This window comes from Nocardiopsis sp. NPDC058631 (assembly GCF_042716955.1).
GTDB lineage: Bacteria > Actinomycetota > Actinomycetes > Streptosporangiales > Streptosporangiaceae > Nocardiopsis.
The window spans coordinates 1-54,470 of record NZ_JBHXQY010000032.1 but is presented as its reverse complement, the minus strand read 5'-3'; the positions used below and the strand labels follow the sequence as shown (position 1 = coordinate 54,470).

The window sequence follows — 54,470 nt, the reverse complement described above, 5'->3', positions numbered from 1 at the left end:
CGACACCGAGGTGCTGTCGATGACCCGGAGGCTGGCCGCCGACCTGTCCGGCGCGGGACCACTGGAAGAACTCATGACCCCTGGTGTCACCGACATCCTCGTCAACGGTCCCGACGAGGTGTGGGTGGACGACGGCGGCGGGCTGCGCCGGGCGGGGGTCCGGTTCGAGTCGGCGGACGCGGTGCGGCGACTCGCCCAGCGGCTGGCCGCGCAGGCGGGGCGGCGGCTGGACGCCGCCGTCCCCTACGTCGACGCCAGACTTCCCGGCGGCGCCAGGCTGCACGCGGTGCTGCCCCCGGTGTCACCCGCCGGGGCGTGCGTGTCCCTGCGCCTCCCGCCACGGCGGGTGTTCACCCTGGAGCGGCTGGCCGAGCACGGCACGGTCACCGATCGAGGCGCGGCCCTGCTGCGGGCACTCGTGGCGGCCCGCGTCGCCTTCCTGGTGAGCGGCGGGACGGGCACGGGCAAGACCACGCTCCTGTCGAGCCTGCTGTCCCTCGTGGACCCGGCCGAACGCCTGGTGCTCGCCGAGGACTCCCCCGAACTCCGGCCCGACCACCCGCACGTGGTGCGGCTCCAGACCCGCCCGGCCAACATCGAGGGCAGCGGTGAGGTGTCGCTGGAGGTCCTGGTGCGGCAGGCCCTGCGTATGCGCCCCGACCGGCTCGTGGTGGGTGAGGCCCGCGGGCCGGAGATCGTGTCCCTGCTCGGCGCGCTCAACACCGGGCACGAAGGTGGCGCGGGCACCCTGCACGCCAACGGTGCCGGGGACGTCCCCGCCAGGGTGGAGGCGCTCGGGTGCGGGGCCGGCCTGGACCGGGCCGCGGTGCACAGCCAGCTTGCCGCCACCAGGGTCATGATCGTGCACCTGGTGCGGGACGCCGGGAGCCGCCGCCTCGCCGAACTCCGTGTGCTGCGCCGCGACCCGGCCGGGTTCGTACGTGCGGTACCCGCGGTGTCCTTCGGCCGGGACGGGACCTCCCGGGAGCACTCGGGGGCCGAGGAGGTGGCGGCCAGGCTGGGCGACGGGTGGCGCGGGCGGTGACCGCGCTGGTGGTGTGCGCGGCGTGCGCGGGGCTCCTGGTTCTGCTGTTCGTGGCCCCGGAGACGCAGCGCACCCGGTTGGGAGCCGCACTGTCCCCCTCCCGGCGACCGGCGCGCCGTGCTGGTCCGCGGCCCCTGGTGCCGCGCCCCGGGGACGGCTCCGGGCACCGACGCGCGGTGATCGTGCTGTGCCGGGTCCTGGCCGCCGAACTGCGCGCAGGCCAGCCACCGGAGGAGGCGCTGCGGATATCGGCGGCCGAGGCCGGACCGCTGGTGGGGGCGGTGGCCGACGCGGAGTCGTTGCGCCGCGGGGCCGAGCGCGACCCGGACCTGTGGGCACTGGCCTACCTGGCCGTGTGCTGGGAGGTGGCCGCGGACACCGGGGCCGGCCTGGCGGAGGTGGTCGACGCGCTGGCCGTCAACCTCACCGAACAGGAGGAGCAGCGAGCCGAGGCGGAGGCGCGGACGAGTGGCCCGCGCACGACGGCGATCGTCCTCACGTGCCTGCCGGTGGCCGGGGTGCTCATGTCCTCCGGTCTCGGCGGGTCTCCGCTGGTGTTCCTGTTCACCACCCCGCTGGGAGCTGCTTGCCTGGTGTGCGGCGTGCTTCTGGACCTGGTGGGTTTCTGGTGGGCGCTGCGGATGCTGCGCTCCGCGACCGCTCCACCGTGACCGCACGCGGTGAAGGGGTGGGCCGCCCGGCGCCGGGCGGCAACGGGAGCGGAGGCGTCGGACGGCGGGGGTTCCGGCGCGGGAACGGCGCGGGGCGGGGCGGGGCGGGACTGGAGCGGGGACACGAGGCCCTACGGAGGGGGACGGAATGCTGACGGTGATCGCGGTGCTGTTCGGCGCCGCCGCGGTGTGGGTGTCGACGGGCGGGGGCTGCGGCCTCCGGACACGGTTGCCCGACACGGGCGGGGCCGACGGCCCGACCCGTCGGCCAGGGCTCCCGTTCCGGGCTCTGGCACTCACCCTGGCGGGTGTGTCCGCGGTGGCCGCGGCGGCCACCCTGTTCGGGCCGGTCGGCGGCGTCGTCGCGGTCGGGGGGTGCGCCGCCCTGGGGGTGCGTGCCCGACGTGCCGGCCACCGGGCGGAGCAGCTTCCGGTGACCTCCGAACTGCCCGTGGTGATCGGTCTGCTCTCCTCGGGGATCCGCGCGGGCGCGACCCTGCCGGTCTGCCTCACGGCGGTCTCCAGGGCCGCGCGCGGAAGGCTGGGCGAAGAACTGGGCGCGGTCGCCGACCAGTTGCGGTTGGGGGCCGACACGGCGTCGGCGTGGCGCCGTCCCGCGCTTCCCGCGCCACTGGCCGCGGTGGGGCGGGATCTGGCGCGGGCCGCCGACACCGGGGCACCGGTCGCGGACCTGGTGGACCGCCACGTCGCCGACCTGCGGCGGGCCCTGTCCACCCGGGCGACAGCGCGGGTGGAGCGGTTGGGGGTGCTGGTGGTCGCTCCCCTGGGCCTGTGCTTCCTTCCCGCGTTCGTGTTGATCGGTATCGTCCCGATGGCCGCCGAACTGCTGTCCCGAGCGTTGGGGGGCTGAACTCCGGGCGGTCTCCCGTGCGGACGCGGCGGGACCCTCCGGGAGGGGCGGCCGCAGCGGGGCCCTGCGGACCGGCCCGGCTCGGCCCGGGGCCGAGGGTGGGCATGGGGCGGACGAAGCCCGTGGGTGCGCGTGGGGGCCGTGTGGGGCGTCCCCTGGGAGCGGGTCGCGCCCACCGAAGGTGTCTTGGCGTCCGAAGCGCCACCGGCGCCCGGCCCGCGCACCCGCGGCCGTGTCCACGGCGTTCGGGCCCACGGCCGCGCCGTACGCGGGACACGGCCGGCGCAGCCTGGACAGACGGGTCAGCGACCCTCCCGGTCCTCGCCGCGGCGCCGCCGGCCGAGGTACGGGGTGGGGAAGCGCGGCCAGCCGACGGACAGGCGCATGGCCGGTACCGCGACGCACAGCAGCACCAGGATCGCGGTGGACGTGTGGCCGACGGCCCGAGCGGCGGTCGCGGCGGGGTGCGCGGCCTCCGCCGTGTAGTAGACGACGGGTTCGTCGACGGGCGACGGGGCCGCCACCGTGCGCGGACCGGAGGCGCCCGACGACTCCGCCCGACGCACGTCGGCGGGACGCGGAGCGGAGGGGCTCGCGGACGGGGACGCGCAGGGGGCGGGAACTTCGTCGTTTTCTTCGTGCGACGCGGGTTCGGTGGCGGCCGGGCAGGGCTGCGGGGCGTTGTCGTCCGCTTGGGGAGGGCCGCCCAGCAGGAGGGCGCACAGCAGCACGGAGACGGGGACGGGGCTCATGGCACTTCCTCGTTGGAGACGGCTTCGTGGACCGGTCCGGCGCGGGCGCGCGCCAGGACGTCACGGTCCACCAGTGAGGAGGGGACCGAGACCACCACCTCTGCGGTGGAGCCGGTGATGACGCAGGATTCGAGGGAGGCCTCGTTGGCCTCGGCGGTGCCCCGGGCCTGCGCGCAGGCGCGTTCCGTTCCTTGGACGAGCCCGGCGGCGGCCGCGAGCGCGGCGAGATCGGCGGCGGTGGTGGCGCGGTCACGGTCGAGCCGTGCCGTCGCCGTCACGAGGACGGCGAGGGTGACGAACCAGAGCAGGGCGCCCAGGCTCGCCCACCAGACGGTGGCGGAGCCGGAGTCGGAGTGCACGTGGTCAGCTCCCGGGTTCGAGGAGGACGGCGGCGCTGCCGTCCACCACGAGGGGTGACGCGATCGGACCGAGCCGGAGCTCGGCCCGTACGGTGACGCGGGCGGTGCCCCCGTCCTCGGACAGGTGGACGTCGGCGCCCCGGGGCGCGGCGGTCAGGGCCAGGTCCCGGGCCCGGTCGTCGTGCTCGCCCCGGGCGAGGGCCCGAGCCCCCACACGCGCGGCGTCGGCGCAGGCGAGCTGGGCCGACGCTGCCTGGACGGCACCGAAGGACACGGCGAGGACGAGCAGCAGGGAGGGCAGCGTGAGCGCCGCCTCCACGGTGACCGACCCGCGGTCAAAAACCCGAGCTGAGCGCATCGACCACGAGTGAGGTGAGGGCGTCCCTGACCTCGCCGCTGGTGATGATGACGTAGAGGACCCCGGCGAACGCGGCTCCGATGACCGCGCAGAGCGCGTACTCGGCGGTGGCCATCCCGTCGTCACCTCCGGGCCGTGCGGCGCAGCGGGGTGGCGTGCCTACGCGAGCGAACATGGGACCTCCCTGGTGAGGGGCGGACGGAGTGTCCGCTCCCATCTCCAGGTTCCGGCGGCCGGGGCCGTTGCGAAAGCCCCTTCCCCAGCCTGTGGAAAACCCTCGGGCCCGCCTCGCGCGGAGTTCGTGGGCTGTCGGCCCGACACGTCCGCCACCCCTGCCGGAGGCGGACCGCGGTTGCGCCCGGCCCCTGGGCGGCGCCGCGTCCGGGTCCGACGCGGAGCGGGGAGGCCGACCGGCCGTCCACAGCCTGTGGACAACCCTCGCCCGGCGTCAACCCCGGCGTCATCCCCGGGGCCGCTCTCAGGCTCCCGCCGCCCCCGGGCCGCCGTCCCCGCCGAGCACCTCGTCCAGGAGGCGCAGGGCGCCGGACTTGCTCAGGGGTTCGTTGCCGGTGCCGCACTTGGGCGACTGGATGCACGACGGGCACCCCTGGTCGCACTCGCAGTCGGCGATCGCGGCCCGGGTCGCGGTGAGCCACGCGCGCGCCGCGGAGTAGCCCCGCTCGGCGAAGCCCGCCCCTCCCTCGTACCCGTCGTACACGAACACCGTCAGCTTGCCCGTGTCGCCGTGGAGGGAGGTGGACACCCCGCCGATGTCCCAGCGGTCGCAGGTCGCCAGCAGCGGAAGTATGCCGATCGCGGCGTGCTCCGCCGCGTGCGCCGCGCCCAGCAGCCCCACGTCCTCCTTGCGCAGGCGCGTCTCCCCCTCCGCCGGCAGGGTCCACCACACCGCGCGGGTGTGGAGCGTCCGCTCGGGGAGTTCCAGCGACTGCTCCCCCAGGACCGAGCCCGTGCGCACGTCCCGCTTGAGGAACCCCACCACCTGGCGGACCACCTCCACCTCACCGAAGTACACGTTCGCGCCGCTCGGCCACGCCTCCTCGCGCAGGACCGAGCGCACGGTGATGTCGGTGGTGTCCCGCGCCCAGGTGCTGTACGGCGGTTCGGCGCCGTGGACCAGCGCGACGCCCTCGTCCAGGTCCAGGTCGTCCACCAGGTACGTGGAACCCTGGTGGAGGTACACAGCTCCCGGATGGACGGTGCCGTGCGAGGCGGCCTCGTCGATCTCACCGAGGAGCTGGCCGCTGGCGGTGTCCACGATCTGCACCGGAGGACCACCGGCCCCGCGAATATCGGCCAGGTCGCTTGCCCGTTCGTTGCTCGTCCAGAACCAGCCCCGTGGCCGCCTTCGCAGGAGTTTCCTCTCCACCAGATCGGCCAGGCGGTCCTCGGTGGTCTCCCCGAAGAGAGCGAAGTCGTCCTTCGTGATCGGCAGTTCCTGGGCCGCCGCACACAGGTGCGGACCCAGGATGTGAGGGTTTTCCGGGTCCAGGACGGTGGCCTCGACGGACCGGCCGAAAATGGCCTCCGGGTGGTGCGCGAGGTAGGTGTCCAACGGGTCGTCCCTGGCGATGAAGACCGCCAGGGCGTCCTCCCCGCGCCGCCCAGCGCGCCCGGCCTGCTGCCACAGGGACGCCAGGGTCCCCGGCCATCCCGCGATGAGCACCGCGTCCAACCCGCTGATGTCGACACCCAGCTCCAAGGCGTTGGTGCTCGCCAGCCCCAGGAGCTCCCCCGACCTCAGCGACTCCTCCAGCTGCCTCCGCTCGGAGGGCAGGTAGCCGCCGCGGTAGGCGGCCACCCTGGCGGCCAGATCGTGGTCGCCCCGCTCCGACAGAAGCCGCTGAGCGGTCAACGCGACCACCTCCGCCCCCTGCCGCGAACGCACGAACACCAGGGTGCGCACCCGGTCCCGGACCAGGTCGACGAGCATCTCCGCGGCCTGTGACGGAGCCGTCCGGCGGACCGGGGCGCCCTGCTCGCCGGTCAGGTCGGTGAGCTCCGGCTCCACCAGGGCGACGGACATCCCCGGACGCGGGGAGCCGTCCTCGCTGACCGCGGTGACGGGCACGCCGGTCAGCCGGGTGGCGCTCTCGGCGGGGCTGCCGGAGGTGGCCGAGGCCAGCACGAACACCGGTTCGGACCGATAGCGGGCGCAGATCCTGCGCAGCCTCCGCAGGATCTGGGCGACGTGCGACCCGAAGACCCCCCGGTACCGGTGCGCCTCGTCGACCACCACGTAGCGGAGCCTGCGCAGGAAGCGCGACCACGCCCCGTGGCGGGGCAGGATCCCGTGGTGGAGCATGTCCGGATTGGTCAGCACGTAGTTGCCGTGCTCGCGGACCCAGGAGCGCTCCTCGACGCTCGTGTCGCCGTCGTAGACGGCCGCTCGCATGTCCGAAAGGCCCAGGTCCGATATCCACCTCAACTGGTCCTGGGCGAGCGCCTTGGTGGGGGAGAGGTAGAGCACGGTTCCGCCTGTGTCGACCGCGTCCACAGCGGGCATGAGGAAGGCAAGCGACTTTCCCGAGGCGGTACCCGTGGCTATGATCACATCACGGCCCGAGCGTGCGAGGTCGGCGGCTTCAACCTGGTGGGACCACGGACGTGTGATTCCCCTTCCGGCGAGCCGTTCGACCAGGTGGGGGGCTGTCCACCCGGGCCACTCCCCGCTCACTCCCTCGTTACGGGCCACCTGCTCGATGTGGGTCACCTGCGGGTACCGGGTATCGTCACGCCACACACCGGGGAGCACGGGCTCCGATCGCCTCATCCGAGACCCCTCCTCACAGGCGCGTGTTCGGTAGTCACGGCGGCCTCCGACGAAGGGTGCCGCACTGGGACATCGGTTTCAGTGTGACATCCGGGGGAAGAGTGGCGCGGTGTCACGGTTTTTCTGTGCATCACAGGAAGACGCACTCAACACCCGTGGTTGAATGCGTGCTGGTGGGGTAACGCCCGGCAGAGATCATTCGCGATTTTTTCGCGGTTCGGCGCTGGAGGACTAGTGGACTTGAAGCTTGATCATTACACCGAGGGCGACACCGAGATCGTCGTCGTTGAGGGTGAGATCGATGTCTATACCGCGCCCCGGCTCCGCGAGCTGCTGATCGACCTGGTCAACAAGGGCAACTTCCACCTCGTGGTCAACATGGAGAAGGTGGAGTTCCTGGACTCGACGGGCCTCGGTGTGCTCGTGGGCGGGCTCAAGCGCGTCCGGGCGCACGACGGGACGCTCGACCTCGTCTGTACCCAGGAGCGCATCCTGAAGATCTTCCGGATCACCGGTCTGACCAAGGTCTTCGGTATCCACGGCTCGGTACAGGAAGCCATCGACAAGCGTTCAGCGAAGTAGCCCAGAGCGAGCGATGGCAACCATCACGCTCACGATCAGTGCGCTTCCCGCCCACGTGCGCACGGCACGGCTCATGGCCGCGACCGTGGCACGGCGGGCGGGTATCGCCGCCTCAGCGATCGACGAGATCAGGTTGGCGGTCGGTGAGGCGTGTTCCCGGGCGGTGGCCGCACACAAGCTGCACTGCCCCACACAGCCGATCCTGCTCCAACTGATCGATGGCAACGGGCCCGATCCGGGGTCGGACTCCCGCACCGACCCCACGAGCCTCACCCTGCGCGCCAACGGGAGCGCGACACAACGTTTCGAGGTCGTCGTCTCCGACCGTGCTCCCGCGAAGGACACGGTGGAGACCATCAACACGGCCATGCTGGACGGGCTCTTCCTCGACGGTGAGGACACTCCGCCCGGCGGAATCTCCGGGTTCTCCCCCGGCCTCGGCCTGGCGGTCATCACCGGTCTCGCCGACGAGGTGAAGATCGACCCCAGTGACAGGGGCACCGTCGTGCGTATGAGCTGGCCGTTGACGAACGAGCACGCGCCGGACCCCAGTTCCAACTAGGTCCGGGCACGGTCGACAGGCGTCGGTACGGGCGTCCTCCCACCGGGGAGGGCGCCCGTACGCGTGCGTGGGCCGGGCCGTGAGGCGTACGGAGGCCAGACGGCGCACCAGGCCCCGTACGCGTGCGGGGCCGGTGCGGCCGCAGGACCCGGACCGCGGCGAGGCCCTCCCCGGCAGCGCCCGGGGCGCCGGGTCCCGGCCCCACCCAGGCGAGGGTCAGTCGCAGGTCTGGGAGGAGACCTCCTCCGTGGTCTCCAGACCCTCCGCGGTGTTCTCCGCGATCTCGTCCGCGGTGAGCACGTAGCCCGTCTCCGGCTCGTTGGTGGCCGCGGCGAACACGACCCCGTAGACGGTTCCGTCCGGGGCGAGGAGCGGCCCGCCGGAGTTGCCGGGACGCACCACCGCGCGCACCTGGTAGATCTCCCGGCTCACCTGCTGCGAGTGGTAGAAGTCGGGCCCCTGCGCCGTCTGACGGGCCCGTACGCGCGCGGGGACGGCCGTGAAGCCGCTGTTGCGCGGGAACCCGGCCACCACCGCGTCGCCGCCCTGCGGGGCCTCGTGGGTGAACTCCAGCGGCTCCAGGTCCAGGCCCGGGACGTGCAGGACCGCCAGGTCCTGCTGCGCGTCGAAGAGCACCAGGGTGGCGTCCAGCTGGTAGCCGTCCCGGGTGACGACCCGCAGTTCGTCGGTGACCCCGGCGACCACGTGCGCGTTGGTCATGATCCGGTCCTCGGCGAAGGCGAAGCCGGTCCCCTCCACCCGCCGCTGGCAGGACGGGGCGGTCCCCAACACCTTGACCACGCTGCGGCTCGACTCGATCAGCTCCGGGGTGGTGAGCACGTCCGGGTCCGGCGGCTCCACCTCGGCCAGCTCACCGGTGCCGAGACCGCTGAACACCTGCGGGAACGCGCTCTGGTCCACGATCTTGCGGAACGTGGAGAAGCCGTTGTGGGCGGACTCGGGCATGAGCGTGTCCACCGCTTGGAGGATGCGCGACTCCTTGACCTGGCCCGCCACGAACGGCAGCGCCGAGTTCGCGACCGTGCTGCCGATGAACCAGGCGACGAGCAGCACCGAGAGCCCGCTGACCACGGCGCCGCCCACCGCGTCCACGACCCGGGCGGAGTCCCACGTGACCCTGTTGCGGACGAGGGTGCCCAGGTAGGAGCAGAGGAACTGGCCGAGCGCGGCGGACAGGAACACCACGGCGATGGCCAGGAGCGCCTGCCGCCCGGGGTCCTCCACCCACGTCTGGATGAGGTCCGGGGCGGCCAGGGCAGCGAGCACGCCCCCGCCGATGAAACCCGCGAAACTGAAGACACCGACGATGAATCCCTGCCGGTAGCCGGTCACCGCGAACAGCAGCAACAGGACGATCAGGACCGCGTCGAGCACAATGCCCTCCAAGAGTCAGCGCTACCCGACCGGCCGCAGGCCCTGGGGGGTGGCTTCGAACACGTCGGTGAGACCCTCGTCGTGCCAGGGAAGTTCCCAGCCGCCCAAGGCGAGGAGGCTGTCGATGACGGCACCGGTGAAACCCCACACGAGCATGCCGTCGACCCGGAAACCGGGCCCCCATCGGACCCCGCCCCCGTAGCGCACCATGACCCGGTTGGCAGGGTCGGCGAGGTCGGCGACCGGCACCCGGGAGACGGCTGCGACCTCGCCGAGGTCGGTGGGACGCACCTCGGAGGGCTCTCGCCACCAGCCGAGGACGGGGGCCACTCTGAAGTCGCTGAAGCTCAGGTACAGCTCCGGGAGCCGTCCGACGACGTCGACGCCACCGGGGACGACCCCCGTCTCCTCCTCCGCCTCCCGCAGGGCCGCGGCCTCGACGGAGGCATCCGTCGGCTCGATCCGGCCGCCGGGGAAGGCCGGCTGGCCGGCGTGGCGGCGCAGACCGGCGTTGCGCTGGATGAGGAGCAGGTCGGGCCCCTTGTTTCCGACGCCGAAGAGGATGAGGACGGCCGACTCGCGTCCGCCGTTCGCCGGCGGCCGCATGGGTCCGGGCACGGGCATCGTCTTGGCGGCGTCCGCGAGCGAGGCCAGCCAGAGCGGGGTCGAGTTCATACGTGGAGCCTGTTCCGGGGGTTGTCGCGCCGGTGGTGGACCGGTGCTGCCGCTGGCGCGGGGCGCACCGGGATGTTCCGGGGTGTTCCTGGAGTGGCCGGGTTCGTGCTGTCCACCCCGCACTCGTGGGTCGTCATGTGGTGGGACCATATCCAGCGGTCCCGCCCGGGAGTCCCCGCGCCGGGTTCCCGGCCGTTCCCGTCCCGGCCCTCCGGAGGCGGTGGGGTCCGTACGAGCACCCTCCGACCGTCGGACGGCCCCCGGCTGCGCGGCGGGGGCCGGGAGACGGGTCCGCGGAGGCGTCCGCGCGGGCGGGGCGGCCGTCTCGGGACACCGGTGTCAACGATCACACCATCAGAGTACAAAGCGCGGCCGGCGCTCCCCGCCGGTCGCCGCCCCCGGACCGCCCACCGCGGCGGGCAGGATCAGGCGAAGGAGCGCATCCGCAGCAGCCCTGCGGCCGTGGCCGGGTCCGTCGGCCCCTCGCCAAAGGAGGGGCACCAGCGGGCCAGTCCGCACGCGCCGCAGGCGGGCTTGCGGGCGTGGCAGACCCGGCGACCGTGCCAGACCACCCGGTGGGACAGCATCGTCCAGTCCTTCGACGGGAACAGTTCACCCACCGCGTGCTCCACCTTCACCGGGTCCTCCTCGTCGGTCCACCCGAAACGGCGGACCAGCCGCCCGAAATGGGTGTCCACGGTGATCCCCGGCACATCGAAGGCATTACCAAGCAGTACATTTGCGGTTTTTCGCCCCACACCGGGTAGTTTGACCAGGTCGGAGAGGTTCCCTGGAACCTCTCCGCCATGCTGTTCGCACAGCGCCTGACCGAGTCCGATGAGACTGTTCGTCTTCGCACGGAAGAAGCCGAGCGGACGGATGACCTCCTCCATCTCCTCGCGCCGGGCCGCGGCATAGGCCTCGGCGTCGGGGTAGCGGTCGAAGAGCACCGGAGTGACCTGGTTGACCCGCTTGTCCGTGCACTGCGCGGACAGGATGGTCGCGACCAGCAGTTCCAACGGGGTCGTGAAGTTCAGTTCGCAGTGGGCGTCCGGGTGAAGCTCGACGAGCTCCCGGTACATCCTGCGCGCGCGGCGGACCAGCGCGAGCCGGCTCTCACCGGTGGGGGTGTGGGTCTGCTCGGACGCGGATGGCGCGTGTGGCTTGTCACGGGGCATCGTCACAGGGTAGGCGTCCCGACAGGGCGCACCTCCGTGTTCACCGTAGGTTCGACATGCTCCCGGGAGCCGGCCGTCGTTTCGGCCGATGACCGGAATTATGTAACCAATGTCCGGTGGCGCGGCGCGGACAGCCCTTGATACAGGCTGATTACGACTAAGATCGCATGGACTGACGTCGGCGGTTGCGGGCGCGTTGCCTCCCGGCGGGCAAGCCGAGGCAAGGATCGGGTGTTACACCCGGATGCGATATACGTCACACTGTTGACGGTCAGGTTCTGAGGAGGACGTGTGGTGGACGAGATCAACGAGGTGCTGCGGAAGGCCCCTCTGTTCGAGGCGCTCGACGAGGAGGACACGGCCGCGCTCCGCTCTTCGGTGGGCGAGGTACGCCTGGGCCGTGGACAGACCCTGTTCAGCGAGGGTGACGAGGGCGACCGCCTTTACGTGATACTCAGCGGGAAGGTCAAGCTGACCCGCACGGCAGTGGACGGCCGCGAGAACCTGCTCGGGGTGCTCGGCCCCAGCGAGATGTTCGGCGAGCTGTCGCTGTTCGACCCGCGCCCGCGGACCGCGAGCGCCGTCGCCGTGACCGACTCGGTTCTCGCCGGGCTGGGCCACGACGACCTGCGCCCGTTCCTTTCGAGCCGCCCGCACGTCTCGCTCCAGCTGCTCAAGGCGCTGGCGGCCAGGCTGCGGCGGACCAACGACGTGATGGCGGACCTCGTCTTCACTGACGTGCCCGGCCGTGTGGCCAAGGCTCTGCTGGAGCTCGCCGACAAGTTCGGCAAGGAGGGCGAGGACGGCCTGCACGTCCACCACGACCTCACCCAGGAGGAGCTCGCCCAGCTGGTCGGAGCTTCGCGCGAGACGGTCAACAAGGCCCTCGCCGAGTTCGCGCTGCGCGGTTGGCTGCGTATCGAGGCCAAGGCCGTCGTGCTGCTGGACGTCGAGCGGATGCGCCGCCGCGCCCGCTAGCCCTCCCGTACGCTTCGGCAGACACCGCTGTGTGGCCGCTCTCCCCCTCGGGGTGGGCGGCCACAGCCCTGTCCGGGGTCGGCGCCCCTCCCGCCGCCGACGGAGCCCTGGGAGCCGATCGCGCCGTCGACCGCACGCGGGCCGGCTCCACGGAGGACGGCGAGCACCACGGCGTCGTCCTCCACGCGGCGGCGACCTCGCCGGGGCGGGGGCCGGGTTCGCGGCCACGGTCCGATGCGGAGCTCCGGAAACCCGGCGTGCCCCGGCCTACTCCTCGATCCCGGCGGGGAGCTCCCCGCGCGAGGCCAGGTAGCGCAGCTGGGCGCGCACCGACGACGCCGCGGCGAACCGGATCTGCTCGTCGACCTCGGGGTAGACGCGGTCCACGACCTCGTCGACCTGGGTCGCGCCGGTGTTCACGGCGTCCAGGACCTGCGCCAGGCGGGACTCGCGGTGGGTGATGTAGGTGTCCAGCGTCTCAGCGGGCGAGGTGAGGATCGGGCCGTGTCCGGGCAGGAGGGTGCGCACGCCGCGCTCCCGCACGATGTCCCGCAACCTGTACAGCGAATCCATGTAGGCGCCGAGGCCGTCGTCGCCGTCGATCACGGTCGTGCCGTGGCCGAGGATCGTGTCCCCGGTCAGGATCGCGTTGTCGGAGCCCACCAGCAGGCACACGGAGTCGTCGGTGTGGCCGGGGGTGGCGACGACCGTCACCACCAGGCCGTCGGCCTCCAGTGTGTCGCCGTCGGACAGCCCGCGGCCGCCGACCCGCACCTGCGGGTCGACCGCGTGCACGGGGGCACCGGTCAGCTCCGCGAAGTAGCGGGCTCCCTCCGAGTGGTCGGGGTGCCGGTGGGTGACCACCGTCATCTGGACCTGCGCCCCCTGCTCCTGCACGGTCCGCGCCACCCGCTCCAGGTGGCGCTCGTCGTGGGGGCCGGGGTCCACGACCACGACCCCGCGGGCACCGGGCTCACGCAGAATCCAGGTGTTGGTCCCCTCCAACGTCATCGGGCCAGGGTTGGGGCACAGCACACAACTGGCGCGCAGCGTCCCGGAACCGTCGATCCTCATCGCACCTCGCTTCGATCGCCGAAACCGGACCGGCCTGGAGCCCGGTCGGAAGGGCACGCCCCGAGACCTCTCCGCGGCCACGCGATCCACACCGTGACGTGAGGACCCTCACGGGGCCGCACCGGGCTTCGGGAGGGGGTAGTCCACCCCGTCGGGGGCGACGACGCGGACCTGACCGTTGACTTCGCGAACATCCGGTTCAAAGGGGACGATATCCCGCCGCGCCTTCCGCACACCGTCCAGGGTCCGGCAGGCGGCGAGTTCGGCGCACGTGACCACCGTGGGCGGCAGCATGGGCATACGGCCCGCCTCCCACTCCGCGGCCACCAGGGACGGGTCGGTCCAGGCCGTGAGGTCGGCCTCCCCGCCCACGTCGCGCGAGGTCTGCCCCGGCGGAAGCTCCGCGGCGAAGAACCAGGTGTCGTAGCGGCGCGGCTGGGCCCGGGGGGTGATCCAGCGCGACCACGCCCGCAGCCACTCCGACCGGAGCACCAGCCCGCGCCCGGAGAGCACCTCGGTGAAGGAGCGTGAGCGGTCGATCAGCCCCAACCGGTCCCGCTCCCAGTCCTCTGACGTCGTGTCGAGGGTGATGGCCCGCTCACCGGCGCGCTCCGGCTCACTGGCCAGCAGCACACCGGTCTCCTCGAAGGTCTCACGGACCGCGGCGCACACCAGCGCACGCGCCTCGCGCACGTCGGTACCGAGCGTTCGCGCCCACTCCTCCGGGGCCGGGCCGGTCCAGGGGATGCCTCCGTCCGCGTCCCGCTCGTCCACTCCGCCACCGGGGAAGACGTACGCGCCCGGGGCGAAGCCCATGGAACGGACCCGGCGCATCAGCAGGACCTCCACGGGTCCGCCCCCGCGGTCGGCCGCCACCCGGCCGCCGGCGGCCGTGCCGCCCGGCGCCGGGCGCAGCAGCATCACCGTGGCGGCCGGCCTGGGCCGGGCGGTACCGTCCTGCTCTGGCATCGACGCACTCTCCTGGGTCTGGGGGCCGGAGACCGCGCCACGACCCGGCGCGACCGCCCCGGCCTCACGGACAACCGCTCAGCGGACCTCGACGATCATGTCGACCTCGACCGGGGAGTCGAGCGGCAGCGCCGCCACGCCGACCGCCGCACGCGCGTGCACGCCCGCCTCGCCGAACACCTGGGCGAGCAGGTCGCTGGCACCGTTGACCACACCGGGCTGGCCGGTGAACTCGGGGGTGCAGGCCACGAAGCCGCCCACCTTGACCACCCTGACCACCTCAGAGAGCTCGCCGACCTCGGCGCGCACCGCCGCGATGGCGTTCAGCGCGCACAGCGCGGCCAGCTCCTGGGCGGTCTCCGCGGTGACCTCCGCACCGACCTTGCCCGTGGCGGGCAGCTTGCCGTCCACGAACGGCAGCTGGCCGGACACGTACACGTGGTCGCCGCTGCGCACCGTCGGGGTGTACGACGCCACCGGCGCCGCCACCTCGGGCAGGGTCAGCCCCAGCTCGGCGATCCGCTCCTCGGGGGTGGCCATCAGAGCTGGCGCTTCATGTACGCGACGTACTGCTGGTTGCGCGGGTCGGTGCCCTCCGGCAGCGGAGCGGGCACGACGGAGACGAGCTCCCACCCGTCGGAACCCCAGTTGTCGAGGATCTGCTTGGTGGCGTGCGACAGCAGCGCCACCGTCTGGTACTCCCACTTGCTCATGCGTCCTACCCCTATCGGTCACCGGCGGCCCGCCACCGAGGCGGGGCGCCGCACGTCAACGCCGCCACACTACTCACCCGCGCTCCCCTGCGCCCACAGGGACGCCGCCCTCCCGCGGCCGGACACCCGCATAGACTCCCTGGGGTGAGTGATCGTGAGGACGGACCACAGCATCCGGGGGATGCGTGCGCGGGAGCGCGACTGCACATCGTCACCGGGAAGGGCGGAACGGGCAAGACCACGATCGCCGCGGCGCTGGCCCGGGCTCTGGCCGCCGACGGGGGGCGCGTACTCCTGGTGGAGGTCGAGGGGCGCCAGGGCGTCGCGACCCTCCTCGACAGCCCGCCGCTCCCCTACGAGGAGCGCGAGATGCTCTCCGCGCCCGGCGGCGGACGGGTGTTCGTCCTGGCGGCCGACGCGGAGGCCGCGCTCCTGGAGTACCTGGAGATGTTCTACGGGATGCGGCGGGCCGGGCAGGCGCTGACCCGGCTCGGCGCCGTGGACTTCGCCACCACCATCGCCCCCGGGCTGCGCGACGTCCTGCTCACCGGCAAGGCGACCGAAGCGGTGCGGCGGCGCCACGGGGGGCGCCGCAGGCCTTCCGACGCCCCTCCGACCGCGCCCTTCCACTACGACGCCGTGGTGATGGACGCACCGCCGACCGGTCGGATCTCCCAGTTCCTCAACGTGAACTCCGAGGTGGCCGGGCTCGCCCGGGTGGGGCCGATCCGCAACCACGCCGACAAGGTCATGGAGGTCATCCGTTCCGACCGGACACGGGTGCACTTCGTGACGCTCCTGGAGGAGATGCCCGCCCAGGAGACGCGGGACGGGATCGCGGAGATCTCCGCGCTGGAGCTCAGGACGGGCATGGTGCTGGTGAACATGGTGCGCCCCCCGTTCCTCGGCGACGCGGCCCTGAACGCCGCAGCCGACGGCGGCCTGGACCTCGACGAACTCGCCGCAGGGCTGAAGGAGGCACAGGTGGAACAACCACGGGAGCTCGCGGAGTCACTCGCCGGCGAGGTGCGCGGGCACGCGCTGCGGGTCCGGTTGGAGCGCAGGGTGCGCTCGGACCTGGAGGAGCTGGGCCGCCCCCTCGTGGAGCTGCCCCTCCTGACGGGCGGGGTGGATTCGGCCGCCCTGGACGAACTCACGCGACAGCTGGTCCAACAGGGGGTGCGCCGGTGAACCCGGCCGCGGAGGGCGCCGACCGCCCGGGGGGCGAGGGCCGGGGCGCTCGGGTGCTCGACGCCGACGCGCTCCTGGACGACCCCTCGACACGGATCATCGTGTGCTGCGGTGCGGGCGGGGTCGGCAAGACCACCACCGCCGCCGCACTGGGGCTGCGCGCCGCCGAGCGCGGGCGCCACTCCGTCGTGATCACCGTGGACCCGGCGCGGCGTCTGGCCCAGTCCATGGGGCTGGACGAGCTGGACAACACCCCGCGCCCCGTCCCCCTGGCCGAGGGTGCCCGGGGCAGCATGCACGCGATGATGCTCGACATGAAGCGGACCTTCGACGAGGTCGTGGAGGAGCACGCGGACCCGGAGCGTGCCCGGCAGATCCTCGCCAACCCCTTCTACCAGACCCTCTCCACCAGCTTCTCCGGCACGCAGGAGTACATGGCCATGGAGAAACTGGGACAGCTGAGGCAGTCGGGGGACTGGGACCTGATCGTGGTGGACACCCCGCCCAGCCGGTCCGCGCTGGACTTCCTCGACGCGCCCAAGCGGCTGGGGCGGTTCCTGGACGGCAAGCTCATCCGGTTTCTGAGCGCCCCGGCCAGCACCGGCGCGTTCCGCCTCCTGGGGGCCGGGTTCAACCTGGTGACCTCGACGATCGGCAGGATCGTGGGAAAGCAGTTCCTGGACGACCTGCGGTCGTTCGTGTCCGCCTTCGACACGGTGTTCGGCGGGTTCCAAAAACGCGCGGAGCGCACCTACCGGCTGCTCCGGACGCCGGGGACGGCGTTCGTGGTGGTGGCCGTCCCCGAGACGGACGCGATGCGCGAGGCCTCCTACTTCGTGGAACGGCTGGCCGCCGACGCCATGCCTCTGGCCGGTGTGGTGGTCAATCGCACCCACCCGCTGCCCGAGGGTGCGGGTTCGACCCTGGGCGAGGAGGACGCCGTGGCCGCAGCCGCGTCGCTGGAGGCGTCCGCCACCCACCCGCTGGCGTCCGCCGCGCTGCGGCTGCACGTCGAGCGGATCCGGACGCGGAGGCGAGAGGTCCGGCTGCGGGACGCGTTGCGGTCCACGCACCCGGCGGTGCGCCTGAGCGAGGTGGCCGCCCTTCCGGAGGACGTGCACGACCTGACGGGGCTGCGGGGGATCGGGGAGGCGCTCGCCGCCGCGGCCCGGGGTCGCTAGGAAGCGTTCCCCAGAAGGTTCCCGGGGCGGCGAGCGGCCGTCCGGGCCGTCTCTCCCACGACGGTGTGGGGTGTCCGGCCCCGGTGGTGCCCGACGAGCGCGGAGGGGCAGCGGGAGGAAACCCGGTGGACGTGAGCCCGGGGGAGGCAGAGGACACGATCTGGGCCCGGACGGTCAGACCGAGGGGTTGCCGACTTCCGTGCCGAGGATGTCCGCGTACTGGGAGAGATCCCCCGCGCCGTCCCTGCGGGCCTCCTCCAGCAGCGGTCCCCAACTGGGGACGCCGGGGTGCTTGCGCAGCAGCGAACGCCGCTCGCGTTCGGTCATGCCGCCCCAGACACCGAACTCCACACGGTTGTCGAGGGCGTCGGCCAGGCACTCGGTGCGCACCGGGCACTCCTGACAGATGAGTTTGGCCCGGTGCTGCGCCGCTCCCTGGACGAACAGAGCGTCCGGGTCGACCTCTCGGCAACGCGCCATCGTCGTCCACTGGTTGGTCCACATGTGGCCTACTCCCCTGTGTGCGCACCCGATTCGTACGTCAGCGGGGTTCCCGGGGTCCCAGACACTCACGTGCTCTGGTTGGGTGGGAAGAACACGGTACGCTCCCGCTGCCGCGTGGGGTGCGGTGGTTCCACACCGACCCCTGCTGTCTAGAAATTACGGACCTCGGCGCCGCGCCAACAGAACCCACTCGACCCACTTTCCATCTCACTGAAGATGGCCCGCTCGGGCCATTGCGTAAGGACGCGGTAGCGCTCCGCGTCGGATGGTCGGATCCCCCAGTGCGTCGAACCGCACAACGAGTGGTCTGCGATAGCCGTGAAAAGATGGCACGGGGACACCGCTCGCGCGACAAGCGGGGGCGTCTCAGCGCGTTCGCGCACAATACGGTCCAGATCGCACCACAGTGCGCGTCCGTGGTCACTTAATCTGATGGGGTGGGTCAGGGGACATTGCTACAAAGAATCAGCCAACTGGTCGTCGTAGGCGTCATCGCGGGCCTCCTCGTGGCCGCGCTCGCCCTCCCTGCCGTCGGTGGTCTGGGCATCACCGCGCGCAACGTCGCCAGCGGCTTCCTGGACATGCCCAGCAACCTGGAAACTCCGCCGCCCCCTCAGCGGTCCACGATCTATGACAGCGAGGGCGGCGTCATCGCGGAGATCTTCGACCAGAACCGGGAGCTCGTCGACATCGACGACATCTCACCGCTCATGGTCGACGCGATCCTCGCCATCGAGGACGCAAGCTTCTACGAACACGGCGGCCTGGACGTGTCCGGCACCCTGCGCGCCGCGATGCGCACCATGGGCGGCAACACCGAGGGCGCGTCCTCCATCACACAGCAGTACGTCAAGAACGTGCAGATCGAGGCGGCCACCTCCCAGGAGGAGCTCGACCACGCGCGTGAGGAGTCCATCGCCCGCAAGATCCGGGAGCTGCGCTACGCCGTGGCCCTGGAGCAGAGGATGTCCAAGGACGACATCCTCGAGGGCTATCTGAACATCGCCTACTTCAGCGACGGCGCGTACGGCGTCGAGTCCGCGGCGCAGCACTTCTTCCAGGTGCCCGCCAGCGACCTCGAACTCCACCAGGCCGCGACCATCGCGGGCCTGGTCCGCTACCCCTACCTGTACAACCCCCGGTTCTTCCCCGAACAGACCATCGAGCGCCGCAACGTGGTCCTCGACCGGATGGTGGTGACCGAGGCCATCACCGAGGCGGAGGCCGAGGAGGCCAAGACCGAGGACATGGATCTGGACCTGGACACCCCGCCCAACGGATGCGTGCCCAGCGACCAGCCGTTCTTCTGCGACTACGTCGTCCAGGAGATCGAACAGGACGAGAGCTTCGGCCCCAACGAGACCGAGCGGGCGCGCTGGCTGCGCACCGCGGGCCTGGAGATCCACACCACACTGGACCCGCAGACCCAGGAGGCCGGACAGGCCGCCGTCGACAAGTGGGTCCCCCGCGAGAACGAGTCCCGCAAGGTGGCCGCCGAGGTGGTCATCCAGCCGGGTACCGGGCAGATCCTCGGCATGGTCCAGAGCCGCAACTACGGTCCGGACGAGAGCAAGCTCGGCGAGACGTCGATCAACTTCGCCACCGACGCGGACCGGGGCGGCAGCAGCGGCTTCCAGGCCGGGTCGACGTTCAAGGCGATCACCCTGGCAGCGGCGCTGGACGAGGGGCTCCCCTTCAGCACCTCGTTCAACTCACCGACCAGCGTGTCGGTGTCCGGCCAGCGCAGCTGCAACGGCGGCACCCTGGCCACGTGGTCACCGAGCAACTCCGGTGAGACCAAATCCAACACCACGCACAACATGGTGTCCGGGACCAAGGCGTCGTCCAACACCTACTTCGCGCAACTCCAGAAGCAGACGGGCATCTGCGACGTGATGGAGATGGCCGAGACGCTCGGGCTCCAGCGCGCCGACGGAAGCAAGTTCACGGAGAACGAGAACTCGCTCGCCAACAGCAGCTTCACGCTGGGCAGTGATGAGGTCTCCCCGCTGCGTGTGTCCAACGCGTACGCGACCTTCGCCTCCGGCGGGATGTACTGCGAGCCGCAGGCCATCACCCAGATCGAGGACCGCCAGTCGGGCACGACGATCGACATCGAGCCGGAGTGCTCGCGGGCGATCGACGAGGACGTCGCGGACGGGGTGGCCTACCTGCTGTCGCAGACCTTCAACGGCGGCACGGCCAGCTCGCTGGGCATCGGCCGCCCGACGGCGGGCAAGACCGGCACCACCGACGGTTTCGCGGCGGCCTGGTTCGCCGGGTTCACCCCGCAGATGGCCAGCGCCGTCTTCGTCGGCGACCCGCGCGGCCCGCAGCAGCACCCGCTGCGCAACGTCACCATCGGCGACCGGCACTTCGGCGCGGTGTTCGGGGCGACGATCCCCGGCCCCATCTGGCAGGAGACCATGCGGGGCGCCCACGAGGGTGTCGAGGTCGAGCAGCTGCCGTCGGCTCCGGGCAGGTTCGGGTCGACCTCCGGGCCCCGGGCGCCGGCGGACTCCGAGGACGAGGACGCCAGCCCCGCCAGCGACAACGGCGGTGTGCCCAACGTGGTCGGCCAGCCGGAGGGGGACGCGGTGTCCGCCCTGGAGGCGGCGGGCTACTCGGTGAACGTGTCCCAGACCCGCGTACGGTCCGGCGAGTCCGAGGGCACGGTAGCCGCGGTCAACCCCGACCCGGGCACGCGGCTGCCGGAAGGGGCAACGGTCAACGTGTTCCTGAGCAGCGGCGGCGGTACAGCCAGCGGTGCGGACCAGGGGGACGACTGGTTCCCCGCCGGACCCGCGCACCTGCCTCCGGGCAGGGACGAGGGCTGAACCCGGGACTGACGGGCGGAACGGCCTGAGGGGGCGGCGGTGGAGACACCGCCGCCCCCTCTCGCGTTGCGGGGCGGTCCTCCCGCGCCGGGCGCCGCGGTGCGGCGCCCGTCAAGCGGTGCACCGGATCAGCCGGCGAGTCGACGCTTCACCTCGGCCGCCACGCGGGAGCCCTCGGCCCGGCCGGCGATCTTCGGGTTGAGGACCTTCATGACCTGGCCCATCGCACGGGGGTTGTCCGCACCGGTCTCGGCGACGGCGTCCGCGACCAGCGCGGCCAGCTCGTCGTCCGTCAGCTGGCGGGGCAGGTACTCGGAGATGACCCCGCTCTCGACACGCTCGGCCTCGGCCTGTTCGGGCCGGTCGCCCTTGTCGAACGCCTCGGCCGCCTCCCGGCGCTTCTTCGCCTCGCGGGTGAGCAGCTTGATGATCTCGTCATCGCCGAGGGAGCGCTGGGAGGAACCTGCGGCCTCCTCGGTGGAGATGGCCGCCAGGACCATGCGGAGGGTGCCGGTGCGCACCTTGTCACGCGCCTTCATGGCGGTGGTCAGGTCGTTCTTGAGGCGGTCTTTGAGTTCGGACATGGACCGATCCTACGGCGGTATCCGGCAGGGCCACCAACGGTTTGCGCGGGGGACCCTCCCGGGTCTGCGACGATCGGTTCGACAACGAAGGAGGGCCGGATGGGCGCCGACAACAGACAACTCCTGCGCCGCGTGGGGCGCGCGGCCGCGATCACGGGTGCGGTGGGGGTCGCGGGCTTGACCTACGCCTCGGTGATCGAGCGCAACTGGTTCCGACTGCGCCGCTACGAGCTGCCCCTGCTCGCCCCGGGGAGCCCGCGCCTGCGCGTCCTGCACCTGTCCGACGCGCACCTGACGCCGGGCCGGAAGATGCTCATCGACTGGATCCGGGGACTGGACGCCTACGAGCCGGACCTGGTCGTCAACACGGGGGACTCGCTGGCGCACCCGGACGCGGTGGGGCCGTTCATCGACGCGCTGGGGCCGCTGCTCGACCGCCCGGGGGCGTTCGTGTACGGGTCCAACGACCTCTTCTCCCCCCAGCTGAAGAACCCGGCCCGCTACCTCTGGCGGACCAGCAAGACCGACTACAACAAGCGCCGCGTACCGGACCTGCCCTGGCGCGAGCTCGGCGCGGCCATGTCCGCGTCCGGTTGGCTGGACCTGAACAACCGCAAGGGCGCGTTGAAGGCCGGGGACCTCGACGTCGCGCTGGCCGGGGTGCACGACTCGCACATCAAGCTCGACCGCTACGAGAAGGTCGCCGGGCCGGCCGACCCGGCGGCGCACCTGCGCCTGGGCGTGCTCCACTCGCCCGAGCCGTCCAACCTGGACCGGTTCGCGGCCGACGGCTACCAGCTGCTCCTTGCCGGGCACACCCACGGCGGCCAGCTGTGCCTGCCGTTCTACGGGACGCTCGTCACCAACTGCGGGATCGACCGGCGTCGGGCGTGGGGCCTGCACGAGTACGGGGACGCGTGGCTGCACGTGTCCGGGGGCCTGGGCACCTCGCCGTACGCCCCGGTGCGGTTCTGCTGCCGTCCGGAGGCCTCGCTGCTGGACATCGTGGCCGGCCCCTGAGCCTCCGGCGGCCCCGTACTCCGCCCGACCACAACCCGTTCGCGAGCACTCCGGACGTCCGCTAGACTTGGGCACGTTGCTTCGGGGTGTAGCGCAGCTTGGCAGCGCGCTTCGTTCGGGACGAAGAGGTCGTGGGTTCAAATCCCGCCACCCCGACAAAGGAACGGGTGTCCACGCAGGTGGGCACCCGTTCTTCTTTTTGTGGGCATGGAGCCCTCAGAGCCGCAGTGCACATTCATTGCACATGGCGAGGGTCGGGGCCGGTCGGTTGATCAGGCCGCGAGCACCCGCAGCCGAGCGGCGTCCATGGCCTCGGCCACCTCGTCCAGTCGGTCGGGGAACAGGTGCCCGTACCGGTCCAGGGTCATCGTGGCAGTGGCGTGCCCGAGCATCGCCTGTACGACTTTGACGTCCGCGCCGGCCGCGATGGCCAGTGACGCGGCGGTGTGCCGGAGCTTGTGCGGAGTCAGACCCATCCCGTCGAGCCCAGCGGCCGTGAGCGCTTTGCCGAACTCTCGGTTGCGCCAGTTGCGTAGCCGCACCTCGGTCCCCCGCTTGGTGGTGAACACCAGCGCCGAGTCCGGCCGCCCTTGCACGAGCGGAAGCAGCTCGGCGACGAGGGACCTGGGGATGGGCACGGTCCGACTCTTGCCCGTCTTTGGCGACTGTTCCACCAGCTTCCCTTCCACCTCGGCGAAGGCCGTCACGATCCGGATGCGCCGTGTCTCCAGATCCACCCTGGCGACCCGCAGCGCGGCGGCTTCGTTGAAGCGGAGTCCCGTATAGGCCAGGAGGAGGATGAGCGGCCGGTTGATGTTCGCGGCGGCGGCGATCTGCCCGTACTTGGTGCGCAGCGATCCGGCCGCGTCCGCCAGCGCCTCCACCTGGAGGTGATCGAGGTAGACGTGTTCGGCCTCACTCGGCTTCGGAAGCGGCACCCCGCGTGCGGGATTGGCGGGGAGGCGACGCGGCACACACCATTCCAGGACCATGGAGAGAACGCCGTAGGCGTGCCTTGTCTGCGAGGCACCCAGATTGGCCCCGCCCTCGTCCCGCGGCTTCTGGAGTTCAGCCACCCACACGGCGACGTCTTCCGAGTACACCGCCGAGATCGGAAGCTCTCCCCAGCGAGGCAACACGTGCGCGTCCAGGAGACCCCGGTACTTCCACCAGGTCGAACGCTTGATGTCCGTGCGCGTGCTCAGCCACTTCTCAGCCATCTCGGCCACGGTGACCTTGGCGTCGTGGGGGTTGCGGTAGGAGCCTTCATGAAGGCTGTTCTCGATCTCGGTCTGCTTCTTCTCCGCGTCCGGCTTCTTCTTGAACGTGCCCCCGCTCTTGATCTTGCCGGAGGGATCGTAATAACGGACCATCCAGCGCGCGGGAGGAGTTCGCTTGGTCGCCTTGGCCTTCTTCACCGCCTCCACGTATGCCTTGTCCTTGGTGCGGTCGTAGACCCACGCACGAGCCATGGGGAGTCTTCCTCTCGGGGGTTGGGGTTACTGGGATCGGACCCAGGCATGGACCTCAGCGGGCACGTAGCGGACGTAGCGGCCGACCCGGTAGGAGGGAGGGCCGTCGCCCTTGTAGCGCCATTCGTAGAGGGTTTTCGGGGGAACGCGGAGATAGGCGGCGGCATCCTTGACCGACCACAGGACGTCGGCCCGACGCTGTTCGGGGACGTCCACACGGGCCGTCGCTGCACTCATGCCACCCTCGTCTCTGGAGTTGCCGAAAGATCCGTCTGCCGAGCCGCGTCGAGCTGTGCACGGCGTTTGAGCGCTTCGCCCACGGCACGGAGTAGGCGTTGTTCGCGGGGAGCGACGTCGGGGTCTGTGGGGCGTGCCAGCTCCCAGGCGAAGGAGCCGCTAGCCACGGAGAGCAGCGGAGGACGGGGGTTGTCCTCGTCGCCCTGGCCGTCGTCGGTGGGGTCGATGCCCAGGGCATCCAGGACCCAGGCCAGCCGGTCCGCCTTGTGATCAGCGAGAGTCTTGCCCGACCACTTCCGGGAGACGAGTACCCGGCGGCCCGCGTAGCCCAGGTGTTCGCGCCTGTGTGCCTTGGACCGGCAGAACCCGGGGCGCATCCCGGCTTTGGCGTTTTCGGGTTGGATTCCGTAGCGGAGCCAGTTCGCGCAGCGAGGCGAGCAGGGTTCGAAGCGAAGCGCGTCCAGGAGGCGGTCCACGTGCTGTTCCTGTCGGACGGTTTCGGCGGCGTGGCACTCGGCGATGTCCTTCGTCAGGTACTTGGCCAGGTACCGGACGCACCGGTCAGCGTCAGCCGAGCCCGCGACCACTCCTTTGGCATCGACTTGTCGACCGAACCGGACCACGTGATGGGGTTCCGCTTCGGGATCGGCGTCGAGTGCATCCAACGCCTCATCCCAGGTGGGCAGGACTTCGCCTGTCGACGGGTCGACAAAGACACCTGTCGCCTCATCCCACTCGGGAAGCCGGTCACCCTCGAAGACCACACGATCAGCGCTCGGCCACCACACCTGGTGATACGTCGCCGCCGCGATCTGACGCAGCTCCGCCCGAGGAATCGTCCCCCTCGTGGCCATGTGCAGATGCGGGGCCAGACGCCGTTGCGGTTCCACGGCCGCGAAGTACTGCACATCGAACCCGGCCACCCGTCGCAGGTTCTGCACGAACCGATCGACCAGCTTGGAGAAGTGCAGCGCGTCCCGAGCCGCACGACGGTAGTCGTACGTCGCAAAGTCCACCGGGGTTCCGTCCGAGCGCACCCGCCCGTAGGAGTCCAGGGTGAGCGTGATGAACAGCGAGGGCCGGAACACCTTCCCCGAGGCCGGATCGGTGAACGCCCGACCGACCGTCTTCCTGGTCATCGGCCGCTTGGGAAGGTCCGGGACGTCCTGCCGGCGCTTGGTCGAGCGCACCCGACGCGACCCCGACGAGGAGGTATCGGCCGAGCGGGTGACCGACCCCCGCAGCCCGGATGCCGTGATCTCCTCGTCCAGATCAGCGATCACCACATCCAGCCGCGCCAGATCCTCAGCCGATGCCGCCCCAGCAGAGGCGAGGCGATCCCGTTCGGCCGTGACAGTCGCCCTCTGTTCCACCCACCCGCGCTGTTCTTCGGAGGGCGGATCAGGCTTCACCACGGGTTCCTCAGCCAGGTGCCAGCCCTCTTCACACTGAGTCCGCCTCAGCGACCTCTTCCGCTTCGCACAGGCAGGGCACCGGGACTCCAGCGTGGACCCGCACGGGACGTCGATCACCTCGGTGGCACCGGTCGCGATGTCCATGCGTCGAAGGGACACCGGCCGAATGCACACCCCGTGGTCGGCGGCGACCTGTTCGGCGACCTCACGGGCCAGGGGTTGCGCCAGCCGTTCGGCCCGTGTCGACTTACCGGTGAGCGTCGGCATCAGCCCACCCCCGAAGGAGCCCCATGGCCCCACGCGAGCAGTACACCCGAGCCGAACTGAGACGACTCGTTCCAGGCTGGTACGCCCTTGTGGCACTCGGAGCGGTCATCGTTGGCGCGACCGTGGTCGTCAACGGTGGCACCTGGTACAGCGTCGTTCTGGGGGCCGCGACGGTGTTCGCCATCCTTGGGGTGCGATGGTGGCGAATGCACTCCGATGCCTCCACAACCCATCATCGCTCTCCCCCTGTCGAGCAGGATGGGTGAGCACTGACCATGGCGGTGATGTCGTCATCGGAGACGTAGGCGGCCCGGACCCGTACCGGGGCCGGTGAGCCCTCCACACGGACGTATCCCACCCCGGGCAAAGTGGGGTCGATCAGGTGGGCGTTCGCACCCCGGTCCCGGGCGCCCTCCCCGAGGATCATGTCGACCTGTGACGCCTCGTCCAGCCGAAGGGCGACCTTGTCCGGGAACAGGTTCCGAAGGTTCATGACCTCCTTGCGCGGATCCTGGAGCGCGGCCAAGACGGCGAAGCCGACCGAGCGGCCCTGTGAGGTCAGGGTGGCGATGGCGTTCTCCGCGCGACGCCGCACATCCCGGTCAGGGTGATAGGCGGTCAGAAACGCCACCTCGTCCAGGACCACCAGGACGAACGGGTCTTCCGTAGTAGAGGTGTGGGAGCGCTGCTTGCCCGCGTAGCGCCGGGCCCGGTCCTGCATCTGCGCCACGGCCAGTTCCAGCACCGCCACCGCGGATTCACCGTCATCGGCATAGTGCGCGAACAGGTCCCGCCCGTAGGCGAGTTCCATGCGCTTGGGGTCGACTGCCCACACCTGCGCGGTGTTGTCCGCGACGGCGGGGAGCATGGCCCGGATGGCGGACCAGATGACCGACCCCTTCCCGGACCCGGTCACCCCGGCGACCAGGACATGCGTGCCGTGCAGCCGCAGCCACCAGGGAGAGCCGTCTTCCCTCTGGCCCAGGTGGAGCGCTCCCAGTTCCGGGACGACGGGGACCGGAAGGGCATCGAGGGGTTCGGCCAGGGTGTCGCGCCGGGGGAACTCCAAGGTGATGTCCCTCGGCCCGTTCACGATCACCCGGCACGAGGGAGCGGCGAACCCGTGCGCCAGCTCGGCCACCCGCGTCTCGAAGTCTGCCGGGGACGTCCCGGCGACGAGGGAGACCCGGACACGGTCAGCCCAGGTGTCACAGGTGACGCGGCGAATCCGGGGCAGGTAGCGGCGTTCCTGGTAGGACTCGGCCAGCCCGGAGATCACCAGCACCGGTTGCCAGTGCCGCCGATACACGAACACGTGCCGCCACCAGGCCAACAAGCGCAGTGTGACCCAGGTTCGGTAGGAGTCGGGCGAGGTCCGCCACCACACCAGCGAGGCCACCGCAGCCGTCGCCCACAGTCCGGCCAGGCCGGGCCAGTCCAGCCACCACCAGGCGGCGAACGACACGGCCACGGTGGCGGCGAGGACCGGGAAGCGGAACGGCAGCGTGACCAGGAACCGCGTCAGCCTCCAGATCCACGAGCCCAGGACGACGATGCCCGGGGTTTCCACGATCGGGGTCGTCCACCGCACACCCTGAGCCGGGGTCGGCAGAGTCGGGGAGGTCTGAGGAGCGCCGATCTTCGCCATCACTGGTCACCGCCCATCGCGTCTTCGATCCGCGCCAGGATCCGGTCACGGTCGGCGCGGGCATGGGCAGCGGCCTTGGCCGCGTCCGGGTTGTGGTCCCGTTCCGCGAGCGTGCCGAACACACGCGCCTTGAAGTCGAAGAACTCGGCGCGCTCGGCATCCGTGGCGGGCCGGGAGTCGACCGCGTCCAGGAACAGCCGGACCAACTGCGGACCGGTCAGAGTGGACAGGTCAGTGGGGTAATCGGACATACTGAAGAGACCTCTTCACGAAGCTTTCGCAGGTAACGGGAGGGGTGGAAGGGGCGGCTAGGTGTTGGCGCACCAGGCCGCCCCGCTTACATGTCAGGAGGCGGTCACGCCGCTTCCTTGGCCGGGGCACGACGACCACCAGCAGCACCACCCGGTGCCTTCAGACCACGGGCCCGCAGCGAGTACGCGACCCGGGGGCGGCGGCCGTTGTCGTCGACGTAGGGCATGACCGCCATCGCCTCGAACTCGATCGGCCGGAACGGCAACCCCGGGACCTCGTCCGGCAGGGTCGGGCACACCTCGGCAGCGACCTTGACCTTCACCGACTTGGCCTTGCCCCGCGCTTCGGGATCGGCGTCGATCACGTCCACCGCCCACAAAGGCAGACCGGTCTCCTTGTCCATCTGCGGACGCTTGGTCTCGAAGTCCGTGATCGCCTCCACTCCCAGCGCGAAAGCACCGTGCGGGAACACCGTCCCGAAGCTCACCGGCAACGCACCCTGAATAGCCATCGACCAGCCTTCCACTTGATGATCACTCAACCACTTGTCCGGTCAAGTTGAGTTCAGGATAACCGGCCACACTTGATTGGACAAGTAGATAAGTGGCCAGTGTTTGCCCGCGGCTACCCCGCCGGGTAGGAGTCCTCCAGTTCGTGCAGGTCACCGGGAAGGACCACCTCGGCGACCGCGATCACTTTCTCTGAGGCGTCCAGTATCCGCGCGGTGATGCCGAGCACGGGAGTCCCCTCGTCCAGGCCCAAGCGCTCGGACTCCTCATCCGTGGCCAGCCGCGCACACAACCGTTCGGAGACCCGGGAAGGGCGCACCTGCTTGACCATCTGCACGTGTTCGTGTGCGCCGATGCTGATCGGCTGTTCGTCGCCCAGGTCGGTGCCGTCGGCGACGTCGAGGGGGAACCACAGGGTGACCAGCTCACTGGGTTGGCCGTCATCGAGGACCAGGCGTTGACGCCTGATCGCCGGGGAACCCTCGGGCACACCGACCGCCTCGGCCACGGCAGCGGGCACGGGAGTGCGGCCCGCCTTGAGAATGCGGTTGCTCTTGGCCTCCTCGGAGGCGTCGAAGGCACTGGCGCCGGCATGGGAGCGCTCGGAGGTCTGCTGCGGAACGCCCCGCACGAACGACCCGCGCCCGTGTTCGCGTTCGATCCACCCCTGCATGCTCAGGATCTGCAAGGCCCGCACCACCGTGGAGCGTCCGGCCCCGAACTCGCGCACCATCCGGGATTCGGAGGGAAGCATCTCCCCCACTGGGTACGTACCGTCTTCGATGCGCTCTTGGATCGCCCGCACGATCTGTACGTACTTGGGCGGAGCGAACTCCAGACTCGACATGTTGTCCACCTGGTGACTCTAGCACTCGTATGGTCGAGTAGCTTACTTGCGTGGTCTGGCCCTGTCAGCAGGTGGGGGCACATTTGAGCCCCGACCCGTGATCAAGGAGCACGGCGGGAAGCACGCCGCTCGGGCGCGCACATCACCGTGTGAAGAAGGACGAGGTCCGCGTGCCCTGGTCCCCGTGGTCTCGGAGAGACGGCAGGGCACGCGGGTGTCTTTAGAAGGGCCGCCAGTGCACGGCGCGTTCGACGGTGTAGACCCCCAGGTTGTCCACCGTCGCCCCACACACCGCCCGGCGTTCAGCCTCCACCAGAGCGGCGGCGACCAGGGTCACGTCATGCCGAGCCGCCTCGTCCGCCGAGGAGAGCACCGGGGGCACGATGCGCCGGACATGGTTGCACTCGGCCCCGTCGATCTCGTGACACAGCCCGACCACGTAGGTCATCAACAGCCGTCGCCGTGTGATGGGTTCGGGCAGCACGCACCGATGCCGCTGAATCAAAGACGTCCCGTCCGGCTGTCGGCACAAGGTCTCGTAGGTGATGGACTCCCAGTCCTCGAAGGCGACACGCACCCGCACACCCTGGGCACGAGCCCACTCCATCAGGGTTTCGCGGTCGATCACCGTGCCGCGTCCGTCACCCCTCATCGCCGCACCGCCCCCACGGCTATGGCCGTGCGCACCAGGTCACGCAACTCGGCCATGTCGTCCAAGGCAGGGGAGGAACGCGCGATCTGCACCAGCAGGTCGATCCCCCGCCGGTCTCGCTCGGCCCGCTGAGTCGAGCGACGACGCTCCACATGCGCATAGGGGCCACGCACCAGCGAGTAGGAACGGGGATCGGCACCGTCCATCACGATGGGTTCCGGAGCGGGCCACAGCTCCACTCGCGCGGGAGCAGGCACCCAAAACAGCGGAGGGTCGTTGCGGTGGTGCCTGCCTTGTCGGGTCGGTCGAATCAGATTCACCAGCGCCCGAATCAGGGCGATAAGGTCTCTCACGTCAGCCTGCTTCCATCAGGTTGGCCATGCCCCCGGACGCCTAGCCCGCGTCGCGGGGGTCTGCTGTCTATGAGGCGGAAGCACCGACGAGTCGGGAGCCACCCGACGCAGGAGTCCGCGCCCCTTTTCATCACGAGCCCGTTCCGCTCCCCCGGCATGCCGTGCAGGGAGCCATACGGACAGTGGGTTCACGTGCGGTGGAGGAGCGAACCACGACCAGCCGCCGAGAACGGATTGATTTCCACCCACGACCACGGCAGGACCTACACCGCTTCGGAGCGGATACGGCGACGAATTCCACGAAGCACGCTCCCGAGGGGACTGGGGCGGCGACACCCGCCGCGATGGCAGGGCACCGGTCACATCAACGAACCCAAGGCCCAACCTCTATATATGAGCTGAGCCCATTCACTCATGTATATGAGTGATGTAGATAAGAGTGACGCACTCCTGTACATGAGTCAACCCTCTGAGTCGAAGATGCGGCTCCGGGACGCCAGCCAGACCCTCAGTCCGTGGCCGGGATGCGGTAGTCGAGCACGAACTGATCAGCAGCCATGATGGTGTCGCACACCTCCACGACACGCCCCTCAGCGGTCACAGCGTTGCGGGTCAGGTGGATAACCGGAGAGCCAGGACTGAGCGCGAGCGCACTCGCCTCCTGCTTGGTCGCCAGACGCGCCCGCACGGTCTCGGTGTACTCCGCGAACTCGTGACCGTGCTCCTCCAAACGGGCGTAGATGCCACCACCGCCAGGGTTCTCCTCGAAGAGTTCGGGGATGTCCCGCGCCACGTCCCACGGCAAGTAGGACGTCGCTTCCTCGGTGGGTGTGCCGTCGCTGAAGTAGAGCCGACGCCGAGCAAGCACCTTGTCGCCCACGTTCACAGCCAAGCGCTCGGCGATCTCTCCCGGAGCGGACACAGGACCGATGGAGAGCACCTGAACCGTGGGCTTCACGCCCGCCTGTTCGGTCTCCGCGATGTAGGCCGCTTTGCCCGCACGACGGTGTGAGCGCCGGAACCGATCCGAGGACTTGCGTCTGACGGGAGGCCGGGACTTCACGAAGGAGCCCTTGCCCTGGTACGTATCCACCAGGCCCGACGTCCGCAACTGGGCTACCGCCTTGCGGACTGTGCCGGACGAGACGCCGTAGCGCTCCATCAGCGTCGTCTCGCTCGGGATCTCCTCAGCAGGAGCCAGGCGGCCGGCCCGGATCTGCTCTTCGATGTCGTCTGCGATCTGGAGATACCGGGGCTTCGCCGACTTCGCCCCTACAGTGCTCGCCATAGTCCTTCTGTTCCTCCTATGCTCCTGTACATGAGTAACAGCACCGGAGACAAGCCGTCAACGCCGCTGCACTCGGTGTCCGTGGCAGGTGCCGTCATACGCGAAGACGGACGCATGCTGGCGATCCAGCGCAGGGACAACGGCACCTGGGAACCACCGGGCGGCGTGCTGGAGTTGGACGAGACCCCCGAAGACGGCGTTGTCCGCGAGGTTCTGGAGGAGACTGGCGTCCACGTCGAGGTGGAACAGCTTACGGGTGTCTACAAGAACATGGCCCGCGGAATCGTCGCCCTCGTGTTCCGCTGCAAGCCGTCAGGAGGCGAGGAGAGCACCACGAGCGAGGCAACCTCCGTCGAGTGGCTCACACCCGACGAGGTCAAAAAGCAAATGCGCGAGGTCTACGCTGTTCGCCTTCTAGACGCTCTAGAGCCGAACATCCCTCATGTCCGCAGTCACGACGGCATAAGATTTAGTTCGCCGATCCATACACATGAGATGTAATAATTACGCCTCCACAAGTGAGACCAAGAAGAGGCCTTGCCAACTCACTCAAATTCTCGATCATATCTCTTGTCAAAATCGCTCTTCAACTCATCCGCCAAACGTGACATAACCGCAATCCTTCTTCCCTCAGTTAGATTTTCTGCGGCTTTGACCTTGCCCATCATTTCATGAAAAGCAGCCGCAGGCATTCTCTTTGAAAGCTGGACACCGAGGGGCCCAGGAAAGACGTTCTGCAAAGTCTCTCTTGCTTCGTCAGAGCTAGGAGAAAGCGTTAGAAAGTTGAGCAAAAAATCAGGACGCATTATATAACCAGCGCCCTTGTTTTTATTCTTCAGTTTTGCACTGTGCCTCAGAATACGAGATTCATTAGTAAGCCACCAAGTCCTATAACCGAACTCCGATACATAGGCCCCCTCTTTTTTTGCCTTACGCCGACCGTACACAGAGCAGGCAATTAGTGCATCATTTTCAGCAAGTACAGCGTCCTTACTGCTGGCCAGGTCATGCGACAGAGAGGCTACGTCGTCTGAATCAGCCAGCAAGAGCAGATCGTCTCTAGAGGAGTACTCCATCTTGAATTCGTATTGCAGATACGTGCGAAGTTCATCCTCACCCTGTGAAAAATGAATCAATTCATAGCTACAAAAGTTTTCAACGAATGATTGCCAGCTACTTGGGAAGCGTGACTTAGACTCACGCTCCAGTCGTCCGTAAAGATACGATCGGAGCATGATCTTAGGAACGTTCTCAGCAATATCTTTGCTTATTCGATGCTCGACATCTTGGATATGGTTCTTAAATTCAAAGTCTGTACCGCGAAGATTGTTGATCACTTCTTCCAGAACAGGCTCTGTAAGAACTAGCGTGGCACCGGATTCCGCCGCCGCCGAAAGAGTGTTACGTGCTATTCGATCTTCTGGCTCTAGGTACTCCTCACTCAGAGATCGCACTAGAACATCCGAGCCCACATAAAGACAAAATCCCGACGACATTTCTTGGAAATACTCAATTAGACGCGGTTCTGTGTTCAGAGTGAAGAGCAGCGAGTATGTCCGTGCCAGCCTACCCAAATAATCCCTCTCCGTCTCTGACGGACTGTAGACACACTGTTTCACTACGGCTACAGCAGCCCTCTTAACCCTGGAAGACCCCTCTCCACTTATACCCCTTTCAAAAATTGCATCATTTACGGCATCATAAGTTGATGGCATGTCCGAGCTCTGCTCGTTTGATATGAAATGAGAAAATTCTATCCCCTGGCGCTCGAAAAGGATCTGAAAGACTCGGAGTGCAATTCCACCGACAACTTCTGACTCTTCATTAGAAAGGATCACCCCAGAGTTAAGAGACCTATCGATAAGGCTTTTTTCTACATCTAGCCTCAGCTTCTCGTCTTCTGCGTTCTCGCTCTCCAGCATCTCCCTCGTCTCATAGGGAAGACAAAACTCGTCATCCTTTCTGTGCCAGCGCACCTTTCTTCCACCTGGGTTCTTTTTATCTGACATCTTCCTAAGTCTTTTTCGAATCCTTCCTTTCAGAATAGAATCAGCCGCCGGTATTTCTTGGCATATCTTGTCCTTGACCTGCTGAGCGGACATAAAAATGCCCTGATCCGGATCCGTTCCCTCTAGCGCCCAAAGTGCAAGGCTATCCGCGACTGAATTTATCATCGAGTCATTCCCAGTCCTCCTATCAAGCTCTTGCCTCAAAAACACATATATCGCCGGCGATTTTATGTTCGGACTAGCTGTTATTACCGGAGCCGAACCAACCCGCTTAAGGTAGTCCGTCAAGTGCGACAAATGCTGTTCATACGCTCCACGCGTAGCTGTTGATTTATTTATATTGGCAACCACGTAACCGCGGCCTCGTATCCTTATGTTCACTCCCAGTTCATCGCCTAGTTCATCCTCCTCCTTGTCTATATGCTTAATGTCCCTGGAAGTTACATAAGTTAGAGAGTGGACTTCTCTGCCAAATTCCCTTAACCGCTTTACAGTGCGACGGATTTTGGATCGATGGTCCTCCTGCACCGTGACTTGAAAGAAGTGATGAGCGCTGTTCTCTTTTTCGAATATTGATTCTCCTTCAAAGCCGTCAGCTCCACCATCCTTTACGCCACCAAGCGGCACGAATCGAGACCCAATGACATGAGGAAAAAAATCATTGACAAAAGACTCGAAGGCAAAGCCCTCGACACGGTCGAGAGCAATAGAAGCCAAATTTGTATCTATGTATCTACTCATCTTTTTCATCTCTTTTGCCGAGTTGGGCTGTATGGGATCAAGGCGACGGCGCAAGCGCCGTCACGGCGGCCCTCGGCCGCCGCTCGGGCTGCGGGCTGCCGCCCGGTCCCGAGCGCACGGCCGTAGGCCGCACGCACGCAGCATCTGTCGGACAGGCCCGTACGGCGAGCGGGGCCAGAGCTGCCCGACACGTCCATGGTGACTCAGAACACACACGCCCCACCAGGGCATTTGGTCCCAATGGTTGATGACGTCTTCGGTTCCCGGGGCACCCGATGGCGCGACACGGACTGTCTGGGGTGCCGGCCCCGGCGCCATCGGGCACCCCGGACCGAAGACGATGGTTGCCGAAGAATGGGGCTGAGGGAGCATGGTTCAGGCGTGCGGGACAGGCCAGCTCACCAGGAGCGGGCGTCCTGTGGCTGGGCGAAGATCAATGCACATTCAGTGCACATGGCTCCGAGAGAGCCCCGGAAGCGTTGGGAACCGACCGGGACGAAGGACGAGGTCAACAGCGGTTTCCTTGGTCCGGCCACAGGCCACCGGAGGGCCCCGGTACGGGAAGAGGTCGTGGGTTCAAATCCCGCCACCCCGACAAGTGACGAGGGAGTCTTCTCCCTGGTCAAAGGTGGCCATCTAGTAGCTAACCCCTACTAGGTGGCCACTTTTTTGTCCCGCGCGTATCGAGCGGCCACCGCGGCCAAGTCCTCCCAGGAGCAGGCCGACAGGTCGGTGCCCCTGGGAAAGCCCTCCCCCTCCGTTCGGCCCTCCAGGGCTCGGCGGAGGGCGACTTTCGTCGTAAGTGGGTTAGCTCTCGCGGACGATGCCCCCGGCGGGGCCGGCCCTCTAGGTTCGTGTGTGACGGCAGGCAACGGCGTGGTCACACGCACAACCGAAGGGACTGGTCGGGCATGGTCGGCATCCGCGGGAACCGGAACGGGCGAAACCGGGGTCGAGTGGCGGCGGTCGCGGGGGCGGTGGGAGCCGCGTCGCTGCTCGGCCCGATGGCGCTGGCCGCTCCCGCGTCCGCGGTCATCGGCGGGGTCGACGCCACCGAGGAGTACCCGTTCGTGACCGCCCTGTTCGACGACCAGGGCCTGCACTACTGCGGGGGTTCGCTGATCGATGAGCAGTGGGTGCTCACCGCCGCCCACTGCTCCGACTTCGACCTGCTCCAGACGGAGAGCATCTCCGTGCGGGTGGGCAGCAACAACCGGGATGAGGGCGGCAGCGAACGCGAGGTCACCGAGGTGGTCCAGCACCCGGACTACGAGGCGGAGGACGTCAGCGACGACCCCGACTACCCGCACTCGTTTCTCCTGGTGCGCAAGGACATCTCACTGCTGAAGCTGGACTCCCCGGTCGAGCAGGCCCCCGTCCGTATCGCCGGGGACCGGCCGGAACCGGGTACGCAGGTGCGCGCCCTGGGCTGGGGTGTGGTCGACGAGCTCGGCCAGGAGCCCAAGCCGGAGATCCTGCAGCAGATCGACACCGAGATCGTGCCCGACGACCGCTGCGCGGAGCTCGACGGCGACCTGTGCTCCGAACACCCCACCGCTGAGGCGCAGGTCTGCTCGACCGACTCCGGCAGCCCCATGATCCGCGGCAGGGAGGGCGACTGGGAGCTGGTCGGCTTGACCAGCCGCGACGGCGACTACGACGAGAGCGTGGCCTGCGTGGGCCCGTGGGTCTTCACCGAAGCGGCGAAGTACGGCGACTGGGCCGCCGGCACGGTGGGGAAGTAGTCCGCCCTTCGGACCCCGGGAGCGCGCAGGTGCGCAGATGCCGACAGGGGCCCTCGTCGCGCAGGGTGAATTCCAGGAATCGTCGTGACACGTGAGGTCGGTTCGTTGCGGCGAGCAGCTCGGTGAGGCGCTCGGCTGGGGTCTGCGCCGAGCGTCTCGCGTGGCCGGGAGCCCAACTCGGCGGCCACCACGGCCAAGACCTTGTTTCGTACCGGGTTTTCAAAGACTCGGAATCAACGCATCGGCGGAGGCCGACGCCCGTCTGCGGGCCCGGTACGCCGCGGCTTTGACGCGATTGCCGCACTCGTCCATCCCGCACCAGGTGCGCCGGGCGCCGCGTGAGCGGTCGAGGTAGATGCGGGTGCAGCCGGAGCGACCGCACTCCTTGAGGCGGGCGCGGGGATCGGCGAGCACGGTGATACCGCTCCTGGCCAGGTGGGAGAGCACCGCACGGAGGTCTCCCGAGATGCGCAGCCCCGCGTCGCCGAGCTCGACCGCGGGCAGCGGCCCGGCGGCCGTGTCGTTGACGATCGTGAGACTGCCCGGGTCGAAGGGCCGTTCGAGGACGCGGTCGAGGGCGAGCCGGTAGGTCGCCTCCCGCAGGGACAGGGCGGACTCGAAGCCCGCGAGGTCGGCGGTGACCCGGTCGGGGAGCCCTTCGCACGCGGCCACCCACCGTTCGAGGTCGGCGGGCGCGGTCAGGAGGTCGACGGGCCCGTCCCGACGGGATCCCACGGTGCCGACCAGGTCGAGGGCCGGGTTGCCGCTCACGAAGGCGAAATTCACGTCACCATCTTGACCGGTAACGACCCCGCTGACAAGATCGTCACCGGTTGAACAGGTGACGCTTAGGCGAACGGGAGTCCACGTGGCCGGGATCCGCGATATCGAGGCCGTCGTCTTCGACGTCCTCGGAACACTGGTCGACGAGCCCGGTGGGCTCCGAGCGGGAATCCGCGACGCGCTGCCCGCGTCCGGCGGAGAATCCGTCGACGATCTGCTCGCCTTATGGCAGCGGCATGTCGAGACCGAGCAGCAGAGCATCGCACGAGGAGACCGCGCCTACGCCGACACCGGGGTCGTCGACGGGGAGGCCGCCCGACGGGTGGCGGCACGGGCCGGGATCTCCGATCCGGCGGCCATCGCCCGGCTGGCCACGGCGGGACAGCGCCTGTCCCCCTGGCACGACTCGGTCGCCGCTCTGGAACGGCTCGCGCGGCGGTTCCCCGTGCTCGGTCTCTCCAACGCGAGCCGCACCGCGTTGCTGCGGCTCAACGCGCATGCCGGGTTGCGCTGGCACCAGGTACTGTCCGCCGAGGCCGTTTCGGCCTACAAGCCGGCCCCGGAGGTCTACCGGCTCGCCATCGATGCCGCCGGGTGCCCACCCGGGCGCGTGCTCATGGTGGCCGCCCATGCCTGGGACCTCCGCGGGGCCCGGGCGAGCGGCATGCGGACCGCCTACGTCCGGCGGCCGGTCGGTGATCCGCCGACGGATGCCGACGTCTTCGACGGCCGCTTCAACGGACTGGACGACCTGGTCACCGCCCTGACAGCCGGGTAGCCGGACCAACCGGCCACAGGGCTGCGGGACCGTACCGCCGGCCGCCAGGCATGAGACAGGCCGGGGCCCCGGTCCGGCCGTCGGGCCGGGCCGGGGCCCCGGGGCAGCCGATCCGGCTAGCTGCGGATGTTGACGTCGACGCAGGAGTAGAAGGCCATGGGCGTGTCCGCGACGTTCCACACGGCGAGGACCTTCTGGCGTCCGTTGTAGCCGGACAGGTTCACGTTGTGCTGGACGGTCGACGGCGGACGGGCGCCGTTGTCGTTGAAGCTGGCGACGCGCTGGCCACCGATGAAGTACTCCCACGTGGCGGTGGAGTGCATGGCGGTGAGGGTCCAGGTGAAGGTCAGGTTGGAGCCGACCTCGGTGACGCTCCAGCCGCGGCTGTCGTCGTTGAGCTCGGAGAACTGGCTGTTGCCGCCCGCACACTCGGTCAGGCCCTTGGGACCCTCGACGCTCTGCGGCTCCCACTGGATGGGTCCGCACTCGACGACGCCCGCGGCGCACTGCGCCTGGCGGCTGGCGGGGGCGGAGACGTAGCCGTGCGCGCTGGCGGTGCCGGCGGGCATCAGGGTGAAGATCAGCGCGGTGGCGGCGGCGACGGCGGAGGCGGAGCGGATTCTGCTGCGGGTCTTCATGGGGGGCCCTTCTCTTCGGGTCACGATGCCCTTCCGGCCCTGCGGCGCGGTCGGGTCTCGTAGCGGGGGTGACCCGGACCGTTTCCGGTCCAGGCGGGTGGGGGGCATCCGCGAGGGCTCGGATATTCCCCTGCGAACGTCGGACAGCACTGTCCCGGAGACTCCGGGCGAGCCCGGAATGTCCTTTCCACCCGTTGCGGAAGACGGTAAGCACCCCGTAACTGGACGTCAAGACTCCTGTTGCGAGGGGGTACCTCGTTCCAGCCATACCGGTGAGACTGTCCATTTGGTCTGGTTTCGCACTGGTACTGCCGTCGTTTGCGCGCCGTTCGAGCCATGAACTGGAAAGACACTTAACAGAATTGGCCCGTGGTCTGCCCCTCCGCAGCTAGACCAATTCCCCAGGCGGGACGATCGTGACTAGACCTAACCTCGAAGACATATTTCCCTTACCCCCCTCTACGAGGCCTCCGCACCACACGTCCCATGGGCCTCCTCCGACCCCGCGGAAAATCCCGTGGCCGCTCCGCGAGCGCCGCTCTAGGCTCACCGGCATGCCGCCAGACTTCCTCCCCGGCCTCGACCTGTCCCGCGCCCTGTACACGGAGGCGGTCGCCCCGCTGCTCCGCTCCGAACACCCGGGGCTCCCCCACGCCGCCGCGCTCGTCGGCTCCGGTTCGGAGGTCCTCGGCCTGGACACCGAACGCTCCACCGACCACGGCTGGGGGCCGCGCCTCCAGCTCTTCGTCGCCGGCCCGGACGAGCGGTCCCGGGTACTCGACCTGCTCGACGACCGCCTGCACGGGCGGGTGAGGGGGTGGCCCGTCAGGTTCGCCGCCGACAGCGGCCCTCCGCAGACGTGGCGTCCGGACGCCGACGCCCCCGACGGCCGCCACCGGGTGGAGGTGGTCGGCCTCGGCGGATGGTTCGTCGCGGGTCTGGGCTTCGACCCCCGCCAAGGGGTGGCCACCGCCGACTGGCTCGCCACCCCCACCCAGCGGTTGGCCGAGGTCGTGGGCGGCGCCGTCTTCCACGACTCCACCGGCGACCTCACACGGTCCCGCCGGGCCCTGGGCTGGTACCCGGACGACGTGTGGCGGTACGTGCTGGCCTGCCAGTGGCAGCGCGTCTCCCAGGAGGAGGCGTTCGTCGGACGCTGCGCGGAGGTGGGCGACGGACTGGGCGCGCGGGTGGTGGCCGCGCGCCTGGTCCGCGACCTCATGCGGCTGGCGCTCCTGCTCTCCCGGAACTATCCGCCCTACTCGAAGTGGCTGGGCAGCGCGTTCGCCCGGCTCCCCGGGGCCCGCGCACTGAGCCCGCTTCTGGCCAGGGCGCTGGACGCGGAGCCCGGGGCCCTCGCCGACGCCTGTGCCCTGGTCGGCGAGCAGCAGAACCGAACCGGCCTCGCCGAGCGGCTGGACACCCGCCCCCGGCCCTTCCACGAGCGCCCCTGGCCGGTGCTGGACGCCGCCCGCTTCACCCGTGCCCTGATGGCGCGGGTCGAGGACCCCGAGCTCACCGGTCGGTCGCCGGTGGGTGCGGTCGACCAGTTCGTGGACAACACCGACGCCCTGACCAGGCCCGGAGTGTTCCGCGCCCTCGGTCCCTGATCCGTGCGAGCATGCGGGCGGGGGTCGTGTGCGCGGGCACACGGCCCCTCCCCCGACCGTGGCGCCCCCACGGGCTCCGAGGAGCGCGCCAGCGCCGCGGGGGGACGGCCCGTTGTCGTACGATCCCAGGTATGGGCCGATCATCCGATGCATCACCCCTGCGCAAGGCCGGCGGCGAGGCGTGCGCGCTCGGCGGCGCGGGTTATGCCGTGCTGCTCCAGATCGCCCACCCCAGCGTTGCCCAGGGGGTCCACGACCACAGCGACTTCGCGTCCCGGCCGTTCGCCCGCCTGTTCGGGACCCTCTACTTCGTGTACGGCACGATCTACGGCACCGACGAGGAGCGCCGACGCCTGCACTCCATCGTGCGGGCCAGGCACCGCAAGGTGACCGGCCCCGGATACCGGGCGCTCGACCACGACCTGCTGCTGTGGGTGGCCGCCACGCTCGCCCACTCCTCGGCACGGCTGAACGCGATGGTCTTCGGGGAGCCCGGCGCGCAGGAGTACGCCGTCTTCCTGCGCGAGGCCTCGGCGTTCGCCACCGCTCTGGGGCTGCCGGAGGAGGAGTGGCCCGCCTCCCCGGAGGAGTTCGACGCCTACTGGGAGCGGAGTATGCGCAGCCTCCGCGTGGGGGAGGAGGCGCGCAGGATCGTCCGGGAGCTCTTCCACCCCGCCTCCGTGCCGCTGCGCCCGCTGATGAGGGTGCAGCTCCTACTGACCGGCGGGCTGCTCCCTCCGGACCTGCGTGAACAGTTCGGCATCCCGTGGTCGCACGCGCGGCAGCGCCGCTTCGACCGGGTCGTGCGGGTGACACGGGCGGTGTACCCGAAGGTGCCCCGCCCGGTGCGGTTCCTGCCCGTCACCCTGTCCCTGTGGTCCATGCGCCGCAGCGGCGGATGGTTGAAGCCCCGCCGTGCGCGCGGCACCCGGGACCCCCGGCGTCCCGTCAGCTGAGGGGTTCGGGCAGTGCGGCGAGGGCCTCTCTGGCCTGGTCGGCCCCGGCCAGTCCCAGCTCCGTGAAGATCTGCTCGGCCTCCCTGAGGAACCCGTGGGCACGGTCGGCGGGCACCGCGGGGGCGGGCAGCCCGCCCAGGGCGAGGGCGGCCCGGGCGAGCGTGTGGTTCTCGTTGCGCTCGACGGCGATGGCCCGTGACTTCTCCAGCTCGGCGGCCGCCTCCTCGAACCGCCCCGCGGCCGCGTAGGTGACGCCGAGGTCGTGGAGGATCTCTGCGTCGCCGCTGTGGTCGCCCGACGTCTCCGCCAGGGTCAGGGCCTCCGTGTGGGCTTCGATGGCCTCGTTCCAGCACTCCGCCGCGCGGTACGCCAGGCCGAGGGAGTTGCGGACGAATATCTGGTGGCCGACCAGCCGCAGCCGGAGGGAGAGTTCGAGCGCCTCGTTCAGGTCCCGGAAGGCGATGCCCAGTTCGCCAAGTCCGACCCGGGCCTCCCCCATCACGCGTTTGGCCAGCACCTTCGTCTCGGCCTGGTCCTCCTCCACCGACTTGAGGATCGCCTGTTCGGCGCAGCGGATCGCTTCCCGGTGCTCCCCCAGGGTCTGGCGCAGGACGGCCAGGTTCCCCCACTGCAGGGACTCGATCCTCTTGTTGCCGAGCTCCACGGCGTAGTCCAGCACCCCCTGGATGGCCGCCGCCGAGTCCGCGAAACGCCCCACCCGCTCGTAGACCATGCCGAGGTTTCCCAGGGCGCGGATGATGCCCCTGCCGTCCCCCACCGACTCCAGCAGGACGTGCGCCTCGGAGAGGTAGGCCATCGCGTCCTCGAAGCGGCCGGAGATGTAGTGGGCGATCCCCAGCCCGATGAGGGTGACGGCGCGACCGCGCTGGTTGCCCTGCTTGCTGTTGATCTGGAGCGCGCGCTCGTGCGAGCTGACCAGCAGGCCCATCTCACCGTGGAGGGCGTAGAAGCGCCACACGGCCTCGGCCATCCTCCAGGCGCGGTCCTCGTTGTCCTCGGAGGCGAAGTACTCGATGGTGTCGGCGAGGTTCTCCTGGTGGAGGGAGAACCAGCCCTCGGCGTCCTCCCGCCCGTCGAGGTCGGTGCGGTAGCCGGGGCGCTCGTCCTCGGCCGCGTCCTGGACGCGCGGTCCCAGGAGTGCGGCCGCGTGCTGGGCGGTCACCAGGTAGTACTCCGCGAGGCGTGCCCTCGACCGGTCGGCGCTGTCCTCCTCGAACTCCGCGGTCGCCCTGTCCAGGGCGAACTCCCTGATCAGGTCGTGCATCCGGTAGACGTCCCCCTGCGGCTCGTCGAGCAGGCACATCCCGACGAGTTCCTGGAGGGCGTCGTCGGCGTCCTCCATCGCCGTGTCCAGGAGGGCGGACGCCCCGGCCAGGTCGATGGTGCTCCCGATCATGAGGCCGAGGGTGAGGAAGGCGCGGCGCTGCCCGGGGTTGAGGCTCTGGTAGGAGAGGTCGATGGCGGCCTCGACGCTCTGCCCCTCGACCTGGAGCTCCCGGAACTTGCGGTTCTGCTCGCCCAGCCTCCTGGCCACGTGCGCGAAGGACCACTTGGGCCGGCTGAGCATCCGGCCGGCGATGACCCTGAGTGCCAGGGGCAGACCGCCGCAGATCCGGATGATCTCCCGGGCCTGTTCGGGCTCGCGCCGGACACGCTCCTCGCCCAGGATGCGGCCGAAGAGTTCCAGCGACGACTTCTCGTCGAACATGCCGAGGGAGAGGAACCGCGCACCGCTGAGCCCGGAGAGCTCGTTGCGGGTCGTGATCAGCGTGAGCGCACCGGGAGAGGAGAGCAGCAGGGGACTGACCTGCGCGTAACTCGCCGCGTTGTCCAGGATGAGCAGGGCCTTGCGTCCCATGAGGGTCGCCCGCCAGAGCGCCGAACGCTCGTCGAGCGACTCGGGCACCGCGTCGGGTTCGACTCCGACAGCGCGCAGGAGGGCGCCGAGGGCCGAGGAGGGGTCGAGCGGTTCCTTGTTCGCGGTGTAGCCGTACAGGTCGAGGAACAGCTGGCCGTCGGAATAACGTTTCGCGGCTTCGTAACCGAAACGGACGGCAGTGGTGGTCTTGCCCTCGCCGCCCGCACCGGTGATGACGCAGACCTTGGCCCTCCCGTCGTCGGAGACTGCCATGTCCTCCAAATGGCGCAGGGGTTCCTGACGCCCGGTGAAGTCGGAGAGGTCGCGGGGGAGGTCGTTGCGGACCAGGTAACGAAACCCTGATTCCGTTGGCGCTCCGGCCGCCGTTTCCGTCCGGCCCCCGTCCTCCTGGAGGATCCTGCCGTGGAGGGCGGTGAGTTCTGTGCCCGGGTCGACCCCGAGCTCGTCGGCGAGCCGGGAGCGGAACTCCTCGTAGACGGCGAGGGCCCTGGCCCGCTCGTTGTCCCGCCACAGGGCGGTGATGAGCAGGTGGTGCAGGCGCTCGCGGAACGGTTCCTCGCTGATCAGGGGGGTCAGGCGGGAGACGACCTCCGCGTGGCGGCCGAGTCCCAGGGCACAGGTGGCCCAGGCGACGACGGCCGACCAGCGCTCCTCGCGCAGGGGGGCGACCACGGAGTAGTCGAGGTACTCGGAGCCGATTCCGGAGAAGGGGACTCCGCGCCAGCACGCGAGGGCCCTGTCGAGCAGGTCGGCCCTCGCCTCAGGTTCGGCTCTGGCCGCGGCGTCGCGCAGACCTCGGAACAGGTGCAGGTCGACCGCCTCGGGCTCCACGTCCAGGGCGTAGCCGCCGGAGGTGGTCGCGATGCTGCCGGGAAGGATGCGTCGAAGGTGGGAGATCTGGACCTGGATGACCGAGCGCGCGGTGCGCGGCGGGTCGTCGCTCCACAGGTAGCCGATGAGCTGGTCGACGGTGACCTCACGCCCGAGGTGGACCAGCAGTGCTCCCAGTACACAGCGCTGGCGCGGACCACCGACCGATATCGGTCGGCCGTCGGACCAGACGGTGATGGGGCCGAGCACGCCGAATTCCACAAGCAGCAACCCTAGCAAGCACCATTGCGGAAAAGCGGAATGCGGACACACCAACGGCTCCGAGTACCCCCCTCCACTCAGGTACTCGGAGTGACCGTTGGACGACCCTGCCGGAAGTTACGCGTCCTGGCTGGGCTTCTCCTGCTCGGGGACAGTCTCCACGGGCTGCTGCTCGACCGGGAGCACCTTCTCGGGGTCCGGCTCGCGCAGCGGATTCATCTTCGCCGCGGGAGTCACGTCGGCGATGATCGCCTCGAACCGCTCATCCACGGTCAACATCTTCGGCACCCGGACTCCTCGTCTCACCGCGCTCGTGTAGAGCCGCAATGTGGCCCTACGTCGTCTGTGAAGCATCAAACGGACTCACCGCCCTCCGGCGGACCGGCCACCCGCGGCGAGTCCCGCCTCAGAACACGCCACGGGTGGCATGTGTCCAACGAACGCCGCGCTGGTAGGAAACCACGAGCCGTCCTCTCATGGAAACCTGTCGCGTCGAACGAGTTCCACACTAGAGAGATCCTCTTCCATCGCGCTTTCAGTCTTCTTACAGCGCCGGAATCGGTGTGACGTCGGCCGTTGTTCGCGCGCCGTCCACTCTTACTCCCCCATCTTCCCCCATCACCAGTGGTTGGCCAATTGCGGACGGTCGGAGCAAGCCCGCACCCTCCTCCCGCGCGCCGTCGTGGCAGGTGGGGGCCCATCTCCTGCGCGCGCCCGACGGGGGCCCTGCCCGGCACGAGGTCCGCGCCTCCGACAGGACATCCGCCAAAACATCAGAAAACAACTCCGACCCCACGCAATCACAAATAACCGCATCACACCGAAAACCCTTACCCGGAAGGCGATGCCACGTCTCGGGGCCGTCGAATGGTCCCGGCGCACGGCGCCCCGGTGACCTTTTACGGCTGTTTCACGCCGGTTGTCAGTCTCCGCCCCCGGACCTTCGCGTCGCGGTCCGCCCGGCCCCTGACCGACGGCGTCCTTCCCGAGGGGTGCAGACGGGGCGGCGGAGGCCGGCAGCGGCGCGTGAGGCGAGCGTGCGGACCGGGAGGCGTGCCGCGAAGCTGCGGCCGGGTCGTGGGTTCCGAGGGGTACCGGGCATGATCGTTCGTGTTCGATCGTTGTCCACAGGAAGATGGACGTGACCCGTGGTCCGGAAGGGGCGCGAACTTGGAGGAAGTGATGCTGGAGGGTGACGGAAACGGCTGGGTCAGCCTGCCCGACGGATCCCGGCGGTGGGGGGTCTACGGTGCGGCCGGCCTACTGCTGTACACCACCGATGTGGCCGGAACCGGCCACGTGCTGCTTCAGCACCGCGCGGGGTGGACGCACATGGGCGGGACCTGGGGCATCCCCGGAGGGGCCAGGAACAGGGACGAGACGCCCCTGGAGGCCGCCGTCCGGGAGTTCCGCGAGGAGGTCGCCGGCGACCTCGGGGAGTACACCCTCCTCGGCGTCCACGAACAGGACCTCCAGGTGTGGCGCTACGACACGTTCCTGGCCAGGGTCGCGCAGATGACGCCGTTCCGGCCGGGGAACACCGAGAGCAAGGAGGTCCGGTGGGTCTCGGTGGACCACCTGGAGGCGCTGCCCCTGCTGCCGGCGTTCCGCACCGCCTGGCCCCGGTTGTCCGCGGACCTGTCCGGTCCCCCTGGCGGGAACTCCGTCGGGAACTCTGGCGGGCCGGGCACTTCAGCGACCGGCTGATCGTTGTCCCGGGGAGGGCTCTGCACGTGAGACCCACGCGACTGCGACCTCGGCGATGTGCCGGAACGCGAACTCGGGGGTAAGTCAGGGACGGGCCCTGATGTGCGTGGAGCCCTGAGGTTGCATGCTGGAGCGGACGGCCCGTCGAAGAGCGGTCGTCACGCGATTCGACTGGAGCAGTGGACATGACGCTGGAGCGCGGTAACGCATTCACTCCTGTCGCCTCGGCGACGATGATCTGGCCCTGGACCACCTCGGTCCTGGGGGGCGCGGCCGGTGGAGCCCTCTTCTTCCTGCTGAACCTGGGTGCGGGCGCCCTCACGTCCGGCCTGACCGCCGCGGTGATCTTCTTCGCACTGATCGGCGGCGTGGGCGGCGTGATGCGCCAGAAGGCCGACCGCAGGGGCAAGCGCTACGCGGCCACCTACCCGTTCCGCTACGCCGCCGTGCCCGCCGCCGTCGGCGGTGCCGGGTACGCGATCGTCAGCTACGCGACCTCGATCCTGGCCGCTCCGATCGCCGGTCTGTTCGGTGCTTTGTTCGGCGGGTTGCTCGTCGCGGCCGCGATCTGGGTCACCGTCGGGCTCATCGCGATGGTGGTTGGGAACAAGAACGCCTAGGCTCGGTGTTTCCCGCCGGTGGCGGGAACTGAACACTCACCGACGGGAGACAACCGGGCGCCGATGACTGAAGCTGCTCGTCAGAAAATGGTCGAGCGGGTCCGAGGGCTCCTTCGCATGGCGGAGGATCCCTCGGTTACTGACGCCGAGAGCCAGGCGTTCACCGCCAAGGCCGCCGAGCTGATGACCCGCCACGCGATCGCGGAGGCCGAGGCTCGCGTCGAGAGGGGCGAGGAACCGGACGCGATCAGCCGCATGGACTACACCGTCGCAGGGGTGGGCGGCCACGGGAAGGCCCGGGTCCGGGCCCTGGCCGACATCGCCGCCGCCTACGGCTGCCAATCGGCTGTCAGGGGGAACAACTCCGAGAACACCGACCGCGTCATCATCCTCGTGGGGACGGTGAGCGCGCTCGACGCGCTGCGGATACTGATGCCGTCGATCTCCATGCAGATGGAGTCGTCGGCCAAATTCATGAGCTCGTCACATGTGTCGGACATCCGCGAACTGCGCAACTACACGCGGTCGGAACTGGAGACGGAGCGCAAGCGCTACTACCGGTCGTTCGTGCGCGCCTACGGCAGGGCGGTCGCCGAACGTATTCGGGACTTCCGCGCCCGGCTGCAGGAAATGGCCGCCCCAGGAGGTCCCGACGACTCCGGAGAGAGCGTCGAGGCCGCGCGAGGGGCCGAACTGGTGCTGCTCAACGACGTGACCCGCGTGCGCGAGGAGTTCCAGAAGCAGTTCCCCCAGTTGCGCAAGCACCGGCCGGAGCGAACGCACAGCGCGGCGGGCTACCGCGCGGGATACAGAAGGGGACGCCAGGCCGAACTCGGTCTGGACACCCCGGTGAGCAGCGGAGGGACGTCCACCCTGGCAGAGGGCGAATAGGGCCCCTGCGCCACCGTTGTCCACAGCCTGTGCACAGAACCGCCCCGTTGATGTTTTCGCATGTCACCGTAGAAATGCGAGAGTCCACCAGGGGTGGTTCAGGTGTTCTCCGCGGGCCATTACCCCGGGTTATCCACAGGAAGAACGCCTTCCTGTGGATAACTCTGTGGACAACTCGCGGCCGAAGTGGGGTAGGACCCGAATCCTTGTTCAGGACACCCGCAACGGCTGAACCAGATAGCGGAAGGACGGGCTTTCGCCCTCCTTCGCGGGAACGTCGGTGAACACGGCGGGTTTCGTCTGCTCGGTGAAGTTGAGGTACGCGGTGTCGGTCTCCACACCCGTCAGGCCGTCCAACAGGTAGTCGGGGCGGAAGGCCATGCGCAGCGGCTCCCCCTCGTAGGAGACCTCGATCGACTCCACCGCCTGGGCGTCGTCGCCCGATCCCGCCTCCAGCACGACCTCGCCCTCGGCGAACGCCAGCCGCAGCGGGGTGTTGCGGTCCGCGACCAGCGCCACCCGCTTGACCGCCTCCGTCAGGGGGCCGACGACCACCTCGGCGCGGGCCGAGAACTCCTTCGGGAACCACGACGCGTACTTGACGAACTCGCTGTCGATCAGCCGGGTGGTGGTACGGCGTTCGCCGTTCTCGAAACCGATCATCCCCTCCCCCGGCGCCAGGCCGGGCCCCGTGCCCGGACCGGGTGCGGCCAGGGCGATGTCCACGTTGGAACGGGTGATCAGCCCGCGCACGGTGTCGTGCAGGGTGCGCGCCGGCACCAGGGCGGCCACTTCCACGCCCTGGTCGGCGGGGTTCCACCACAGGTCGCGCACGGCGATGCGGTAGCGGTCGGTCGCGACCACAGTGAGGGAGTCGCCCCGGAAGTCGAGGTAGGCGCCCGTGAGCATGGGAAGCGTGTCGTCACGGCTCGCCGCCGGGGTCACCTGGCGCACGGCGGCGGCGAAGGCGTCGGCGGGCACGGAGCCGATGAGGCCGGGCATGGCGGGCAGGGAGGGGTAGTCCTCCAGCGGCATGGTGATGAGGGTGAAGCGGGCCGCGCCGCCGACGACCCTCAGCCTGGAGCCGTCGGTGTCGATGTGCACCGACCCCGGGGGCAGGTTGCGCACGATCTCGGCCAGGAGGCGGCCGGGGACCAGGGCCGCCCCGGACTCCTCGGAGAGCACCTCCACCGACGCGCGCGTGGAGACCTCGTAGTCGAACCCGGACAGGTGCAGCGACGAACCGTCCCCGGAGACCTCCATCCGGATACCCGCGAGCACGGGCACCGCGGGCCGGGTGGGAAGTGCCCGTGCGGTCCAGGCGACCGCCTCGGCGAACGCGTCGCGATCCACTCGCAGTTTCACAGGTCGGCCCCCTCGTAGGTGTCGTACAGGGTCAACGTACCCAGAGGCACCGACAAGCCACCGGCCCCGCACATGCGTGGGGACCGATCGGAGAAGGCCCTGGCCGGGCCGTACGGCGGGGGTGGTCGACCAGGGCCTCGCACGGGGTTCGCGCGTGCGCGTGCGCCCCGCAGGAGCGCCGGCGGGGCAGGCGGCGCCGAGGGGGCGGCGCTACGCGCGGTTGGGGCGCAGCGTCCAGACCACGGTCATGCGTCCGGTGACGGTGCCGTCGTCGGTGCGGAGCTCGATCTCGACGGGGAACTCGGGGCGCTTGCCCTCGTCCAGCTCCGCGACGACCTCCTCGCGGGGACGGCCCAGGGTCGCCTCGGCGGTCACGTCGCCCATGGCGAGCTTGAGGTAGCGGATCTCGGCGCTGACGGCGAGGGGGACGGCGCGCTCCAGCTGGTCGCCGAAGGTACCGATGACGATGGCCCCGGAGGCGGACTCGGCCAGCGTGAACATGGCGCCGGCGTGGGGGCCGCCGACGTGGTTGTGGTGGTCTGCGTTGTCGGGGAGGCGCATGACGGCGCGTCCGAAGTCCAGGTCGGTGAAGGTGACGCCGAGGGTTCGGGCGAAGGGCACCGAAGCCAGGAATCCGGACTTGACCGTCTCCGCCGTTTCGGCGTTCATGTTTGCCATGACATCGATGTTACTTGCCAGTAACCCTTGAGTGCCACCCTCCCACGCGACGGGAAAGCCCGGGGAGGCGTACACGGATATCCCCGCGAACCCGCCCGCCCCGGTGGGCTACCATGTCTGGCGGAGAGTCACTCTCCCGGGAGGGTTCGCATAGCGGCCGAGTGCAGTGCTCTTGAAAAGCACCAAGTCCTTGACGGGGCTTCATGGGTTCAAATCCCATACCCTCCGCAGAATCCGCAGGTCAGCAGCTTGCGGGAGAGACAGAGAAGGCCGGTAGCTCGGGTCCGTCGCACATTTATCGCACATGGACCGAGCCACCGGCCTTCGTCGTTCCCGGGGTCAGGCGGCGAGGACCCTCTGCCGCGCGGCGTCCATCGCGTCCGCGACCTCGTCCAGACGGTCGGGGAACAGGTGCCCGTACCGGTCCAGGGTCATGGTCGCGGTCTTGTGGCCGAGCATCGCCTGAACGACCTTGACGTCCGCGCCGGCGGCGATCGCCAGTGACGCGGCGGTGTGCCGGAGCTTGTGCGGGGTCAGCGCCAGGCCGTCCAGGTCCGCTTCCTTCACCGCCATGGCGAACTCACGGTTGCGCCAGTTCCGGATACGCAGCGGTGCACCCCGCCTGGTCGTGAAGAGCAACGCGTCCACCGGTCGCCCCTCTACGAAGGGACGCAGCTCGGAGACGAGCGACCTGGGCACCGGCACGGTTCGGAACTTCCCGTTCTTCGGAGCCTGCTCCACGAGCACCCCGTCCACCTCAGCGAAGGTGACCACCACCCGGACCCGGCGCCGTTTCAGATCGACCCTGCCCACCCGCAGCGCGGCGGCCTCACTCCACCGCATACCCGTATAGGCCAGCAGAAGCACGAGCGCACGGCTCACCCTGGCCGAGGCGAGTTCCTGCCCGTACTTGGTACGCAGTGCGAGGGAGGCGTTGGCCAGCTCTTCCACTTGCGCGTGGTTGAGATAGACGTGCTCGGCCTCGGAGGGCTTGGGCAGCGGTACGCCCTTGGCAGGGTTGAAGGGGATACGGCGAGGCACGCACCATTGCAGGACCATCGACAGCACCACGTGAGACTGCCGAGTCTGTGAGGCTCCGAGGTTGCTGCCGCCCTCGTCCCGGGGCTTCTGGAGTTGTGCGACCCAGACGGCGATGTCCTCGGAGTGCACTGCCGAAAGGGCGTGGTCCCCCCAACGCGGAAGGACGTGGTTGTCCAGGACGGCCCGGTACTGCCACCAGGTCGAGCGCTTGATGTCCGTGCGGGTGACGAGCCACTTCTCCGCCATATCCCCCACGGAGACCTTGGCATCCCGCGGATTGCGGTACGAGCCCTCGTGAAAGCTGTTCTCGATCTCGGTCTGCTTCTTCTCAGCGTCCGGCTTCCGGTGGAAGACACCGCCGCTCCGGAGCTTGCCGGAGGGATTGTAGTACCGGACCCACCAGCGAGCAGGAGGGGTGCGCTTGGCAGTCTTGGCCTTCTTCACCGCTTCCACGAAAGCCTTGTCCTTGGTGCGGTCGTACACCCACGCGCGAGCCATCGGGGGTTGTCTCCTTTCATGGGTTACTGGTCGCAGACCCAGGTGTGAACCTCAGCGGGCACGTAGCGCACGTAGCGGCCCACGCGGTGGGAGGGAGGCCCGTCGCCCTTGTAGCGCCACTCGTAGAGGGTCTTGGGCGGGATGCGGAGGTAGGCGGCGGTCTCGGTGACCGACCACAGGACGGAGTCAGAGCGGAAGCGGGAGTCGGCTGGTGGGGTCCGTGTGGGGGTCATGCGGCCCTCGTCTCGTCGGTTGCCGAAAGATCGTTCTGCCGTGCAGCTTCGAGCTGGGCCCGACGTCGGAGGGCTTCCCCAACCGCGCGGAGCAGGCGGCGTTCCCGTGGTGGCACGTCGGGGTCGGTGGGTCTGGCCAACTCCCACTCGAAGGAGCCCGAGGCGAACGACAGCGCCGGAGGCCGAGGGTTGTCCTCGTCGCCCTGGTCCTCGTTGGCGGGGTCGATGCCCAAGGTGTTGAGGACCCAGGTGAGGCGGTCGGCTTTGTGGTCGGCCAGGGTCTTGCCGGACCACTTGCGTGAGACCAGGACGCGGCGCCCGGCGTAGCCGAGGTGTTCGCGGCGGTGGGCCTTGGAGCCGCAGAACCCGGGCCGCATCCCCGCTTTGGCCTGGTTGGGTTGGATGCCGTAGCGCAGCCAGTTGGAGCACCGGGGAGAGCACGCCTCGTACCGGAGGGTTTCCATGAGCCGGTCCGCGTGCTGTTCCTGCCGGACGGTCTCGGCGGCGTGGCAGTCCGCGATGTCCTTGGTCAGGTACTTGGCGAGGTAGCGCACGCACCGGGCTGCGTCCTCGGTTCCGGCTACGACCCCTTTGGCGTCGACCTGCTTTCCGAACCGGACGACGTGGAAGGGTTCGGCGTCCGGGTCGTCATCGAGGGCGTCCAGGGCCTCGTCCCAGGTCGGGAGGACTTCCCCGGTCGCTTTGTCGACATATGACCCTGTTGCCATGTCCCACTCGGGCAGGTGGTCGCCCTCGTAGTGGACGGTGTCGGTGTCCGGCCACCAGACCTGGTGGTAGGTCGCGGCGGCGATCTGGCGCAGTTCGGCACGAGGCAGGGTGCCGCGTGTGGCCATGTGCAGGTGTGGGGCGAGGCGTCGTTGTGGTTCGACGGCGGCGAAGTACTGGACGTCGAATCCGGCGACCCGGCGCAGGTTCTGCACGAACCGGTCCACGAGCTTGGAGAAGTGCAGGGTGTCCCTGGCGGCCCGGCGGTAGTCGTAGGTCGAGAAGTCGACCGGGGTGCCGTCCGAGCGCACCCGCCCGTAGGAGTCCAGGGTCAGGGTGAGGAACAGGGACGGCCGGAACACCTTCCCGGAGTCGGGATCGGTGAAGGCCCGACCGACCGTCTTCCTCGTCATGGGCCGCTTGGGCAGATCCGGGGCGTCCTGACGACGCTTGGTCGAGCGCACCCGCCGCGATCCGGACGAGTCCGGGGAGTCTGCGGATCGGGTGACCGAGCCCCGCAGGCCCGACGCGGTGATGTCCTCGTCCAGACCGGCTATCGCGGCGTCCAGGGCCGAGAGCTGTTCCGGGTCAGCGGCCCCCGTGGCGGCGAGCCGGTCCCTCTCGGCGGTGACCACGGCCCGCTGTTCGACCCAGGAGCGTTGCTGTTCGGTGGGCGGGTCGGGTTCCACCACGGGTTCAGCAGCGAGGTGCCAGCCCTCTTCGCACTGGGTCCGCCGAAGCGACCTCTTCCTTTTTGCGCAGGCGGGGCAACGGGATTCCAGGGTGGACCCGCACGGAACGTCGATCACCTCGGTGGCACCGGTGGCGAGGTTCGTGCGTCGAAGGGAGACCGGGCGGATGCACACGCCGTGGTCGGCGGCGACCTGTTCGGCCACCTCACGTGCCAGGGGTTGCGCGAGGCGTTCAGCCCGGGTGGACTTACCAGTAGGCGTCGGCATCAGCCCACCCCCATGGTGTCGAGGAGAAGGAGCACCCATGCGAATCGCCGGAATCGCGAACCTGGTGATGGCACTCATATGGGTACCGCTGGCGATCACCATGCCGTACCAAGACGAAGGCCTGGTGGGGTTCTTTCGCGTCTTCAACGCGGTGATCTTCTCCGCGTTCACGGTCATATGGATCGCTTTGGAAGCCGTCCGATACTTCCGTAAGCCGAACTCCCATCAGGCCACCTCTCCCACCGAGGAGGAGCCCGCCCCATAGGCATTCGCCATAGCGGTGATGTCGTCGTCCGAGACGTAGGCGGCCCGGACCCGCACCGGGGCAGGTGAGGTCTCCATCCGGACATAGGCCACCCCAGGAAGGGTGGAGTCGATCAGGTGCGCGTTCGCCCCACGGTCCCGCGCCCCCTCCCCAAGGACCATGTCCACCTGCGATGCCTCGTCCAACCTCAGGGCGACCTTGTCGGGGAACAGGTTCCTGAGGTTCATGACCTCCTTGCGCGGGTCCTGGAGTGCGGCCAGCACCGAGAAGCCGACCGAGCGGCCCTGTGAGGTCAGGGTGGCTATGGCGTTCTCGGCGCGGCGGCGCACGTCACGGTCCGGGTGGTACGCGGTCAGGAACGCGACCTCGTCCAGGAGCACGACCACGAACGGGTCAGCGGTGGTCGGGATGTGTGAGCGCTGTTTCCCGGCGTAGCGTTCCGCGCGTTCCTGCATCTGCTCTACGGCGAGTTCGAGCAGGGTCACTGCGGATTCTCCGGTGTCTGCGTAGTGGGCGAACAGGTCCCGTCCGTAGGCGAGTTCCATGCGCTTGGGGTCGATCGCCCACACCTGTGCTGTGCCGTCCGCCAGGGCGGGGAGCATCGCGCGGATGGCCGACCAGAGCACCGACCCCTTCCCGGCACCAGTGACGCCGACTACCAGGACGTGCGTGCCGTGCAGGCGCAGCAGCCAGGGTGAGCCGTCTTCACGCTTGCCGACCGGGAGAGCCGAAAGTTCGACGTGGTGGGTCATGGGGAAGGCGTCGAGGGGTTCGGCCAACGTGTCGTGTCGGGGGAACTCCAACGTGACGTCACGCGGACCGTTCACGACCACCCGGCAGGACGGGGCTTGGAATCCGTGCGCGAGTTCAACCACCCTGGTTTCGAAGTCGGCCGGGGCGGTGCCGGCGACCAGAGTGACGCGGACGTAGTCGGCCCAGACGTTGCAGGAGACGCGGCGGATGCGGGGCAGGTAGCGGCGTTCCTGGTAGGACTCGGCCAGCCCGGAGATGACCAGGACCGGTTGCCAGTGCCGCCGGTAGACGAATAGATGCCGCCACCAGGCCAGGAGACGGAGCGTGACCCAGGTCCGGTAGTTGTTCGGCCAAGCGCGCCACCACATCAGGGAGACAGCCGCAGCCAGACCCCACAGGGCGGCGACACCCGGCCAGTCCAACCACCACCAGGACGCCACGGACGCGGTGAGCACAGCGACCATGACAGGAAATCGGAACGGCAGGGTGACCAGGAACCGGACGAACCGCCAGATCCAGGAGCCCAGGACGACGATCCCGGGGGTTTCCACGATCGGGGTCGTCCACCGCACCCCCTGAGCAGGGGACGGCAGCGTGGGCGAGGACTGAGCAGCACCCACTTTGGGTTGGCGCATCATCGTCGGCCACCCCGGTTCTCGTTCTCGATCCGGGTCAGGAGCCGGTCACGGTCGGAGCGGGCGCGGGCGGCGATCGCCTCGGCGGTGGGGTTCTCGTCCCGGTGCGCGAGGGTGGCGAACACTCGCGCCTTGAAGTCGAAGAAATCCGCCCGTTCGGCATCGGTGGTGGGCGGGGGGTTGGTCGCGTCCAGGAGCAGGCGGACCAGTTCCGGACCGCTCAGGCCGGACAGGTCACGGGGGTGATCGGACATACTGAAGACACCTCTTCTGAGATTTCGCAGTCGCAGGAGGGATTCAGGGGCGGCCGAGGTGTTCCAGCACCAGGCCGCCCCGCTTTCACATCTGGGGCAGGGTCAGGCGGATTCCTTGACGGGCGCCGCACGGCGACCACCAGCGCCGAGGGCCTTCACACCACGTGCGCGCAGCGAGTACGCCACCCGGGGACGACGGCCGTTGTCGTCGACGTAGGGCATGACCGCCATGGACTCGAACTCGATCGGGCGAAACGGCAGCCCGGGAACCTCGTCCGGCAGGGTCGGGCACACCTGGGCGGCGACCTTGACCTTCACGCTCTTGGCCTTGCCGCGCGCTTCGGGGTCGGCGTCGATCACGTC

55 protein-coding genes, 2 tRNA genes and 1 pseudogene (1 of these 58 running past the window's edge) are annotated in these 54,470 nt (G+C 69.2%); 21 read left to right on the top strand and 37 right to left on the bottom strand.

The genetic code is table 11. The features are described 5' to 3' along the window. From ACFWTE_RS13375 to ACFWTE_RS13365, 3 genes are all read left to right on the top strand, one after another. A protein-coding gene (locus tag ACFWTE_RS13375; protein WP_378779613.1) for a TadA family conjugal transfer-associated ATPase crosses the window boundary here: on the top strand, positions 1 to 1,045 show its 3' portion. The gene continues 107 nt to the left of window position 1, outside the view; only the last 1,045 of its 1,152 coding nucleotides appear in the window; the start codon falls outside the window, past its left edge; the stop codon is at positions 1,043 to 1,045. Continuing rightward, positions 1,030 to 1,716, top strand: coding sequence for a type II secretion system F family protein (locus ACFWTE_RS13370; protein ID WP_378779612.1), 687 nt, complete (start codon positions 1,030 to 1,032; stop codon positions 1,714 to 1,716). The genes ACFWTE_RS13375 and ACFWTE_RS13370 overlap by 16 nt, the downstream gene beginning before the upstream one ends. A gap of 148 nt (positions 1,717 to 1,864) precedes the next feature. Continuing rightward, positions 1,865 to 2,587, top strand: coding sequence for a type II secretion system F family protein (locus ACFWTE_RS13365; protein WP_378779611.1), 723 nt, complete (start codon positions 1,865 to 1,867; stop codon positions 2,585 to 2,587). A 302-nt stretch (positions 2,588 to 2,889) separates the two neighbouring features. Here ACFWTE_RS13365 and ACFWTE_RS13360 read toward each other — a convergent pair whose 3' ends face one another. From ACFWTE_RS13360 to ACFWTE_RS13340, 5 genes are all read right to left on the bottom strand, one after another. Further along, complete coding sequence (locus ACFWTE_RS13360) at positions 2,890 to 3,339, bottom strand: hypothetical protein (protein ID WP_378779610.1); 450 nt, start codon at positions 3,337 to 3,339, stop codon at positions 2,890 to 2,892. Next, entirely contained in the window at positions 3,336 to 3,698 is a 363-nt protein-coding gene (locus tag ACFWTE_RS13355; RefSeq protein WP_378779609.1) for an Rv3654c family TadE-like protein, read from the bottom strand. The genes ACFWTE_RS13360 and ACFWTE_RS13355 overlap by 4 nt, the downstream gene beginning before the upstream one ends. Before the next feature lie 4 nt (positions 3,699 to 3,702). Beyond that, positions 3,703 to 4,056, bottom strand: coding sequence for a TadE family type IV pilus minor pilin (locus ACFWTE_RS13350; protein ID WP_378779608.1), 354 nt, complete (start codon positions 4,054 to 4,056; stop codon positions 3,703 to 3,705). After that, on the bottom strand, positions 4,034 to 4,231 hold the full coding sequence (locus tag ACFWTE_RS13345; protein WP_378779607.1) for a DUF4244 domain-containing protein: 198 nt from the start codon (positions 4,229 to 4,231) through the stop codon (positions 4,034 to 4,036). Before ACFWTE_RS13345 ends, ACFWTE_RS13350 begins: the two co-directional genes overlap by 23 nt. Positions 4,232 to 4,534: 303 nt before the next feature. Continuing rightward, positions 4,535 to 6,847 carry a DEAD/DEAH box helicase gene (locus tag ACFWTE_RS13340; RefSeq protein WP_378779606.1) on the bottom strand — a complete coding sequence of 771 codons (2,313 nt, stop codon included), beginning with the start codon at positions 6,845 to 6,847 and terminating at the stop codon, positions 4,535 to 4,537. 234 nt (positions 6,848 to 7,081) lie between these two features. On the opposite strand from ACFWTE_RS13340, the gene ACFWTE_RS13335 reads away from it, so the two are divergent. Beyond that, the gene (locus tag ACFWTE_RS13335; RefSeq protein ID WP_159944311.1) at positions 7,082 to 7,429 is read left to right on the top strand and encodes an STAS domain-containing protein; all 348 of its coding nucleotides are present in this window, start codon (positions 7,082 to 7,084) and stop codon (positions 7,427 to 7,429) included. 13 nt (positions 7,430 to 7,442) lie between these two features. Further along, positions 7,443 to 7,991, top strand: coding sequence for an ATP-binding protein (locus ACFWTE_RS13330; RefSeq protein WP_378779605.1), 549 nt, complete (start codon positions 7,443 to 7,445; stop codon positions 7,989 to 7,991). 216 nt (positions 7,992 to 8,207) lie between these two features. Here ACFWTE_RS13330 and ACFWTE_RS13325 read toward each other — a convergent pair whose 3' ends face one another. The 3 genes from ACFWTE_RS13325 to nth form a co-directional block, all read right to left on the bottom strand. Further along, positions 8,208 to 9,386, bottom strand: coding sequence for a MarP family serine protease (locus tag ACFWTE_RS13325; protein ID WP_378779624.1), 1,179 nt, complete (start codon positions 9,384 to 9,386; stop codon positions 8,208 to 8,210). Between the two features lie 21 nt (positions 9,387 to 9,407). Further along, positions 9,408 to 10,061: an NUDIX hydrolase gene (locus ACFWTE_RS13320; RefSeq protein WP_378779604.1), complete on the bottom strand. Its 654-nt coding sequence runs from the start codon at positions 10,059 to 10,061 to the stop codon at positions 9,408 to 9,410. 425 nt (positions 10,062 to 10,486) lie between these two features. Beyond that, the gene (gene nth / locus ACFWTE_RS13315; RefSeq protein WP_378779603.1) at positions 10,487 to 11,239 is read right to left on the bottom strand and encodes an endonuclease III; all 753 of its coding nucleotides are present in this window, start codon (positions 11,237 to 11,239) and stop codon (positions 10,487 to 10,489) included. A gap of 303 nt (positions 11,240 to 11,542) precedes the next feature. On the opposite strand from nth, the gene ACFWTE_RS13310 reads away from it, so the two are divergent. Continuing rightward, a complete protein-coding gene (locus ACFWTE_RS13310; RefSeq protein WP_330157995.1) occupies positions 11,543 to 12,217 on the top strand; it encodes a Crp/Fnr family transcriptional regulator in 675 nt (224 codons plus the stop codon). 267 nt (positions 12,218 to 12,484) lie between these two features. On the opposite strand, the gene ACFWTE_RS13305 is transcribed toward ACFWTE_RS13310, so the two are convergent. From ACFWTE_RS13305 to ACFWTE_RS13290, 4 genes are all read right to left on the bottom strand, one after another. Next, positions 12,485 to 13,291 carry an MBL fold metallo-hydrolase gene (locus ACFWTE_RS13305; protein ID WP_378779602.1) on the bottom strand — a complete coding sequence of 269 codons (807 nt, stop codon included), beginning with the start codon at positions 13,289 to 13,291 and terminating at the stop codon, positions 12,485 to 12,487. Between the two features lie 108 nt (positions 13,292 to 13,399). Beyond that, on the bottom strand, positions 13,400 to 14,260 hold the full coding sequence (locus ACFWTE_RS13300; RefSeq protein ID WP_378779601.1) for an NUDIX hydrolase: 861 nt from the start codon (positions 14,258 to 14,260) through the stop codon (positions 13,400 to 13,402). A gap of 78 nt (positions 14,261 to 14,338) precedes the next feature. Then, positions 14,339 to 14,800 carry a RidA family protein gene (locus tag ACFWTE_RS13295; protein ID WP_378779600.1) on the bottom strand — a complete coding sequence of 154 codons (462 nt, stop codon included), beginning with the start codon at positions 14,798 to 14,800 and terminating at the stop codon, positions 14,339 to 14,341. Continuing rightward, a complete protein-coding gene (locus ACFWTE_RS13290) occupies positions 14,800 to 14,973 on the bottom strand; it encodes a DUF4177 domain-containing protein (RefSeq protein WP_267947456.1) in 174 nt (57 codons plus the stop codon). Before ACFWTE_RS13290 ends, ACFWTE_RS13295 begins: the two co-directional genes overlap by 1 nt. Positions 14,974 to 15,117: 144 nt before the next feature. Between ACFWTE_RS13290 and ACFWTE_RS13285 the strand changes: the two genes are divergently transcribed. Continuing rightward, the gene (locus ACFWTE_RS13285; protein WP_378779599.1) at positions 15,118 to 16,164 is read left to right on the top strand and encodes an ArsA-related P-loop ATPase; all 1,047 of its coding nucleotides are present in this window, start codon (positions 15,118 to 15,120) and stop codon (positions 16,162 to 16,164) included. Next, the gene (locus tag ACFWTE_RS13280) at positions 16,161 to 17,345 is read left to right on the top strand and encodes an ArsA family ATPase (protein ID WP_378779598.1); all 1,185 of its coding nucleotides are present in this window, start codon (positions 16,161 to 16,163) and stop codon (positions 17,343 to 17,345) included. Before ACFWTE_RS13285 ends, ACFWTE_RS13280 begins: the two co-directional genes overlap by 4 nt. Before the next feature lie 174 nt (positions 17,346 to 17,519). On the opposite strand, the gene ACFWTE_RS13275 is transcribed toward ACFWTE_RS13280, so the two are convergent. Beyond that, positions 17,520 to 17,849 (bottom strand): WhiB family transcriptional regulator, encoded by a 330-nt coding sequence (locus tag ACFWTE_RS13275; RefSeq protein ID WP_378779597.1) that lies wholly within the window; start codon positions 17,847 to 17,849, stop codon positions 17,520 to 17,522. A 452-nt stretch (positions 17,850 to 18,301) separates the two neighbouring features. Between ACFWTE_RS13275 and ACFWTE_RS13270 the strand changes: the two genes are divergently transcribed. Next, positions 18,302 to 20,686: a penicillin-binding protein gene (locus ACFWTE_RS13270; protein ID WP_378779623.1), complete on the top strand. Its 2,385-nt coding sequence runs from the start codon at positions 18,302 to 18,304 to the stop codon at positions 20,684 to 20,686. Between the two features lie 128 nt (positions 20,687 to 20,814). On the opposite strand, the gene ACFWTE_RS13265 is transcribed toward ACFWTE_RS13270, so the two are convergent. Further along, complete coding sequence (locus ACFWTE_RS13265; RefSeq protein ID WP_378779596.1) at positions 20,815 to 21,270, bottom strand: GatB/YqeY domain-containing protein; 456 nt, start codon at positions 21,268 to 21,270, stop codon at positions 20,815 to 20,817. 99 nt (positions 21,271 to 21,369) lie between these two features. Here ACFWTE_RS13265 and ACFWTE_RS13260 point away from each other — a divergent pair, with 99 nt between their 5' ends. Both ACFWTE_RS13260 and ACFWTE_RS13255 read left to right on the top strand, forming a co-directional pair. Beyond that, complete coding sequence (locus ACFWTE_RS13260; protein ID WP_378779595.1) at positions 21,370 to 22,290, top strand: metallophosphoesterase; 921 nt, start codon at positions 21,370 to 21,372, stop codon at positions 22,288 to 22,290. 82 nt (positions 22,291 to 22,372) lie between these two features. Beyond that, a tRNA-Pro gene (locus tag ACFWTE_RS13255) sits at positions 22,373 to 22,446 on the top strand. A gap of 116 nt (positions 22,447 to 22,562) precedes the next feature. On the opposite strand, the gene ACFWTE_RS13250 is transcribed toward ACFWTE_RS13255, so the two are convergent. The 10 genes from ACFWTE_RS13250 to ACFWTE_RS13205 all read right to left on the bottom strand — a co-directional run bounded on the left by ACFWTE_RS13250 (position 22,563) and on the right by ACFWTE_RS13205 (position 31,230). Then, entirely contained in the window at positions 22,563 to 23,762 is a 1,200-nt protein-coding gene (locus ACFWTE_RS13250; protein WP_378779594.1) for a tyrosine-type recombinase/integrase, read from the bottom strand. 27 nt (positions 23,763 to 23,789) lie between these two features. Continuing rightward, positions 23,790 to 23,999 (bottom strand): AlpA family transcriptional regulator, encoded by a 210-nt coding sequence (locus tag ACFWTE_RS13245; protein ID WP_179824540.1) that lies wholly within the window; start codon positions 23,997 to 23,999, stop codon positions 23,790 to 23,792. Next, entirely contained in the window at positions 23,996 to 25,681 is a 1,686-nt protein-coding gene (locus ACFWTE_RS13240) for a replication initiator (RefSeq protein WP_378779593.1), read from the bottom strand. The genes ACFWTE_RS13245 and ACFWTE_RS13240 overlap by 4 nt, the downstream gene beginning before the upstream one ends. 232 nt (positions 25,682 to 25,913) lie before the next feature. Further along, entirely contained in the window at positions 25,914 to 27,329 is a 1,416-nt protein-coding gene (locus ACFWTE_RS13235) for an FtsK/SpoIIIE domain-containing protein (RefSeq protein WP_378779592.1), read from the bottom strand. Further along, positions 27,329 to 27,580: a hypothetical protein gene (locus ACFWTE_RS13230; protein WP_378779591.1), complete on the bottom strand. Its 252-nt coding sequence runs from the start codon at positions 27,578 to 27,580 to the stop codon at positions 27,329 to 27,331. Before ACFWTE_RS13230 ends, ACFWTE_RS13235 begins: the two co-directional genes overlap by 1 nt. 104 nt (positions 27,581 to 27,684) lie before the next feature. After that, the gene (locus ACFWTE_RS13225; protein WP_378779590.1) at positions 27,685 to 28,092 is read right to left on the bottom strand and encodes a plasmid replication, integration and excision activator; all 408 of its coding nucleotides are present in this window, start codon (positions 28,090 to 28,092) and stop codon (positions 27,685 to 27,687) included. A gap of 113 nt (positions 28,093 to 28,205) precedes the next feature. Continuing rightward, positions 28,206 to 28,946, bottom strand: a complete 741-nt coding sequence (locus tag ACFWTE_RS13220) for a GntR family transcriptional regulator (RefSeq protein WP_378779589.1) — start codon at positions 28,944 to 28,946, stop codon at positions 28,206 to 28,208. A 211-nt stretch (positions 28,947 to 29,157) separates the two neighbouring features. Continuing rightward, positions 29,158 to 29,589: a hypothetical protein gene (locus ACFWTE_RS13215; protein WP_378779588.1), complete on the bottom strand. Its 432-nt coding sequence runs from the start codon at positions 29,587 to 29,589 to the stop codon at positions 29,158 to 29,160. Further along, a complete protein-coding gene (locus ACFWTE_RS13210) occupies positions 29,586 to 29,942 on the bottom strand; it encodes a hypothetical protein (protein WP_378779587.1) in 357 nt (118 codons plus the stop codon). Before ACFWTE_RS13210 ends, ACFWTE_RS13215 begins: the two co-directional genes overlap by 4 nt. Before the next feature lie 508 nt (positions 29,943 to 30,450). Continuing rightward, positions 30,451 to 31,230, bottom strand: a complete 780-nt coding sequence (locus ACFWTE_RS13205) for a GntR family transcriptional regulator (protein ID WP_378779586.1) — start codon at positions 31,228 to 31,230, stop codon at positions 30,451 to 30,453. A 30-nt stretch (positions 31,231 to 31,260) separates the two neighbouring features. Here ACFWTE_RS13205 and ACFWTE_RS13200 point away from each other — a divergent pair, with 30 nt between their 5' ends. Further along, positions 31,261 to 31,731, top strand: coding sequence for an NUDIX hydrolase (locus tag ACFWTE_RS13200; RefSeq protein WP_378779585.1), 471 nt, complete (start codon positions 31,261 to 31,263; stop codon positions 31,729 to 31,731). Between the two features lie 44 nt (positions 31,732 to 31,775). Here ACFWTE_RS13200 and ACFWTE_RS13195 read toward each other — a convergent pair whose 3' ends face one another. After that, positions 31,776 to 33,980 (bottom strand): hypothetical protein, encoded by a 2,205-nt coding sequence (locus tag ACFWTE_RS13195; RefSeq protein WP_378779584.1) that lies wholly within the window; start codon positions 33,978 to 33,980, stop codon positions 31,776 to 31,778. Positions 33,981 to 34,936: 956 nt separating this feature from the next. Between ACFWTE_RS13195 and ACFWTE_RS13190 the strand changes: the two genes are divergently transcribed. Further along, entirely contained in the window at positions 34,937 to 35,725 is a 789-nt protein-coding gene (locus tag ACFWTE_RS13190) for a S1 family peptidase (protein WP_378779583.1), read from the top strand. Between the two features lie 219 nt (positions 35,726 to 35,944). Here ACFWTE_RS13190 and ACFWTE_RS13185 read toward each other — a convergent pair whose 3' ends face one another. Further along, complete coding sequence (locus ACFWTE_RS13185) at positions 35,945 to 36,511, bottom strand: CGNR zinc finger domain-containing protein (protein WP_378779582.1); 567 nt, start codon at positions 36,509 to 36,511, stop codon at positions 35,945 to 35,947. A gap of 82 nt (positions 36,512 to 36,593) precedes the next feature. On the opposite strand from ACFWTE_RS13185, the gene ACFWTE_RS13180 reads away from it, so the two are divergent. After that, positions 36,594 to 37,286, top strand: a complete 693-nt coding sequence (locus ACFWTE_RS13180) for a haloacid dehalogenase type II (RefSeq protein ID WP_378779581.1) — start codon at positions 36,594 to 36,596, stop codon at positions 37,284 to 37,286. Between the two features lie 116 nt (positions 37,287 to 37,402). Here ACFWTE_RS13180 and ACFWTE_RS13175 read toward each other — a convergent pair whose 3' ends face one another. Further along, positions 37,403 to 37,924 carry a lytic polysaccharide monooxygenase auxiliary activity family 9 protein gene (locus ACFWTE_RS13175; RefSeq protein WP_378779580.1) on the bottom strand — a complete coding sequence of 174 codons (522 nt, stop codon included), beginning with the start codon at positions 37,922 to 37,924 and terminating at the stop codon, positions 37,403 to 37,405. Between the two features lie 554 nt (positions 37,925 to 38,478). Between ACFWTE_RS13175 and ACFWTE_RS13170 the strand changes: the two genes are divergently transcribed. Both ACFWTE_RS13170 and ACFWTE_RS13165 read left to right on the top strand, forming a co-directional pair. Continuing rightward, positions 38,479 to 39,534: a DUF4037 domain-containing protein gene (locus tag ACFWTE_RS13170; RefSeq protein WP_378779579.1), complete on the top strand. Its 1,056-nt coding sequence runs from the start codon at positions 38,479 to 38,481 to the stop codon at positions 39,532 to 39,534. 131 nt (positions 39,535 to 39,665) lie between these two features. Then, the gene (locus ACFWTE_RS13165) at positions 39,666 to 40,490 is read left to right on the top strand and encodes an oxygenase MpaB family protein (RefSeq protein ID WP_378779578.1); all 825 of its coding nucleotides are present in this window, start codon (positions 39,666 to 39,668) and stop codon (positions 40,488 to 40,490) included. On the opposite strand, the gene ACFWTE_RS13160 is transcribed toward ACFWTE_RS13165, so the two are convergent. After that, positions 40,483 to 43,482: a BTAD domain-containing putative transcriptional regulator gene (locus ACFWTE_RS13160; protein WP_378779622.1), complete on the bottom strand. Its 3,000-nt coding sequence runs from the start codon at positions 43,480 to 43,482 to the stop codon at positions 40,483 to 40,485. The two genes, ACFWTE_RS13165 and ACFWTE_RS13160, sit on opposite strands and share 8 nt — an antisense overlap. Before the next feature lie 117 nt (positions 43,483 to 43,599). Beyond that, positions 43,600 to 43,770, bottom strand: a complete 171-nt coding sequence (locus ACFWTE_RS13155) for a hypothetical protein (protein ID WP_378779625.1) — start codon at positions 43,768 to 43,770, stop codon at positions 43,600 to 43,602. Positions 43,771 to 44,664: 894 nt separating this feature from the next. Between ACFWTE_RS13155 and ACFWTE_RS13150 the strand changes: the two genes are divergently transcribed. From ACFWTE_RS13150 to ACFWTE_RS13140, 3 genes are all read left to right on the top strand, one after another. Beyond that, positions 44,665 to 45,189: an NUDIX domain-containing protein gene (locus ACFWTE_RS13150; RefSeq protein ID WP_378779621.1), complete on the top strand. Its 525-nt coding sequence runs from the start codon at positions 44,665 to 44,667 to the stop codon at positions 45,187 to 45,189. Between the two features lie 185 nt (positions 45,190 to 45,374). Beyond that, entirely contained in the window at positions 45,375 to 45,809 is a 435-nt protein-coding gene (locus ACFWTE_RS13145; protein ID WP_378779577.1) for a hypothetical protein, read from the top strand. 87 nt (positions 45,810 to 45,896) lie between these two features. Further along, a complete protein-coding gene (locus tag ACFWTE_RS13140) occupies positions 45,897 to 46,700 on the top strand; it encodes a DUF2786 domain-containing protein (RefSeq protein ID WP_378779619.1) in 804 nt (267 codons plus the stop codon). Between the two features lie 210 nt (positions 46,701 to 46,910). On the opposite strand, the gene dnaN is transcribed toward ACFWTE_RS13140, so the two are convergent. Both dnaN and ACFWTE_RS13130 read right to left on the bottom strand, forming a co-directional pair. Next, on the bottom strand, positions 46,911 to 48,053 hold the full coding sequence (dnaN, locus tag ACFWTE_RS13135; RefSeq protein ID WP_378779618.1) for a DNA polymerase III subunit beta: 1,143 nt from the start codon (positions 48,051 to 48,053) through the stop codon (positions 46,911 to 46,913). 222 nt (positions 48,054 to 48,275) lie between these two features. After that, the gene (locus tag ACFWTE_RS13130; RefSeq protein ID WP_378779617.1) at positions 48,276 to 48,734 is read right to left on the bottom strand and encodes a DUF4442 domain-containing protein; all 459 of its coding nucleotides are present in this window, start codon (positions 48,732 to 48,734) and stop codon (positions 48,276 to 48,278) included. A 148-nt stretch (positions 48,735 to 48,882) separates the two neighbouring features. Between ACFWTE_RS13130 and ACFWTE_RS13125 the strand changes: the two genes are divergently transcribed. Further along, positions 48,883 to 48,971 (top strand) — tRNA-Ser (locus ACFWTE_RS13125). 111 nt (positions 48,972 to 49,082) lie between these two features. Here the strand turns inward: ACFWTE_RS13125 and ACFWTE_RS13120 are convergent. Genes ACFWTE_RS13120 through ACFWTE_RS13110 form a run of 3 tightly spaced genes read right to left on the bottom strand, consistent with a single transcriptional unit; the run spans position 49,083 to position 52,200 of the window. Then, the gene (locus ACFWTE_RS13120; RefSeq protein ID WP_378779576.1) at positions 49,083 to 50,282 is read right to left on the bottom strand and encodes a tyrosine-type recombinase/integrase; all 1,200 of its coding nucleotides are present in this window, start codon (positions 50,280 to 50,282) and stop codon (positions 49,083 to 49,085) included. Positions 50,283 to 50,305: 23 nt separating this feature from the next. Next, entirely contained in the window at positions 50,306 to 50,515 is a 210-nt protein-coding gene (locus ACFWTE_RS13115) for a helix-turn-helix domain-containing protein (RefSeq protein ID WP_378779575.1), read from the bottom strand. Next, complete coding sequence (locus ACFWTE_RS13110; RefSeq protein ID WP_378779574.1) at positions 50,512 to 52,200, bottom strand: replication initiator; 1,689 nt, start codon at positions 52,198 to 52,200, stop codon at positions 50,512 to 50,514. The genes ACFWTE_RS13115 and ACFWTE_RS13110 overlap by 4 nt, the downstream gene beginning before the upstream one ends. 37 nt (positions 52,201 to 52,237) lie before the next feature. Between ACFWTE_RS13110 and ACFWTE_RS13105 the strand changes: the two genes are divergently transcribed. Then, a complete protein-coding gene (locus ACFWTE_RS13105; RefSeq protein ID WP_378779573.1) occupies positions 52,238 to 52,465 on the top strand; it encodes a hypothetical protein in 228 nt (75 codons plus the stop codon). Here ACFWTE_RS13105 and ACFWTE_RS13100 read toward each other — a convergent pair. From ACFWTE_RS13100 to ACFWTE_RS13090, 3 genes and pseudogenes are all read right to left on the bottom strand, one after another. Next, positions 52,426 to 53,856, bottom strand: a complete 1,431-nt coding sequence (locus ACFWTE_RS13100; RefSeq protein ID WP_378779572.1) for a cell division protein FtsK — start codon at positions 53,854 to 53,856, stop codon at positions 52,426 to 52,428. The genes ACFWTE_RS13105 and ACFWTE_RS13100 overlap by 40 nt on opposite strands. After that, positions 53,853 to 54,107: a hypothetical protein gene (locus ACFWTE_RS13095; protein WP_378779571.1), complete on the bottom strand. Its 255-nt coding sequence runs from the start codon at positions 54,105 to 54,107 to the stop codon at positions 53,853 to 53,855. Before ACFWTE_RS13095 ends, ACFWTE_RS13100 begins: the two co-directional genes overlap by 4 nt. Positions 54,108 to 54,209: 102 nt before the next feature. After that, a pseudogene (locus tag ACFWTE_RS13090) lies at positions 54,210 to 54,470 on the bottom strand (plasmid replication, integration and excision activator); the annotation flags it as partial.

What these genes read in the sequence shown, in the direction of transcription:
- ACFWTE_RS13265 (WP_378779596.1), bottom strand. Translation starts at nt 21,270, where the DNA reads ATGTCCGAACTCAAAGACCGCCTCAAGAACGACCTGACCACCGCCATG.
- ACFWTE_RS13245 (WP_179824540.1), bottom strand. Translation starts at nt 23,999, where the DNA reads ATGAGTGCAGCGACGGCCCGTGTGGACGTCCCCGAACAGCGTCGGGCC.
- ACFWTE_RS13345 (WP_378779607.1), bottom strand. Translation starts at nt 4,231, where the DNA reads ATGTTCGCTCGCGTAGGCACGCCACCCCGCTGCGCCGCACGGCCCGGA.
- ACFWTE_RS13105 (WP_378779573.1), top strand. Translation starts at nt 52,238, where the DNA reads ATGCGAATCGCCGGAATCGCGAACCTGGTGATGGCACTCATATGGGTA.
- ACFWTE_RS13115 (WP_378779575.1), bottom strand. Translation starts at nt 50,515, where the DNA reads ATGACCCCCACACGGACCCCACCAGCCGACTCCCGCTTCCGCTCTGAC.
- ACFWTE_RS13110 (WP_378779574.1), bottom strand. Translation starts at nt 52,200, where the DNA reads ATGCCGACGCCTACTGGTAAGTCCACCCGGGCTGAACGCCTCGCGCAA.
- ACFWTE_RS13365 (WP_378779611.1), top strand. Translation starts at nt 1,865, where the DNA reads ATGCTGACGGTGATCGCGGTGCTGTTCGGCGCCGCCGCGGTGTGGGTG.
- ACFWTE_RS13235 (WP_378779592.1), bottom strand. Translation starts at nt 27,329, where the DNA reads ATGGCGAAGATCGGCGCTCCTCAGACCTCCCCGACTCTGCCGACCCCG.
- ACFWTE_RS13350 (WP_378779608.1), bottom strand. Translation starts at nt 4,056, where the DNA reads ATGCGCTCAGCTCGGGTTTTTGACCGCGGGTCGGTCACCGTGGAGGCG.
- ACFWTE_RS13120 (WP_378779576.1), bottom strand. Translation starts at nt 50,282, where the DNA reads ATGGCTCGCGCGTGGGTGTACGACCGCACCAAGGACAAGGCTTTCGTG.
- ACFWTE_RS13240 (WP_378779593.1), bottom strand. Translation starts at nt 25,681, where the DNA reads ATGCCGACGCTCACCGGTAAGTCGACACGGGCCGAACGGCTGGCGCAA.
- ACFWTE_RS13200 (WP_378779585.1), top strand. Translation starts at nt 31,261, where the DNA reads ATGAGTAACAGCACCGGAGACAAGCCGTCAACGCCGCTGCACTCGGTG.
- ACFWTE_RS13260 (WP_378779595.1), top strand. Translation starts at nt 21,370, where the DNA reads ATGGGCGCCGACAACAGACAACTCCTGCGCCGCGTGGGGCGCGCGGCC.
- ACFWTE_RS13320 (WP_378779604.1), bottom strand. Translation starts at nt 10,061, where the DNA reads ATGAACTCGACCCCGCTCTGGCTGGCCTCGCTCGCGGACGCCGCCAAG.
- ACFWTE_RS13275 (WP_378779597.1), bottom strand. Translation starts at nt 17,849, where the DNA reads ATGTGGACCAACCAGTGGACGACGATGGCGCGTTGCCGAGAGGTCGAC.
- ACFWTE_RS13095 (WP_378779571.1), bottom strand. Translation starts at nt 54,107, where the DNA reads ATGTCCGATCACCCCCGTGACCTGTCCGGCCTGAGCGGTCCGGAACTG.
- ACFWTE_RS13150 (WP_378779621.1), top strand. Translation starts at nt 44,665, where the DNA reads ATGCTGGAGGGTGACGGAAACGGCTGGGTCAGCCTGCCCGACGGATCC.
- ACFWTE_RS13250 (WP_378779594.1), bottom strand. Translation starts at nt 23,762, where the DNA reads ATGGCTCGTGCGTGGGTCTACGACCGCACCAAGGACAAGGCATACGTG.
- ACFWTE_RS13175 (WP_378779580.1), bottom strand. Translation starts at nt 37,924, where the DNA reads ATGAAGACCCGCAGCAGAATCCGCTCCGCCTCCGCCGTCGCCGCCGCC.
- ACFWTE_RS13295 (WP_378779600.1), bottom strand. Translation starts at nt 14,800, where the DNA reads ATGGCCACCCCCGAGGAGCGGATCGCCGAGCTGGGGCTGACCCTGCCC.
- ACFWTE_RS13165 (WP_378779578.1), top strand. Translation starts at nt 39,666, where the DNA reads ATGGGCCGATCATCCGATGCATCACCCCTGCGCAAGGCCGGCGGCGAG.
- nth (WP_378779603.1), bottom strand. Translation starts at nt 11,239, where the DNA reads ATGCCCCGTGACAAGCCACACGCGCCATCCGCGTCCGAGCAGACCCAC.
- ACFWTE_RS13130 (WP_378779617.1), bottom strand. Translation starts at nt 48,734, where the DNA reads ATGAACGCCGAAACGGCGGAGACGGTCAAGTCCGGATTCCTGGCTTCG.
- ACFWTE_RS13145 (WP_378779577.1), top strand. Translation starts at nt 45,375, where the DNA reads ATGACGCTGGAGCGCGGTAACGCATTCACTCCTGTCGCCTCGGCGACG.
- ACFWTE_RS13230 (WP_378779591.1), bottom strand. Translation starts at nt 27,580, where the DNA reads ATGTCCGATTACCCCACTGACCTGTCCACTCTGACCGGTCCGCAGTTG.
- ACFWTE_RS13215 (WP_378779588.1), bottom strand. Translation starts at nt 29,589, where the DNA reads ATGAGGGGTGACGGACGCGGCACGGTGATCGACCGCGAAACCCTGATG.
- ACFWTE_RS13170 (WP_378779579.1), top strand. Translation starts at nt 38,479, where the DNA reads ATGCCGCCAGACTTCCTCCCCGGCCTCGACCTGTCCCGCGCCCTGTAC.
- ACFWTE_RS13205 (WP_378779586.1), bottom strand. Translation starts at nt 31,230, where the DNA reads ATGGCGAGCACTGTAGGGGCGAAGTCGGCGAAGCCCCGGTATCTCCAG.
- ACFWTE_RS13100 (WP_378779572.1), bottom strand. Translation starts at nt 53,856, where the DNA reads ATGATGCGCCAACCCAAAGTGGGTGCTGCTCAGTCCTCGCCCACGCTG.
- ACFWTE_RS13305 (WP_378779602.1), bottom strand. Translation starts at nt 13,291, where the DNA reads ATGAGGATCGACGGTTCCGGGACGCTGCGCGCCAGTTGTGTGCTGTGC.
- ACFWTE_RS13290 (WP_267947456.1), bottom strand. Translation starts at nt 14,973, where the DNA reads ATGAGCAAGTGGGAGTACCAGACGGTGGCGCTGCTGTCGCACGCCACC.
- ACFWTE_RS13140 (WP_378779619.1), top strand. Translation starts at nt 45,897, where the DNA reads ATGGTCGAGCGGGTCCGAGGGCTCCTTCGCATGGCGGAGGATCCCTCG.
- ACFWTE_RS13330 (WP_378779605.1), top strand. Translation starts at nt 7,443, where the DNA reads ATGGCAACCATCACGCTCACGATCAGTGCGCTTCCCGCCCACGTGCGC.
- ACFWTE_RS13225 (WP_378779590.1), bottom strand. Translation starts at nt 28,092, where the DNA reads ATGGCTATTCAGGGTGCGTTGCCGGTGAGCTTCGGGACGGTGTTCCCG.
- ACFWTE_RS13300 (WP_378779601.1), bottom strand. Translation starts at nt 14,260, where the DNA reads ATGCCAGAGCAGGACGGTACCGCCCGGCCCAGGCCGGCCGCCACGGTG.
- ACFWTE_RS13195 (WP_378779584.1), bottom strand. Translation starts at nt 33,980, where the DNA reads ATGAGTAGATACATAGATACAAATTTGGCTTCTATTGCTCTCGACCGT.
- ACFWTE_RS13340 (WP_378779606.1), bottom strand. Translation starts at nt 6,847, where the DNA reads ATGAGGCGATCGGAGCCCGTGCTCCCCGGTGTGTGGCGTGACGATACC.
- ACFWTE_RS13360 (WP_378779610.1), bottom strand. Translation starts at nt 3,339, where the DNA reads ATGAGCCCCGTCCCCGTCTCCGTGCTGCTGTGCGCCCTCCTGCTGGGC.